Below are 57,671 nucleotides of genomic sequence, written 5' to 3' on the forward strand. Positions count from 1 at the left end.
CCACGGGGGTCCCCCCGGCCGAAGGCCGGGGGAGGGCCCGCCGAGGAAGGCCTGGTGCTCCAGGTCGAGGACCTCACCGTCGAACTCCCCACCCCGGGCGGGCTGATCCGGCCGGTGCGCGACGTGAGCCTCGCCCTGCGCCCCGGCGAGATCGTCGGGCTCGTCGGCGAGTCCGGCTCCGGCAAGTCGCTCACCGCGCTCGCCATCGCCGACCTGCTCCCCGAACGGGCCCGCGTCACCCGGCGGACCCTCCGGCTGCTCGGCGCCGACCTCGCCACCCTGACGCCGAAGCAGCGCGACCGCCACCTCGCGACCGGCCTGGCGACGGTCTTCCAGAACCCGGCCTCCGCGCTCAACCCGTCCCTGCGGATCTCCACCCAGCTCACCGAGGCCGTCCGGGCGCACCGCGGCGCGAGCCGCGCCCAGGCGCTGTCGGAGGCCGCCGACGCGCTGCGCAAGGTCGGCCTTCCCCCCGAACTGCTGCGCTCGCGCCCCCACCAGCTCTCCGGCGGCCAGCGCCAGCGGGTGATGATCGCCGCCGGACTGATGCTGCGGCCGGGCCTGATCATCGCCGACGAACCGACCACCGCCCTGGACGTCACCGTGCAGCGGCAGATCACCCGGCTGCTGTCCGACATCCGGCGGGAGACCTCCGCCGCCGTCCTGTTCATCAGCCACGACGTCGCACTGGTCGGCGAGTTCTGCGACCGCGTCCTGGTGATGTACGCGGGAGCCGTCGTCGAGTCGCTGCCCGCCGACCGGCTCGCCGGCGGCGCCCGGCACCCCTACACCCGAGCCCTGGTCGCGTCGGTACCGGACCTCGCGGCGGACCGCGACCGGCCGTTGCCCACGGTGCGGGGCACACCGCCCGACCCGCTGAAACCGGCCCCCGGCTGCCCGTTCGAGCCCCGCTGCCCGCGCCGCCGGGACCACTGCGCCGAACAGGCCCCGCCGCTGGAAGACCTCGACGCGGACCACCGGGTCGCGTGCTGGAACCCGGTGCCGGTGGAGGTCCTCGCCTCATGACCACCCTTCAGGTCCTCGACCTCACCGTCCGCCACCACGGCCCGTACGGCCCCGTCGCCGCCGTCGACGGGGTCTCGCTGGAGATCCCGGCCGGCACGACGCTCGGGCTCGTGGGCGAGTCCGGCTCCGGGAAGTCCAGCCTGGCCCGCGCGATCGTCGGCCTCACACCCGTACACGGCGGCCGGGTCCTGCTCGACGGCCGGGAGGTCCGGGCCCGGACGATCGGCGACCGGCGCCGGCTCGGCCGACTGGTCCAGATCGTCCTCCAGGACCCGGACACCGCGCTGGACCCCAGGATGACCGTCCGCCGGACGCTCCTCGAAGCGGCCACCGCGTTCCACCGGCTCGACCGGCCGGCCCGGGCCGAGCGCGTCCCCGCCCTGCTCGAACTCGTCGGCCTGAGCGCCGAGTTCGCGGACCGCCTGCCGCACCAGCTGTCCGGCGGCCAGCGCCAGCGGGTCGCCGTCGCCCGCGCCCTGGCCGTCGAGCCCGCCCTGCTGATCGCCGACGAGATCACCTCGGCCCTGGACGTGTCGGTGCAGGCCGCCGTCCTCAACACCATCCGCGACCTCCAGCGGCGGCTCGGCCTGTCCATGCTCTTCATCGGCCACAACCTGCCCGCGGTCTGCCACGTCTCCGACGTGCTGGCGGTCATGCGGGACGGCCGGATCGTCGAAACCGCCCCCACCGAAACCCTGTTGCGCACGCCGCGGCACCCCTACACTCGGGCGCTGCTCGACGCCGTCCCCCGCCTCCCCTCCTCCGGAAGGTCCTGATGCCCAGTCGCCCACCGGACGCCCTGGTGGTCGGAGCCGGAGTGATCGGCGCCGCCATCGCCCTCGAACTCGCCCGCACCGGACGGCAGGTGACCGTCGTCGACAAGGCGGGCGCGGCCGGCCACGGCTCCACCAGCGCCTCCAGCGCGATCATCCGGTTCAACTACTCCACCTTCGACGGGGTCGCCACCGCCTGGGAGGCCCAGCACCTCTGGACGTCCTGGCCCGAGCACCTGCGGCTCACCGGCCGCCGCCCGCTCGTCGCCTTCCACCGCGCCGGCGTCGTCCTGCTCGACTCCCCCGCCGCCGACCCGTCCGCCGTCACCGCCCTGTTCGACCGCGCCGGCGTCCCGTACGAACGGTGGGACGCCGACGCGCTGCGCCGCCGGCTGCCCGGGATCGACGCCGGCCGGTACTGGCCGCCGAAGCCGGTGGACGACGACGCCTTCTTCGACGCGCCTTCCGGCGAACTCGGCGCACTCTTCACCCCGGACGCCGGGTTCGTCGACGATCCGCAGCTCGCCGCCCAGAACCTCGCGGACGCGGCGGGCGAGCTGGGCGCGCGCTTCCTGTTCCACCACACCGTGGTGGCCGTCGACCGGTCCGCGGACCGGGTGGCGGGCATCCGGCTGGCCGACGGCACCCGGATCGCCGCACCGGTCGTGGTCAACGCCGCCGGCCCGTGGTCGGGCGGCCTCAACCGGCTGGCCGGCGTCGGCGACGACTTCACCGTCGGCGTACGGCCGCTGCGCGAGGAGGTCCACCAGGTCGCCGCGCCCGGCTTCGGCCCGGTGGTCGCCGCACCCGGCTTCGCCCCGGTGGTCGCCGCGTCCGGCTTCGGCCCCGTGGTCGCCGACCTCGACCTCGGCACCTACCTGCGGGCGGCCCCCGGCGGCCGGCTCCTGGTCGGCGGCACCGAGCCGGCCTGCGACCCGCCGCAGTGGATCGACGACCCCGACGAAGCCGACCCCCGCCCGACCGCCCGCCGCTTCCGGACCCAGGTCACCCGGGCGGCCCGCCGCTTCCCGGAGATCGGCGTCCCCAACCGGCCCCTCGGGATCGCGGGCGTGTACGACGTCGCCGACGACTGGGCCCCGGTCTACGACCGCACCGCGCTGGCCGGTTACTACGTCGCCATGGGCACCAGCGGCAACCAGTTCAAGAACGCCCCGCTGGTGGGCCGCTACCTGACCGCCCTGATCGACGCGGTCGAGTCCGGCCACGACCACGACCGCGACCCGGTCCGCCACCGCTGCGACCACACCGGCAACGTCGTCGACCTGGGCACCTTCTCCCGCCTGCGCCCGGTCCGGCCCGACTCCGCCCGGACGGTCATGGGCTGACCGGGCCCAGCTCCCGCACCAGGTCCTCGACCACGCCGACCACGAACTCGGGCGCCTCGTGCGGGAAGTCGTGGCCCGTCCCCTCCGGCGTGTACACCAGCCGGGACGACGTCGACGCCGCCAGGTACCGCGTCCTGCTCCGGAGGTAGAAGCGGCTGATCCGCTCGGCCTCGGCCGCGTCCCGGGCGCCGGCCAGCACCGCCTCACCCCCGATGAGGTCCCGCGGTATCACCAGCACCAGCGGAAGATCGCCGAGGTCACCGTCGTACACCACGGTCTCCCAGCCCACCTTCGCCAGCCCGGACGGCGTCAGCTCGGCGAAGACCGACGCGGCGGCGCAGCCCGGCCCGGTCCGGCACCCGGGGCCTCGGCGGCCGCCGAACAGCTGCCGCACCGCCGTCAGCAGGAGGCCCCGGCGCATCGCCGCGAGCCGTCGGTTGGGCGGCGCGAACGCGATGACCTCCAGGGGCGTCGGATCCAGCAGGACGAGGCCGGCCACCAGGTCCGGCCGGCGCCTGGCCACGTTCGCGACCAGCAGCCCGCCAAAGGAATGGCCGACGAACACGAAGGGAGCCCGCTCCCCCGCCTCCTCCAGCGCCGCCGGAAGCTCCTGCGCCTCGACCGCCGTCGTCCGCGGGAAGGGCCCGACATCGCTCCGGCCCGTCCCGAGGCGGTCCACCAGCACCGACCGGGCCCTCGCCGACAGCATCGTGTGCAGCTCCCCGAGCTCCTCACCGGGGGTGTGTCCGCCGGGCACCCAGACCACCGTCGGCCCGCCCCCGGCCTCCCCCTCGGCGAGGAGGTGCATCCGGTGCCCGCCCACGTCCACAAGCCGCCCCGGCGGCGGATGCCCCCGCGCCTCGCGGGCCACCAGCACCAGGTGCCGCGCGGCTCCCGCCGCCAGCAGCACACCGACGGCCATCACCGGGCCACCGAGCGCCACCGCCCAGGCCGTCCCCGTCCCGACCAGTCCGCCGCCGGCCGCCACCACCAGCACCGCGACCGGCACTCCCAGCCAGTCCCGGCTCAGCAGCGCGAGCAGGGAGTCCGCGACCCGTCCGTCCTGGCGCATCGGTCCTCCGCGAGGGCAGTCGAAAACCGATCCTTGCGACTATCCTTCCCCGGGCCGTTCGCCCCGATGCCCGCCGTCCGCCATGGCGGGGCCGGCGATCACCCCACGTCGACTCCGGGTGAGGACCCGAGGGCCGGATCGGTGGCAGCGGGTTCCGATGGCTTCACCGTTCGGTGACGGCGGCCTCCAGCAGCTTCACCATGTAGACCGCCTCGGCGCCGTAGCTCGCGGGCAGCCCGATCTCCGGCCGGGCGCGGTACCCCAGCGGAGCCCACAACGCCTGCGAGCCGTGCACGGCGACCAGCGAGAGGGTCCGGCAGTGGGCCGCCCGCCCGATCTCCTCCAGGTGCCGCAGCAGCCGGGGGGCCAGTCCCCGGCCGCGCGCCCGCTCGGAGATCACCAGGTCGTGGGCGTGCATGTTGGTCGGCCGGTCGCCCTCCCGGACCGCGCCTTCCTCGGGCAGGCTCAGGTCCGGGCAGCGGAACCGCGGGTACGGCAGGGCCAGCAGGTAGCCGCCGAAGCCGCCCTCGTGCTCCAGTACGAAGCAGGTGTCCGGCGAGGCGCGCTGCCGGGAACGCAGCGCCTCCCGCCCCTCGGACAGGCCGCTGGCGGCGTAGGCGCGCTCCTCCAGCGCGACCACCTCGTCCCAGTCCTCCTCCGCGAGCAGCCGGATCCGGGTGTCGGTCATGCGTCCTCTCCGTCCAGAGCCGGACCGCCGACGCAGGTGTACGGCAGCGGCACGAAGCCGTTGAACCCCTGGGTGGCGTACGCGGCGGCGTACGCGCCGCAGGAGTGCACCCACACCGGGTCGCCGGAGGCGGCTGCCCGCGGGACGCGTACCAGGCCGTCCTCCCGGGCGTACGCGTCGTCGCTGTCGCAGGTCGGGCCGGCGACGACGGCGTCGACGAACTGGCCGCCGGGGTGGGTGGGGAACTCCAGCCGGTACTGGAGCTGGTCCATCTCGTACAGGCCGTTGAACTTGCCGCAGCTCAGGTACAGCCAGTCCTCCCGGGTGCCGTCGAGGCGGCGGCGGGAGGTGAGCCGCGCCACCTGGGCGCGGATCGCACCGTGATCGGCGACCAGGTGGCGCCCGGGCTCCAGGACGAACTCCAGCGGCTCGCCGTTGACGGCGCGCAGCCGTTCCATGCCCTCGCGGATCACCGTGAACATCTTGTCCAGTGGCGAGTCCAGCGGGTGCCCGCTGCGGTCCAGGACGCCGAGGGCCGGCAGACCGCCGCCGAGGTTGATCCGGGTGGGGGTGATGCCGCGCCGGTTGAGCGCCTCCAGCACGGCGGCCAGCGAGTCGATCGCCGCACCCCAGGCCTCGGTCGTCATCTGCTGGGAGCCGACGTGCACCGACAGGCCGGACGGCACCAGCCCGGCGGTACGGGCTTCGTCGAGCACCAGCGGCGCGTCCTCCGGCGAGCAGCCGAACTTGTGGCTCAGGCCCCACAGCGCACCCTCGCCGCTGGTCGCGATCCGGCAGAACACCCGTGCGCCGGGGGCGTGTTCGGCGATCGCCGCGACGTCCTCCAGGCTGTCGGTGGCGAAGTCCCGCACGCCCAGCCGGTGGGCCTCGGCGATGTTGCGGTCCGACTTGACGGTGTTGCCGTAGTGGATCAGCCCGGGCGGCACTCCGGTGCGCAGCGCCTGGGCGATCTCCTGCGGGCTGGCCGCGTCGAAGCCGGAGCCGAGCCCGGCGAGGTGCCCGAGCACCTCGTCCACCGGGCAGGCCTTCATCGCGAACCGGACGGCCACGCCCGGCAGTTCGGCGCACAACGCGGCGTACTGACGGCCGATGCCGTCGAGGTCGTAGATGAGACGTCCTCGGTGGCGGCGGCCAACGCGGCACGCAGCGCGGAGCGGTCGTACCGATCACCGGAGAGGGGGGCGGTGACCGCGTGCCCGGCGGCCGGCGAGGTCGGGGCGCGGTGACCGGATCTTTCCTGACCGGCTGTCCTGCGTGGTTCGGCGATCCGGCGCACGTCGATGCTATGAGGCCTCACGGGTGAACTCCCGGTCCGACTGGATGATTGACGTCAAGGGCTTGCTGGCACCCATGAGATGAGACGAGGGAGTCCAAAGGTCGGCTGTGAAGCCCGACTTGAACTCCCGTCCCGCGCACTCTACGGATTTCCGGGGCCTGCGCCCGCACCTGCCACGCACCGGCTCCCGCCCGCTGCCGTCGGGCGGTTGCAGCGTCGTTGAGCCCCCGCCCGAGCACTCGAAATCACCCGGACGGCGTCACCGTGATCCCTCACGACATTGACAGCCGGGCCCCGCCGGACGCCGCCGAAGAACGTCCGCCTCCCCACTCCTGTGTCACCCCACAACCCCGGCCTTTCACGAACGGGTGAATTCCAGGCCGACCGCTCACCCACCCGCCGCCACGAACGCCAGCATGAACCGCATGACCACCACGCACCCCCGAGCCGATCGGGCGGCCCGGGCCCGGGCCGCCCGAACCCAGCTCGCCGCCGACGGAATCGACGGGGTGGTGTTCGGCTGGGTCGACAACGCCGGGATCACCCGGGTGAAGTCCGTCCCGCTCACCCAGCTCGAACACGCCGCCGAGCACGGTGTCGGCGCCGTACCCTGCTTCGACGTCTCCCTGGTGGACGACTCCTTCACCACCACGCCGTCGAGCACCGGCCCGGTGGGCGACCTACGGCTCGTCCCCGACCTCGACCGGCTCACCCCGCTCGCCGCCCAGCCCGGCTGGGCCTGGGCCCCGGCCGACCGCTACACCCAGGACGGCACCCCGCACCCCGGCTGCCAGCGCGGCTTCGCCCGCCGGGTCACCGAGGCCGTCGAGCGGCGCGGGTTCTCGGTGCGGGCCGGAATCGAGGTCGAGTGGGTGGTGGCCGACGCCGCCGGAGCCCCCGCGACGACCGCGCCGGGGTACGGGATGACCCGCTTCATCGAACACTCCGACTACCTGCGGGAGGTGCTGCGCGCCCTCACCGACCAGGGGCTGGCCGTCGCCCAGCTCCACCCCGAGTACGCCGCCGGGCAGTTCGAGGTCTCGGTCGCCGCCGAAGGCCCCGTCGAGGCGGCCGACACCGCCATGATGGTGCGCCACACCATCCGGGCCGTCTCCGCCCGGCGCGGCCTGCGGGTCTCGTACGCGCCCCTGTTCACCGAAGGCTCGATCGGCAACGGCGGCCACCTGCACCTCAGCCTCTGGCGACAGGGCCGGAACCTCGGGCACGGCGGCCCCGGCCGCCACGGGCTGCACCCCGAGGCCGAGCAGTTCCTCGCGGGCGTCCTGGCCGAACTGCCCGCCCTGCTCGCCCTCGGCGCCCCCAGCCCCGCCTCCTACCTGCGGCTGGTCCCCTCCCACTTCGCCGGGGCCCACCGCTGCTGGGGCCTGGAGAACCGCGAGGCGGCGCTGCGCCTGATCACCGGCTCCGCCGCCGGGCAGGCCAACGCCGAACTCAAGTGCTTCGACGCCGCCGCCAACCCGTACCTGGCGATCGACGGCGCGCTGGCCGCCGGACTCGCCGGCCTCGACACCGGCCTCCCCCTCCCACCCGAGACCCCGACCGACCCCGCCGCCCTCGACGACGCCGAACGCCTCCCGGCGACCCTGCCCGAGGCGATCGACGCCTACGAGAAGTCCGCCGTCCTGCGCCAGGCACTCGGCCCCGAACTCTTCGACACCGTCCTGGCCGTCCGACGCGCGGAGGCCGATCTCTTCGCGATGCACACGGACGCCGAACTCATCGCCGCCACCCGCTGGCGCTACTGACGACTACGAGGAACGAGCCGGTCGCCCACCGACGTAGGGGTGGCGTAGGGTCACGGCCGTGACCTGTCCGCTTCCCTCCCCGGCGCTCAAGGAGTTCCTGGCGACACTCCGTCGTGGCGTAGAACGCTCGGGGGTGGTTACCTCGATCGAGACCTTCGGCGTGCTCGTCGACATTGACGGAGCCCCCGAACCCTCGGTGGGCTTCATTCCACCACCGGAGGTCTCGTGGAAGTGGATCTCCTCCTGCGGCGAGGTCGTGACGATCGGCCAGCGGGTGACCGCGGCGGTCCTCGGAGTCGACGCCGAGACGCGCGGGCAGGCTGTCCTGTCCCTGATCGCCCTGCAGCCCAACCCGTGGCTGGCATGGGTCGACAAGGTCGGCAGCGTTCTGCAAGGCCGCGTCACGAAGCTGGTCCCATTCGGCGTGTTCGTGAGCGTTGACAACGGAATGGACGGCCTACTCCACAACTCCGAACTGTCTCAGCTCGGCGGCGACCGCGACATCCGGGTCGGCGACGAACTGACGACGCGGATCGCCGAAGTGGACCCGGCACGGCGCCGCATCCGCCTCGCGCTCCCGGCCGAGCCCACGGCACCGGACTGACACCGGCGGCCCGGCGCCCGCGCGCCCGCGAAGCGGCGCCGTCAACCTCGCCCGCCGGAATCGGCGGCGAGGCGGCCGAGCATCGCCATCACGATGATCCGCAGCTTCTTGTCGTTCGTCACCGTGCAGTGGGCATCGACGCCCCGCTCGTCCGGTGCCGCATCCGGCTCGACCAGGCCCAACCGGACCAGGTCGACGGCATACTCGTGGCACCGGGAGTAGTCCGTTGCGGCGCTCACCGCCTCGACGTGGTCGATGCGGCCAGGATCCTCGGCACGGAACAGGGCCGGGGTGGGCCGAGGGCCCAGCGTCTCCTCGATCCACGCCGACACGGCCTCCCGGGAGCAGCCCTGCTCCAGCTTCGAAGCGCTCGCGGCGGTGAGTGCCAGATGGACGAGGAGCATCCCGAACCACGTGGCGACCTCGCCCGGAGGAGTGTCCCCACCCCTCGGCGGCATCACGGCCTGGTACAGGGCAGCCACATCATCGTCGCGCGCGGCAGCGACGACGGCCTTCACGGCGCTGCCGAGGGCAGCCTGGTCAACGGTCACGTCGGTCGTTCTCCTCATGGGTCGGCAGCGTCAACTTACCGCTCCCTAGGGGGGATCGGTGCGGCATGCGCACGGTTCGACCCCGACCCGAAGGCACTCGTGGGCGAGCGCAACGGCCGCGGTGGGGTTGATCTCGCGCGGGCGTCGGCGGGTGAGGGCGGCGGCGACCAGGGCGGTGACCGCCATCGCGGCGATGCCGAACAGCGCTGCGGTGGTGTAGGCGTGGTCGTTCGGGAAGAGACGACCGGTGTCGGTGCCGGCGGCCAGGACCAGGCCGCCTGTCGCGCTGCCCAGGGAGTACCCGACGCTGCGGACGACGTAGTTGAAGCTCATCGCGCTCGACGTCTCGCTCTTGGGCGTGACGGCCAGGATGACGCCGGGCATGGCGGCCGAGAAGCTGCCGACGCCGAAGCCCAGCACACCCATCGCGACGAGCAGTTCGGCCAGGTTCGACCGGGCCGCGGCGAAGAGGACGAACCCGCCGCCGACGATGGCGGCACTGCCGGCCAGGAGCACGGGTGCGTCGATCAGCGTCCGAACCCGGGGCGTGAGTCTGCCGGCGACGAACCCCAGCACCGAGAACGGGACGAGGACCAGCCCGGCGACGAAGGTGGTCAGCCCGAAGCCGTAGCCGGCGCTGTGCGGCGTCTGCGCGTACCGCGTGATGAGCGTGAGCAGGAGGTACATGCCGCTGCCACCGACGAACATGGCGATGTTCGCTCCGGCGACCGCCGGGTGCCGTACCGCCCGGACATCGACCAGGGGCGCCTTGCTGCGCAGCTCGGAGGCGGTCCAGACGCACAGCAGGAGCACGGCGACGACGGCGAGGATCACCGCCACGGCGAGGTGACGGCTCCACAGGCTCCGCTGGCCGGCCAGGAACAGGACGAGGAACAGTCCACCCGCGAGGACGAGCGCGCCCGCCACGGTCACGTGCGCGGAGCGGCCTTCGGGAGCCGCGGGTATGGAACGCCACGCGGTCAGGAAGGCGACGGCGGTGACGAACAGACCGAAGCCGTAGGCGGCCCGTACGCCGCCGATCTCGGCGAGCAGTGCGGTGAGCGGGTAGCCGACGCCGGCACCGATGATCGAGACCACCGAGATCAGGGCGATCGTCGCCGTGCCGCGCTCCTCGGGAAGATGGTCCCGGGCCACGCCCATCATCAGCGCCGTCAGACCGAGCCCGACGCCTTGGGCCGCCCTGCCGACGAGCAGCCCCGCGAACGGCAGCGGCAGCACGGTCAGCGCGCTGCCGACGACGACGATCGCCAGCGTGGCGAGGATCGTGGCCCGTCGGTGCGGGCCGGCTCCGAGCCGGCCGAGGACGGGCGTGGCGACGGCGCCGCTCAGCAGTGCGACGGTCAGCGCCCACTGCGCGCTGTCGAGCGAAACGTGGAACGTGGTCGCCACACTGGTGATCAGCGGCGTCCCGAGGCTGGCGACCGCCGCCACGACCAGGGCGATGAACAGCAGGGCGGGGACCAGCAGCCGCGGCTCGGAGCGCTCCGGGGTGCGCTCCGGGGTGCGCTCCGGGGTGCGCTCCGTCACCGCTTCGGCCCTTCGCGGTCCTGGCTTTCGAGCTCTGCCAGGTGCGCCAGTGCCGGAAGCGCCGCCACCAGGGCCTCGACCTCGTCGTCGGCGAGTTCGTCGATCAGCCGCGCGAACGCATCAGCGCCCGCCTGGCGCCGGGCCTGAACGTACGACGCGCCGGCCTCGGTCAGACACACCAGCGTGACCCGCTTGTCGGACGCGTGGCCCCTTCGCTCGACCAGTCCGGACTCCTCCATCACCCGGACCAGCACGGTCATCGCGGGCTGGGTGACCCCCTCGATCGCGGCCAGCTCGGTGATGCGTCGCGGGCCGGTCCTGTGCAGGGTGGCCAGGGTGGCGGCGGACGTGATGCTCATATCGCGCGGAAGGCGTCGCACAGCCCTGGTGGCCAGCCCGTAGAGGACCGACCCGATCGCAGTGGAAGCGCCATGAGTGGCGTCTTGACGGCTCATGCGTGAAGCATAGAATATTTATATGAATTCTTTATGCATCTCTCACCCAACGCCACGCCCCAGCCCCGCATCCGGCGCCCCGGACGGCGGTCGCCGTCGGCGCCCGGGGCGTTGAGGAAGAACCTCGCCCGGACGCGAACCGGCAGTCGCGGGCAGCAGAGCCGAACCGGGCCGGATCAGCACGTCATCACGAATGCCCGGTGCTCCGCCGCCGGGATCGAGCGATCCGAGCGTCAATTCCAAGTCGGACATGTCCGGCCGAACACAGGAGGTTTCCATGCCCAAGGGCTACTGGGTCAGTGTCTACCGCGCCATTTCCGACCCCGAGAGGCTGAGTGCCTACGACAAGCTGGCCGGTCCGGCCGTCCGAGCCGGGGGCGGGCGGGTCCTGTCCCGTGGTGGCCGAGTCGTCGCCCACGAAGCCGGAAACACGCAACGCGTCCTTCTGATCGAGTTCGACAGCTTCGAACAGGCCGTCGCGGCATACGAGAGCGAGGCATACCAGAAGGCACTGGCGATCCTCTCCGACTGCGTCGAGCGCGACTTCCGCATCATCGAGGGCGTCGACTGACCGACGGGCCCAGCCATCGCCGAGCATCCGTCACCTGATGCGCACACGGCGCCGAACGACGACTCACCGGTCGGAGCTGGACTGTCCTGGAACGACCTGTTCACCGGTGCCGGCTACGTCCCGCACCGCGTGCCGTAGCCGGGGAGAAGCACGGACGAGCCACCCGCCGCACAGAATCCGTGCCCCGGGCAGGTGAGACACGGTGAAGGGCCCGGCCTCCCGACCGATGGGAGGCCGGGCCTTCGGCTTCAGGTGTGGGGTTGCGGCGTCAGTTCCGGACGGCGGGCCGCAGGGTGGTGGTGGCACCGTAGTGGCCATCCGAGGCGCCGCCGACCTCGATCCCGACCGGCGCGGCGGGGGCTCGCTTGAGGCCGACCCGGAAGGTGTACGCGACCGGGTTGCCCTTCGTCACGCCCTCCAGCTGGGCCGGGGCCACGCCGAGTCGTCCGTTGCAGTCCTCGGTCACCTCGAAGGTCTTCCACTCGTTGCCGACCTTGGCCTCGATCGTGACGTCCTCGCCGGTGAGGCCCTCGCTGGCGGGCAGGGACAGGTACACGGTCGGGCGCAGGCGCCCCGGGCCGTCGGGCGAGGTGACCTTGAAGGTGAACTCGGTGGGGGTCTTGTCGATGACGAGCGGGGAGGGCTTGGAGGAGAAGGCCACGGCCGGGCGGTGGCTGTCGACGACCGAGGTGGTCACGACGCCCTTGGTGAGCACCTGGTAGGTGGACGGTGTCACGGCGTCGGCTTCGACGAGCAGGCGGCCCGGCTGGTTGCCGCGGTCGAGGACCATCCGGTACTCGACGGTGCGGCTCTCGCCCGCGGCCAGGGTGAAGGCCGCGTCGTTGCCGGTGCCCGCGTAGTCCATGCCGCCGCCCTGGCTCAGCGCGGGCATGGCCTTCCAGCCGGAGGCGTCCTTGCGCTCCAGGGTGCCCTGCGCCATGGCGAGCATCCGCCGGCACTGCGCGCCCTCGTACTGCTGGGTCGCGACCACCGGGGCCACGCTGCGGGTGCCCGAGGCGTCGTTGTTCTTCCAGGTCACCGAGAACGAGACCTGGTCGCCGACCTGGATCTTCTGGCCCTGGTGGAGGCCGTTGAAGGTGATCCCGATGCCGCCGGTGGGCTTGGCCGGGGCCTTCGTGGCCGGCTTCACGGCCGACTTGGTGTCGGCCTTGACGTCGGTCTCGGCGACGGCGGGACCCTGCCCGACCGGGGCCTCGACGGTGGGCGCGGCGGCCGGCGTCTCGGTGGTGGGCGCGGCCGGGGCGGGGGTGGTCGGGACGGCGCCCGCGCCGGGGGTGGCCGAGGAGGTGGCCGAGGGGGTGGGGGCGGAGGCGGCGACGGACGACCCGCCGTTGGTCGGGCCGCAGGCGGCGACCCCGACGGCGGCGACGACGGCCAGCGGGATGATCTTCGCAATACGGGTGATAACGGACGCGTTCATGTGACAGTCCCCCCAAAGGACACGGTGCTGGTGGTTTTGATCGGATGAGCGGGCGCCTACTGTCGCGCCCCGAGGAGCCGGCCCGAGCCCCCCGGCTCCGCCGGCTCGCTCTCCCCGCCTCTCACCCTGATAGACGTCCATCCCGCCGGGGGGTTGCAGCCGGATTCGAAGAAATTTCCCGCGACCCGCCCCGGGACGCCGAAAGGCGCCGTGACCAGGGAAGAACCCCGGCCACGGCGCCCGCACTATCAGCACCCCGGCCCGCGACGACGTCGAGCCCTTCTTCGACGGCCTGGACGCGGCCGAGACCCGCGCGGCATCGAACAACTGCTCACCCAAGCGCTGTCCACCTTGGCGTGATCACGGCTGCGGCCACAGTCTGGCGGCTTGTCGAGCCGGGCCTGTCCCCGCCCGGTACGACAAGCCGTTCGAGCCCCCATGGTGCGGTCAGCGCGCCACGACCCTCCCCGGCGACCGGCCGGCCGACCGCACTCGGCCGGCCGGTCGCGAAACGCGCGGCCACCCCACCGGACCAGCGCCGCTCAGACCACCGCCCCGTTGTGCTCGCGCGCCGGCGCCGCGCCCGCCGCGTGCGGCGCCCGTGCCTCCCCGGCCTCACCGGCCCCCCGTGGCCGATCCGGGAACCGCCCCTGGAGCAGCACGACCACCGGCATCGCGGTGAACACCGTCGACGCCGTGCCCAGCAGGACCCCGGCCAGCAGCGCCACCGAGAAGTCGGCGAGCGAGTCGCCGCCGAGGATCGCCAGGGCCACCAGGACGAACAGCGCCCCCATACCGGTGTTCACCGTCCTGGGGAGGGTCTGTGCCACGGCGCGGTCCGCGAGGTCCGCCCAGCTCGCCTTCGTCCCGGTCCGGCGCAGCTCGCGCAGCCGGTCCAGGACCACCACCGTGTCGTTGACCGAGTACCCGACGATGGTGAGCAGCGCGGCGAGGAAGACGCTGTCCACCGGCTTGCCCAGCCAGGCGAAGAGGCCGAGGACGAGCAGCAGGTCCTGCGCCATCGCGATCACCGCGGCGGCCGCGAAGGTCCACCGGAAGCGGATCGTGAGGTAGAGCAGCTGGGCGGCGACCGCGAGCCCGAGCGCGGCCAGCGCGTAGTCGCGCAGCTCGCTGCCGAGGCTCGGCCCGATCAGCTCGTCGCGCTCCACGGACAGCTCGCCGGTGACGCCGGTGAGCGCCTCCCGGATGCGCTGCTGCTGGTCGTCGCCGGACTCCTTGGTGCGGACGGACACGCCGGTGTCGCCGGTGGTCTGCACCACGGCCTGCGGGAACCCGGCGTCGACCACCGCCGCGCGGGCGGCGTCCGCGTCGACCCGCTGCGCGGCGGTGTACTGCGCCACCCGGCCGCCGGTGAACTCGACGCCGAGGTCCAGGCCGCGCCCGCCGATCCCGGCCAGAGCGAGCAGCAGCAGGCCGGCGCAGGCGCCCAGCCAGCGCCGCCGGTGGCGCATCAGCCGGGGCGGCCGCCGGGTCAGCCGGGTCCGGAGCCGGCCGACGGTGGCCATGCCGGTCAGGGTGGGCCGCCGGGCGACGGCGGGCCGGCGCACCGCCCACTCGGCGAGCAGCCGGGTGATCAGCATGGCCGAGAACATCGAGGCCAGCACGCCGATCGAGAGCGTCACCCCGAAGCCCTTGACCGGGCCGGTGGCGAACACGAAGAGCAGCCCGGCGGCGAGCAGCGTCGTCACGTTGGAGTCGGCCACCGCGCTCCATGCCTTCGCGAACCCGACGCGGAGCGGGCGCCGCAGGTCGCGCTCCTTGCCGGGGCCGGCCGCCCTGGGAGCGGTGTACTCCTCCCTGGCCCGTTCGAAGACCAGCACGTTGGCGTCCACCGCCATGCCGATGGCGAGCACGAAGCCGGCCAGCCCGGGCAGGGTGAGCGTCGCGCCGAGCGCGACCACGGCGGCGTACGAGATCAGGCCGTAGAGGGCGAGCGCGACGGTGGCCAGCACGCCGAGCAGGCGGTACACCGCGATGACGAAGGCCCCGGTGCACAGCAGGCCGATGACCGCGGCCAGGGCGCCGGCCCGGATCGCCTCGGCGCCGAGGGTGGGGCCGACGGTGCTCTGCTCGATCACCGTCACCGGGACGGGCAGGGCGCCGCCCTTGACCAGGGCGGCGAGGTCGCGGGCCTCGTCGGCCGAGAAGCCGCCGGTGATCTGCGTCGAACCGCCGGTGATCCCCTGCCCGCAGGGCACGCTGTCCTGGACGCCGGGGGCGGACAGGACGCGGTCGTCGAGCACGATGGCGACCCGGCGGGCGGGGTCGGCCGGCGCGGCGCACGCGGCCTCCCCGGTGAGCCGGGCCCAGGCGTCGCCGGCCGAGCCGCGGAAGGAGAGGTCGATGCTCCAGCCGAGGCCCGTCCGGGTGTCGAGGATGGCCGAGGCGTCCTTGACGCCGTCGCCGGTCAGCACCGGCGGGCCCAGCCGCAGGTGGCCGCCGGGGACGCCGGGGTCGGCGAGGACCCGGGAGCCGTCCGCCGCAGGGGGTCCGGCCGGGCCGTCGGCTGCCCTGGTGACGGGGTGGAAGGTGAGCTGGGCGGTGCGGCCGATGACCCCGGCGGCCTCGCGGGGGTCCTGGACGCCGGGGAGTTCGACGACGATGCGCCGCTCCCCGGCACGGGCGAGCGAGGGTTCGGCGACGCCGAGCCCGTCGACCCGGCGGCGCATCACCTCCAGCGCCCGGTCGGTGGCGTCCGCGTCGGCGCGGACGGTGGGCGAGTCCTGGGTCTCCAGGACGATCCGGGTGCCGCCGCGCAGGTCGAGGCCGAGGCGGGGCGGGGTGGTCAGGGCGATGTACAGCGAGACACCGACGACGGCGAGCGCGACGAGCGCGCGCCAGAACGCGGCACGGCGAGTAGGCATGGGTACTCCACGGGCGGTCCGCGGGAGCCGGGCGTCCGCAGGGGACGCCGCACCCGGGACGGGCGGACGCGAGGGAACGCGCGCCGCCGGGAACGCTCCGGGCACGGTGGCCGGAGTCCTCCCGTCCGGGCCGCGGGCAGGCCGCGACACCCGAGTCGGCGGGCGCGGTGGGACGTCAGCTGGACCGGGTGGAGGGCGGACCGCGGGTGTGGCGGGGGTCGTAGTGGTCGGACGGCGGCGCCCGCTCCTGACGCGGCCCCGGGGCGTACACCCCGAGCCGGGGCCGGGGGGCGTCCGTCCGGGCGGCCGGGAGCGCGGCCGGCGGGAGCGCGGGCAGCCGGACGCCGGGCTCGGCAGCAGCCGTCTGCCGCTGGGCGACGTCGGCGCCGGGGCGGTCCGAGGTGCGCCGGACCTCCGCGCCCGCCGGGCCGAGCCGTACGGCGGCCGGGGTGGCGACGGCGGGCGGCGCGCCGGGGGCCGGCTGCGCCGCACCCGTCACCGTGCCAGTCGCCGTGCCGAGGAGGACCTGGCAGACGGCCCAGGCCGCGAGCAACGCGCAGGACAGCGCGGCCGCCGCGGTCCGACGTACGCGTCGCTCCACTCCGGCCCCCTCCCCGCTCGTGCCGTCACCCGGTCCCGTTCGCAAGAAGATCTCACTGTAGGCGACGTCGCCGCCGCGCGGGAAGGTTCGGGCGGCGGAGCGGACGGCGGATCGGACCGGCCGGGGCCGGGTTCACGGTCCGGCGGGGGTCTGCGCGGTGGTCTCCATCAGTGGTCTCCTCTGCTGTGCCGCCCGCGCGCCGACCCGGGGCAGGCGGCCACTGTCCCGAACCGGTGACGAACTGTCAGTGCCCCCGGGTCACCGCCGCGCAGGCCGGGCCCACGTCTCCGCCACGTCCGGAAAGGCCACTGCGCACGCCACTGCCCACCACCCGGGAGCGCGACGTCGCCGTCGACCACCACACCCCGGCCCAGCCCGTACCGGAACTGCCGTACCCAATCGAGGCCGCGGCGTACGGGCGGGACCCAGGGCGGCAGCGCCCGGGGCCCCGCTCCGTCCTCGCCCGCGCCCGGGCGAGCCCGCCGTCTCTCGGCGGCGGGTCAGCGCCGTTCAGACGCCCGCTTTCCGGTGGTCTTGTGGCGCGGGGACGCTCTCGGTGTTCACCGGGTCAGCTCTCGTAGGTTGCAGCGGGCGCAGGACGCTCCTGGCTCGGCACTCCCTCGGGCCGGCTCGGTGGGTCACCAGCCGCTGCCGATCTCTCGGCCTGCGGCGACCTGGCCGGTGCCACCGGTGCCGGGGTAGACGTACAGGTTGCCGTTGCCGTTGTTACGCGTGACGACATCAGGCTTGCCGTCACCGGTGTAATCCGCGACACCCGCGAACGTGAAGTCCTGCCAGCCGCCACCGATCTCCGCAGCAGCGGCGACCTGGCCCGTACCGCCAGTGCCGGGATAGACGTACAGGTTGCCGTTGCCGTTGTTACGCGTGACGACATCAGGCTTGCCGTCGCCCGTGTAATCCGCGACACCGGCGAACGTGAAGTCCTGCCAGCCGAAACCGATTTCGACGCCTGCCGCCAGGCGGCCCGTCCCACCGGTACCGGGGTGGACGTAGAGGTTGCCGTTGCCGTTGTTGCGGGAGATGACATCGGGCTTGCCGTCGCCGGTGTAGTCCGCGACACCGGCGAACGTGGTGTTGTTCCAGCCGGTGCCGATCTCGACGCGTGCCCGGCTGCTGTATCCGTCTCCGGCCCCGGGGAAGAGGTACAGGCTGCCGCTTGCATCGTCCCGGGCGATGGTGTCGGAGTATCCGTCGCCGTCGTAGTCGGCGATTCCCGCGAAGGTCCATCCGGTGCCGGGAACATAGGCAGCTGCCGTGGTGAGAACGTTGCCGCGGACGTAGGCGCCCAGGGAGTTGCCTGCCGCCACCCCGGCGTCGGCGTCCCAGCGGTAGTGAACGCCGAGGTAGATACGGCTCAGGGCGTCCTCTCGGGCCGCGTCGGTGAAGGTGGTGAAGGTGCGGGTGGCACCGACCGCTTGAGGGTCGTCGGTGGTGGCGGTGAAGGTGACCTGGTCACCGAAGATGCCGCGCATCACCCCGGCCCAGGCCGCGCCGAAGGTGGCGTGTCCGGAGATGTAGGCGGGGAAGGGCGGGCTGAAGTGCTGGCCCGCCGGGTTGACGGACAGGGGCTGCCAGGCCGGGTCCGGGGTGATGGCCGGGCTGGTGCTCGGGTCCGCGAGCCGGATCGCGCTCTGCGGGCGCCACAAGTCGATGTTGCTCGCGTACTTGGCGTCCCAGGCGACGATCGAGGCATCGGCCAGGGCCACCGCGACCAGGGCGAACAGCCTGGCGTTCTCCGTCTGGGTCAGCCCCTTCTGCCGGGCGACCGTCTGGGTGATGTCGAACAGTTGGCCGGGCGGCTTGTAGGTGCCGTCGGCGTCGTTGGCCCAGAAGAACGCCTGCTTCGTCTGATCGGCGGTGCGGGTGGTGGACGTGGCCGAGCCCAGCGACTTGACCTCGTTGACCTGCGTGGCGTACGCCGGGTCGGCCAGCAGTGCCGCGTAGGAGGCGGCCTGCGCGGGAGGCTGGGGACGGAACTGTGCGCCGGAGGTCATGGCGAATGGAGCGAGCCGGCCCCAGTTGGGGTTGACGGGCGCCGACTGCCCCGGGTCCGTGGGCCGCCAGGCGCCGGGCACGTTGTCGAGGGTGTAGGACGGGTCCCAGGCGGGTGTGGTGCCGGGCCGGCTCTCGATCGCGACCCGGGCCACCTCGCTGCCGACCGCGGCTCCCTGGTTGCGGGCCGTCTGGGTGACGGAGGCCGGGATGGTGGCCCGTGCCGTGGCGAGGGCCTGGTTGAAGTCGGCGGCGAAGTCGTGGCCGGGGTTGAAGCCGGGGAAGAGCCCGGCCAGGGTGTCGTGCGCGGCCTGGTCGATCGCCGCCTCGACCGAGGCGGTGCCGGGAGCCGGCACCACGGTCAGATACGGACGGAACCGGCGATCGGCGGCGGGCGTGACGGAGTCCATCGCGTCCCAGATCGCCGTGTGCATCACGGCTCCCGCGTGGGCCAAAGGCCCGGGACCGGTATTGCGAGCCTGCCGGTACGCGTCGAGCAGGACCTTGTTCCAGAAGATGACATGATCGGTGGGCCCGGACGCGGCCACCGCCTCTCCCGGCGGCACCAATACGGCGGACCCCGCGACAGTCAGCACCGCGACCGCCGACATACCGATCCGGTGGCGTATTCGAACAGGTCTCATTTTCCCCCCTGGCATGGAGATGTCGGTCGCGCCGGAGCATGCATCGGGGTCCGGCCAGGAGTGCTCGCCGACCGGACCCGACTTCTGCGATGCCCGCCTGATGGGGCGAAACCAGATGTCAGACGCATGGTTCGAACGCGTGCATGACAGGCAGACTAGCGGGCCGACGGGCCGGACGAGGCGTTTTGATCGACTTCCCGAGAGGACGCCCTCTCGATTCCGTTGACGCCGGAGGGGCATCGCGGGCGAGCCACCGCAGGCGCAGCGGGCGTGTGTTGCTGTCCCAGGAGCCGGACAAGACCGGCGATGGCGGCGTCCTGGTCCCGGCGGACGCCCGCGACCAGAGGGTGGAGTGCGGGTGAGTCGGTCGGCTACCGGCGTGGACCGTACTCCCAGTGGTGGTCCGGGTAGTCCCCGCACGGGTACTGCATCAGGGGCGCCTGCGGGGCGTTGCTGCCGTGGGAGACGGCGAGGCACTGGCGGCTGTTGCCGTTGACGAAGCGGATGCCGTGCGGCCACTTCTCGATCTTCCAGGCCTGTCCGGGGCTGTCCTTGCATGCCGACTGGACGACCTGGGCTGCGGCTTCCGTACTGGAGTCCCGGACGGAGAGGCACAGGGAGCTGTTGTAGCTGACGAGCCGGTAGTAGGTGTCGCCTTCGGTGTCGGTGTAGGCCTTCTTGGCCTCCCAGAAGTGGTCGGGGTAGTCCCCGCAGGGGTATTGCTGTAGCTGCTGGCCCTCCTCCCGGCCTCCGCCGGACGTGGCCACGCACTGCAGGCTGTTGCCGTTCTTGATCGCCACCGGTCCCGTCGGCGGAAGCATCGCGGTTCCGCCGAGACGACTGGGTACCGGACGATCCGCCGTCGGCGTCGGCGTCGACACGGGGGCGGTGGGTACCGGTGGTGGTGCGAGCGTGCCGTTCCGGTCCGACGGTGAGGGAGCTGCGGGTTCCTGCGGGGCGTCGGCTCCTGTGGTCCGGGCCGCCGACGGGGGCTCCGCCCCCACTGCCCGGGCAGGCGCGCTGTCCGGCGATCGAGAGGCCGACGTGGTACCGGGAGCCGAAGGCGAAGGAGTGTCCCCCGCCGGAGAGGGAGAGCCGCCGATCGTGCTCGTCTCCACCCCGGCCTGGGGGACGGCCGCCCGGGGGACCGTGTCGACGGGACCGGGCTTCGGCCTCAGGTGCGTGCCGAGCAGCACACCGGCCAGTACCAGTACTCCGGCCAGCAATGCCGCGGCCCCTATCGCCGACGCCGTCCGGGCTTGCTCCCGCCGCGCACCGGCGAACGCCCTACGGGGCGGGCCGCCGAACGCCGTGCCGGGCAGCGACGGGCCGGTCGGGAGAATGTCCGAGACCCTGACCAGCTCGCCACGGACGATCCCGGAACCGGTCGTGGCGGGAAGCATCCGGCTCACTTCCCGGCGTCGGCCTGCCAGTACCTCCCGCACCGTCACGAGTTCGGCCTCCAGACGCCGCAGCACCGGCAGGTGCGCCCGCACCCCGTCGGCCACCACCGGCCCGACTCCCGGCTCCAGGCCGTCGTCCACCCGGGCGGGCATGCGCTCCTGGCCCACCAGGAGCCCGACGGCGTCCTGCTCCAGCTGTGCTGCCCGTTGCACCTCGTGCGCGCTCTGCCTGATGCGTTGCACCTCAGCCAGGCAATGCGTCGCCTCCCTCAGCCGGGACCGTCGCAGCTCCGCGGTGCCCCCGTCCGTCGGCTGCCATGCGGCAGGGCCCGTTTCGTCGGCGGAACCGGTGCCCAGTTCACCTCGCAGCTCACCCACGATCGCCACGAGCACGCGGATCAGTTCCTCCGCCTCCGCCACGCCCTCCTCGGCCAGCAGCTGTGCCTGCCGGGCCCGGTCCAGCGCCTGGTGCGCGGCAGACCTCTGTGCGGCAGACCGTGCTGCGGCCGAGGGCCCGCAGCCTTCGGCCGCGCGAACGGCCTGCTCGTGCAGATGGCCGGCCCGCGCCAGCAGCGCCGCCCGGGCGCGCGGGTCCGCCGCGTGGTCGTGGACCAGCCGCTGGAGCAGGTGCCACGGGATGTCCTTCTCCGCGGAGCGGTACTCGCTCCAGCTGGTCTTGCTGGCGGGGTAGCGCTGAGCGAGCTTGCGGACGGTGATGCCGGAGGTCACCTCCCGCACGAAGCCGGCCAGGGCGTTCGCCTGCTCGGTCTCTCCCTTGAGGCGCCCCTGCGGGCGTCCAGCACCAGCCACCCAGTGCCCCCTTGCCCTGTTGTCCCGTTGCCTTGTTGTCCCGTTGCCTTGTTGTCCTGTCGCCGGTCCGCGGCCGAACCGGGTGGTCCGCCGCTCAACCGACCGCCGGACATTACTTGTAGATGAACAGTCAAACAGGCCGCGCTCTGGAGTCGCCACCGGTTCTTCGGACAACCTGGAAGCTCCCGTGACGGCGCTTCCACCACGGCGTACGCCCCCTTCGGCGGCACCGGGAGGCGCTTCAGCAGCTCCGCCCCCCCCAGGCGACCAGGTGGGTGACTGCTGGGTGGCCGGCTCCGGGCCGCTGAGGAGGGCGTCCTGCATGGTTGCCGCCGGTGCGCATGACGGCGCGCGGGGGCTCCGCAGCAGGCGGCGATCAGGTGGTGCTACGACGGCATCGCAGGCCTCGACACGTACAGGCCCTGCGACACCGGACCGGCCCCGGGCGGCTGCCTGCGGCTGCCCGGGGCCGGTCCGGTGGACTGCGGCCCGCCCTGGGTGCCCTGAGGGGCCACCGACCCGGACGAGTCACCTCACAGAAGGGATCCGGCTTTTCCTGTCAGCACCGCTCGGGGGTCAGGACGGCCATCCCGCCGTTGTAGTTGACCTTCCCCCAAGCCGCAGTGCAGTCCGCGGCGGTCAGGGTGCCGTCCGACCAGACTTCCTGATCGGTCGTATACCCCTCCCCGTAGGTGTCCCAGGCCTGGGTACCGGGGTGCCTCACCGCCACTGCGGCCCCGATCCACAGACCCGGGTGTGCCTTGCGGAAGGACGTCCACTCGTACGTGTAGGCGAAGTTCGCCTTGCAGCTGGGCGAGTAGTACTGCTTGACCGAGGCGGCCGTTTCGGAGCCGAACTTGATGTAGGCGGTGGCGCCGATCTGGTGCGCGTCCGGGCAGTCCGAGATGCCGATGGCCTGGACTGCCTTGGTCGTGCCGGTTTCTTGGGTGCCGGCCACGGCGTTGGCCGTCACCGCAGTGGTTGCGCTCGCCGTGGCAGCGGCGGGCATCGCCAGGCCCGCCACCATGGCGGCCGGGGCGAGGGTGGTCGCCAGGATTCGTCGCTTCATGATGCCCTTCTCGGTTCGGCGGACAGATGCCGGCAGAAGAGCCGGCCCGGTTCCACACTGCGAGCGGTGGTGATTGTCCATCAACGAGAAGACCCGGAACACCCAGGCTGGCGCCGGACAATCCCCGTTGTCCGCGGACGGGAAACCGGTGATCCGGCGAGGGCGCCCTCAGGATTCGCTGCTGCACCTGATCAAGACCGCACCGAGCCCGTTTGAACACCGCGCTGTGCCCCTGAACCACACCTCCCTGTAGCCACCGGACAGCTGACGGAGCATCGCGTCCCCCGTCTTCGAGATTTTCCGGACCGGGAGTTCACGCCGAGGGGGTTCATCGCCACCTACCTGTGAAGGGCCCGCATCGGGCCGGCGACATGAGGGGAGGGATGGCATGGATCCGCTCGCTGCTTCGGCGGTGGTGACCGTATCGGGCCTGGGGGTTCGCGTAGTCGCTGCGGTGTGTCAGTACATGAGGCTACGTTGGCGGGTACATCAGGAACACGCACACCGGCAGACCCTGGTGGCGCTCGCCCGGTCTCTGCCCGGGGGAAGCCGCCTCCGTGAGGTCCGCAGCGACGGCAGCAGCCTGAGTCTGACGATCCCACAGCAGTCGGCGCGGCCGGGAGGACGGAACAGGTGAACGACAGGGAGCCTTCGGAGGGCGGCATCGCCCCGGGGTTATCGGCTCTGCCCGGTCCCGGAGGCCCACAGGCGGCGACCGGCACCGAACTGCCGGTGCAGGAGCAGTTCGCCGCCTTCTACCGCGGCTTCACACCCAGGCTGGTGGAACCGCACAGTTCCAGCAGCCAGTCGGTCTCATCGGAGGGTGCAAGCGGCCACAGGCCTGACAACGGGTTGGATTCCTCGGGCATGTGTCCATGATCCCCTGCCGCCGCGCCAAGGGCTCAGGCGGTTTCCACGCCGCCGAGCGAGCATGTTGCCGCGTACTCGGCTGAGCACTGCACGGTGTGCCCCGACAGGTGGGCCGCCGGTCGTGATCGTGGTGGTGAACCGGCGATTCAGGTGCGCGACGGTCGAGTGCCCAGCGGTGGCTATGTTCACGAGAATGCGCAGCACTGTCTGGGCCCGGCCTCAAGCTCAAGTTGTCGGACGCCTGTGCCAGCATGCTCCTGTGACGACCACGCCTGATCTCCGTCCTGGTGAGCTCACGCTCGACTTCCTGCGTTCAGCGTTCGCACCTGAGTGGCGCGAGCCGGCCTTGGGCCACGATGAGGTCGAGGCCTGGGAAGCCGAGAATCGGGTGACGCTCCCGGAGCCCTACCGGACCTTCATCGCGGAGATCAGCAACGGCAGCAGCCTCGGCCCCGCGGAGGACGGCGGCCTCCAGCCGCTGGGATGGCTGCCTGCAAGCTGGCCGGACACGGGCCCGCGGCACCCGGGACTGCCGTTCCCTCTGGATGAGGCATGGGGGTGGGAGGACGACGAGACGGACGATGCCAACGACCCACGCATCGATGCTGTCCTCACCCACGGGTCGGTCGTACTCGGAGCCGAGGACGGGCCGTCGTTCTGGCTGCTGGTGACGGCGGGCCCCCGCCGCGGTGAGGTCTGGATGGTGTCTGACGTCGGAGCCTTCCCGGCGCCGATTACCGAGACCAGAAGCTTCGACGGGTGGGTGCGGCACTGGCACACGGGTAACAACTGGCTTGCCTGAGCACGGCTTGGAGGACCGCTGTATTCGCGTAGTTCGTTCCGGGAACGCGCTCGGCCTGGCGCCAGAACACCTGATCGGTTTGTCGGAGGGAGCGCCTAGCCTGTCGCGAACGCGGCACCAACGGTGTCGGGCCGGCAGCATCGGAGGCGGGTGTCGAGATGAGCGTGGACTTCTTCTGGCGGCGTGTGAACGGCGGGTCGTTGGACGAGCTGTCGCCGAAGGAGCTGGGCGCGCTGGTGCCGTACTGGTCCGACGCGGAGTTCGAGCCTCTCTGTGAGGCCGGCATGGTCATGGGCGTCGCACGCAACGGCTACCTGATGCACTTCGCGTTGACCTCGGGCGAGGCGGCCTCGGGTGGCGTGGCTCGACTGCCGGTGTTCGGGGGCGAGCAGCGGGTGGGGGCGCGGAGGACCCCGAGTGCGGGTGGGTCGGGACACAGCTGTGTGTGCTGCGACCCGACGACGTGCGGGCGGCCTCGGCGTTCCTGGACCGCGTCGTGGTCGACGAGCTGATCAAGCGTTCGGACGCCGCGCTGGCGCGAGAGGTCGTGTCCCTCGGCTTCTCATCTCCGTGGGGCCCGGCGTGGGCTGGGGAGTTGACGGCGGACCTGAGCGAGCTGAGGGACTTCTTCGCCGCTGCCGCGGCTGCGGGCGACGCGATGGTCAAGTTCGAGTCGGCATGACCGCAAGGGATCCCGTGGGGCCGGGATCCGCGAACTCCGGGCCCTCCCGTCCCCCTGGACGCCTGATCCGCAGTGGACGTCTGATCCGCGATGGACGCCCGCTCAGGAGATTCGCCCGACCACACACGGTTCCCGCCGACCCGGTCAGGACCAGGCTCCTCGCCGGGGGCCCTCGACGGACGGTGATGGGTCACCACGCGCGTGCGCCGCAGCCGGAGCCCCCATGCCTCGGTGGCGATCCCGGCCACCGAGGACCACACCCAGCGCAACGCCGTCACGGCAGACCGGTCCGGCGGCAACTGCCCGCCCGCGGCGGCCGGCGGCGAGTGCACCGCGACCGTCACGGTTCACACCTCGGCCCCGGCCCCGACCGCCTCGCCCACGCAAAGCCCCGGCGCGAGCACCGGCGGCCCGAGCACCGGCCCGAGCGGTGACAACAGCCCGGCGCCCACCGGCCGCCCGGCCAGACGTCATCGGGCGGCGGCATCCTGGCCGGCACGGGCAGCCGGATCGCCCTCACCACCGGCGTTGCCGCGCTCGTCATCGGCGGCGGCCTGGTCCTGCTGGCGGCTTCCCGCCGCAAGCGCCACCGTCACTGAGCCGGACACCGAGCGGCGGCAGGGCGGTCACCACCGGGGTGGTGACCGCCCTGCCGCCGTTGTGCCGTCGGGGGTCGGCCGGGGCGCGGTCGTCCCCGGCCGGTTCCTGCACCGCACCGTCGTCGCGGGCGGCCTGACGTTCCTTCCCCGCCGCCCTTGTGGGCATCCCGGGCGTATCCGCTGGTACACGAACACTGCCCCTGTCGACATGGTGCGTTCACGCTCGGTCTGTTGTGCTGTCCGGGTAGTGACATCGGATACCGGAGTGTGCCCATGCCCGTACACGACCAGGGCCGTGAGACCGGCCGGCGCAAAGCCGCCCCGCGGCCTGCCTCGCGCTCCGCCTCGACGCCCGCCCCGGGGCTGACCCCTGATCAGGGACTGCTCGGCCTGCAGGCTTCGGCCGGCAACGCCGCCGTCGTTCAGATGATGCGCCGGGCCGGTCTCCTCGACGGCGAGCGGCGGCCCGGGCACAGTGGCGGCCTCGAAGACCGGCAAGCCGCGCACTCCGCGCCCACGGTGCAGCGCTCCTCCGTCCATGCCGTCCTGCGGACCGCCGGACGGCCCCTCGACGAGGCCACCCGCACCGACATGGAGAGCCGCTTCGGCGCCGACTTCACCGATGTCCGCGTCCATGACGACGGTGCCGCCAGGGCCTCCGCCGCCGAGATCGGCGCCCACGCCTACACCAGCGGGAGTCACATCGTCCTCGGCGACGGCGGCGGCGACCAGCACACTCTCGCCCACGAACTCACCCACGTCATCCAACAGCGCCAGGGCTCCGTCGCCGGCACCGACAACGGAGCGGGCCTGCGGGTCTCCGACCCCTCCGACCGCTTCGAACGCGAAGCGGAGGCCAACGCGACCCGGGTCATGCGCGCGAAGGCCGGGGTCATGCGCGCGCCCGCCGGGGAGACCGCTGTCCAGCGGGCACCACGCGCGGTGCCGCGCACGGGAACGGGACCGGGAACGGGACCGGGAAGGGGAACGGCACCGGTCCAGCGGATGGGCAAGAACAGCGGTCAAGGATCCTCGAAAGGCGATGCCGCAAAAGGCAAGGCCGTGGACGGCCCCAAGCAGGGCGACCACCTGTTCAACGCTCTGGGGGACGCGATGCTCAGCATCATCCCGAAGCTCAGGGAACAGAACGAGAGCCTGCTGTACGAGAGTCCGGACGCGCAGCAGGCGGTCACCGGCCTGATCGACGAGCTGAAGACGCTCGCGGACCAGGCGAAGACCCTGCGTGCGAACGAGGAGTACGAATCGGCGCAGGCCGTGGTGGGGGGTGGTGCCGGCCGAGCCGGAGACACGAACTCCCAGGTCTACGGAAAGTTCGTCGAGGACATGCGGCACGCGGCCGCCACCCTGCACTACGGCGTCGCCTGGGAGGAAGATCCGGTGGTGACGTCCGTGACCGCCGTGACGACCGCCGGTGACCTCGAGGCGAAGATCTTCGACCTGGACGCCTACCGGAGGAAGACGCAGGAGAACGGGATGAGGGGGAAGAAGAAGCAGGACGCGCTCAACGCCTGGGTCGCAACGACGAAGACTCACATGTTGAACCTCTTCCAGAAATACCTGCAGGTCATGAACAGGATCCACGAGGAATCCAGCTAGCCGCTGATCGTCGGATGGCTCCCCGACGGGTGGTCGGTGCTCAGGGGCGGGCGGTCAGTGCTCGGGGCGGGCGGCAGGTGGAAGCCGACCTCGGCGCCCCCGCCGGGGGCGGCGGTGGCGAAGACGGTGCCGTGGTCGGCGGCGACGAGGTCGTGGACGATGGCCAGCCCCAGCCCCGAGCCCGGGGTGGCCTGGGTGCCGGCGGCGCGGAAGAAGCGCTCGAAGACGGCCTGCCGGTCGCCGGGGGCGATGCCGGGCCCGTGGTCGCGCACGGACAGCCGGGTGCCGGTGACCCGGATCTCCACCGGGGTGCCGTCCGGACTGAACTTGACGGCGTTGCCCACCAGGTTGTCCACGCAGCGTTGCAGTGCGCGTGGGCGGGCCAGCACCGGTACCGGGCCCTCGACGGTGACGGCGATCTCGCGGCCGGTACGGCGGTGGAATCGCCGGGCGCTGTCCTCGGCGGCGGCCGGCAGGTCGAGCGGCTCCGGGTCCTCCGCGGTCTGCCGGTCGGTGGCCAACTCGACGAGCTCGCGCACGATTTCGTCGAGCGCGACGGTCTCGTTGACCAGGGTGGCGAGGATCTGCTCCTCGTCCTCGGGGGCGAGCCGGCCGCGGGCGCGCTGGAGGAGCTCGGCGCAGCCGCGCACCGAGGTCAGCGGGGTGCGCAGTTCGTGGCTGGCGTCCTGGACCAGGCGCTGCTGCTGCTCGCGGGAGCGGCGCAGCGCGCCGACCATCGACTCGAAGGCCCGGGTGAGGCCGCCGATCTCGTCGCGCCCGGCGGCGGGCAGCGGGGTGGCCAGGTCGCGGGTGGTGGTGATGTGTTCGGCGGCGGCGGCCAGGCGCCGCACCGGGCGCAGGATCCGGCCGAGGACGAGCCAGCTGAGCAGGGCGCAGGAGGCCGCGGCCGCCGCACTGGTGACGGTGATCCGCTGCAGGAACGCCTCGTCGACCTCGGTGACCCCGGCGTAGGTCTGGCCGACCATCACCGCGCCCTGCCCGTCCGGGCGGGCCTGGGTGAGGACGCCGTAGGGGGTGCCGTCGACGGTGGCGTCCTCCTGGTGGGAGCCCTGCCCGGTGCGGGCCACCTCCAGGGCGCGGGCCGAGACCGGCAGTGCGGGACTGCCCGGGGTCAGCGGGCGCGCGGCGCCGTCGGCGGGCAGCAGCTGTTCGACGGTGTCGGGCCTGGCGGGCGGCAGGCGGCCGAGGTCCAGGGCGGCGAGCACGGTGTGGGCCCGGTCCTGGAGGCTCCGGTCGAGCTGCTCGGAGACCAGGGTGCTGACGCCGCGGTAGGCGGCGGTGACGGGCACGGCGATCGCCAGCAGGACGGAGGCGAGGACCACGAGGCCGATCCTGGTGCGCAGCATCAGGCGGTCCTGACCGTGTAGCCGACGTTGCGCACGGTGTGGATCAGCCGGGGCTCGCCGTCCTCCTCGGTCTTGCGCCGCAGGTAGCCGACGTAGACGTCGAGCGAGCGCGAGTCGGTGTCGAAGTCGTAGCCCCAGATGCGCTGGTAGATCTGGTGGCGGCTCAGGACGGTTCCCTGGTTGCGCAGGAGCAGGTCCAGCAGGTCGAACTCGGTCTTGGTCAGGTCGAGTCGGCGTGTGCCGCGGTGGGCCAGGCGGGCGGCGGGGTCCAGGGTGAGGTCGGCGAGGGCGAGGTGGGCGCTGTCGGTGCCGTCGCCGTCCTCGGTGCGTGGCGGCTCGGTGCGGCGCAACAGGGCGCGTATCCGGGCCAGCAGTTCCTCGGTGGCGAAGGGTTTGGCGAGGTAGTCGTCGGCGCCCGCGTCCAGCCCGGCGACCCGGTCGCCGAGCTGGTGGCGGGCGGTGAGGACCAGGATGGGCAGGCGGTCGCCGCGCCGGCGCAGCATCCGGCAGAGCGCGAGGCCGTCGAGGCGGGGCATGACCACGTCCACCACGGCGAGGTCGGGGCGCCGGTGCTCCAGGAGCTCCAGGGCCTCCTGCCCGTCGGCGGTGGTGAGCACCCGGTAGCCCTCGAAGCGCAGCAGGTGGTCGAGGGTGCTGCGGACGCCGGGGTCGTCCTCGACGACCAGGATGGTGCGTCGGGCGACGGCGGTGGAATCTGTCATGGCGTCATTTTCGCTGGTGGCGGGCGTGGTCATACCGGTCGGGGGTGGCCGGTCAGCGGATCAGCGCGGGACGGGGACGACGGTGACGGGCGGGATCCGGGAGAGGCAGGAGGTGTCGCCGACCTCCCCGGTGCGGATGAAGCGGCTGGAGATCTCCAGGGCGCAGCCGGTGGACTCCATCTCCGGGAGGTGACCGCTGTTGGGTACCGAGACGAACGCGCTGTGGCGGAACTGGGCCGCCGACAGGCGGGAGCTGGCCTCGGGGGTGTTGGTGTCGAGGTCTCCGGAGAGCACCAGGACGGGCACGTCGGGCAGGTTCTTCAGGTCGGTCGGCTGCGGGCGGGCGGTGCCCCGGCTCGGCCAGTTCAGGCAGTTGTCCCCGCCGTCGGTCTGGCCCGCCGCCCAGCCCTTGGGGCTGAAGGCCCCGAAGTCGGCCGGGTCGGCGGCGGCCAGGGCGGCGTTGTACTGGCGGCGGCGCTCCGACACCGGGGCGTTCGGATCCCAGGTGCGGACGTAGTCGTTGCAGGTGACGGCCAGGAACGAGGCCTGGTCCTCGGTGCCGGTGCCCTCCACCTCGCCGCGCACCAGGGCGGCCAGCGGCCCGTCGTCGCCCGCGGCGAAGGCGTGCAGGGCGGCGGGCAGGGCGCCCAGCAGTCCGGGCTCTCCGGGGTGCAGGCCGATGCCGCGGGTGGCCGGCTCGTACATCAGGTTGGCGAGCTTGTCCTCGGTGAACAGGACTGTGCGCCGCTCACCGTCGAGCTTGGCGGTCACCTTCAGCGGGCGGTTGCGCAGCCGCTCGGTGACGGCGGCGAGATCGTGCACCGCGGTGTCCGGGTCGCAGGCGCCGCTGCGCTCGCAGATCCGGCGCAGCGTCAGGGAGACCTGCTGGGCGCCCGACTGGGCCAGGGAGTCGAAGGCGATCGGGTAGGCGCCGGACAGCACCATCTTCTCGACCCGCTCGGGGTGGCGGTCGGCGAAGACCGGCATCAGGTAGGTGCCGTACGACATGCCGTACAGCACCAGCTTGGGGGCGCCCAGGCGCTCGCGGGCGGCGTCGATGTCGTCGGCGGTGGCGGCGCTGGTGTAGCCGCGGGCACGCGGGCCGAGCTCCTCGGCGCACTCGGCGACGACCTCGCGCTGGCCGGCCCGCGGGGCCCAGCGGTACTCGGCCTCGGTGACGTCGCAGGGCAGCCGGCCGGAGCGGCCGGTGCCGCGCGGGTCCAGCAGCAGCAGGTCGTAGTCGTCCAGCACCCCCTGCAACGCGCCGGCCACCTGCTCGGCGCGGTCGATCAGGGTCTCGCCGGGGCCGCCGGGGTTGAACGCGACGGTGCCCAGCGCCGGGCCGGGGCGGCTGTGGCGGACCACCGCGTAGCTCACGTCGATGCCGCCCAGGCGCGGCTCGTCCGCGACCAGCGGGCGGCGCATGGTCGTGCAGTCGACCCGGTGCCCGGGGACGGCCGGACACCAGGCGGCTCGGCCCCGGGTGTCGGCCGGGGAGGCCTGCGCGGCCGGGGCGGCGGTGAGCGGCAGTGCGGCCGCCAGTACGGCCAGGGCCGCGGCCGCCAGGGTGCCGCGCCTCGCCGAGCCGTTCGTGTTCGTGCCCGCGTTCGTGCCCGTGCCCGCGTTCGTGCCCGTGCTCGTGTTCGTGACCGTGCTCGTCGTCATCGCCGTGCCCTCCATACGTCCTGCGGTCGGTGTGAGCACGACTCTGCCGGGCCCCCGTCAGCCGCCCGGCAGAGCGACGGCAAAGGCGTGTAAGAACCCGCAGGAGACGTACGCCGCCGAGTAGCCGCGATCAACGCCGGCCGGCCAACGCGCCGACCGTACGGTTCCGCCGTTTGCCCACGAAGAGCATCACAATGGGTCGCGACTCGACTACGGGAGGCAACCCATGACCATGACGCTCATCAAGGGCCGCTACCAGATCAAGGGCTTCGAACCGGACGGTGACACCGTCCACTTCCTCCCCGACGACATCACCATCTGGTCCCAACTCCCCGGCGACCACAAGGTCAAGACGGACGACCACGGTGGCGCCAGCCTTCGGCTGGACGGGATCGACGCGTTGGAGACCCATTTCCTGGGCGTCGGCCCCGACTTCGTGCACCAGCCGCTCGACCTGGGCGCGCACGCCGCCCGGGACGCCCTGCTGACCTGGCTGGGCTTCACCGACGTCGCGCAGGGGGCGGACGAGAAGGTCACCTCCGCCACCCCGGAGACCGTCGCCGGGTTCATCCTCACCGGTGGCGCCGACACCTACGGGCGCTGCGTCGCCATGGTCGGCAAGGGTGCGCCGATCCCGGACGCCGAGAGCGGGGCCGTCCTCAGGGTCGACGTGCCGCTGCTGCACCAGACCGCCAACCACGAACTGCTCTCCCGTGGCCTGGTCTACCCGACGTTCTACAAGAACCTGCCGAGGGAACTTCGCCTCGACATGGCCGCCACCAGCCAGAAGGCGCGGGCCGAGAAGGCGCCCGACAGCGTCTGGGCCAACGACGTCACCCACAGCGGCGCCACGATCGAGGACCTGAGCTCCCTCACCGACCGCCTGGTCGTCATGCCGAAGCTGTTCCGGCGCCTGGCCGACTACCTGCGGCTCTTCGGGCCGTCCCTCGACCACCTCCCCGCCTTCCTCGCCGGCGGGGACGACGAGTACTTCCTCTCCGACCAGAGGGACTCGACCAAGGGCCTGCACCGCGTCATCGACGTCGTCGGCGACACGATCAAGCTGCGCCCCCGGATCGAGGACATCGTCTTCGTCGAGAAGTGAGAGGGGATCCCGCGCGGTGTGAGAGGGGATCCCGCGCGGTGCACGCGAGTTGAGGATGACGACGTGCGGGGCATCGGGCAGACCGTCCGGCCGGCCAGGGGGCACCGTCCGGTGGAAGGCCCACCCGCTCGTTCCCGATCCCCCGCACGCCCCGCACCCGACGGGGCGGCGTATCCCCCCGCGGGTCGGGATATCCGGTGACGCCGCGGGTAGTCCTGAAGGCTGGTGCCGGTCGTCGGGCGGAGGGTCTTCGGTGGCGCGTCGCGTGGTGGACGTGATCGTGGTGGGCGCGGGTGTGGTGGGCCGTTCGGTGGCCTTCGCGCTGGCCTCCGGTCGGCCGGGGCTCCGGGTCGTGCTGTCCGGCCGCCGGGGCCCCGGGGCCTCGGAAGCGGCCGGCGCCATGCTCGGGGCGCTGGGCGAGGTGACCGAGGCCTCGCTGAGCCGCCGGCACGGGCGTCTGCGGGTCGAGCTGGCCCTGGAGGCCGCCAGGCGGTGGCCGCGGTGGCGCAGCACCGTGCGGAAGGCCGGTGCCGCCGGGGCCCGACCGGACGATGACGGTTACGCGGCCGGCACGTTCGTCCTGTTGAACGCGGTCAGTTCACCGTTGGACGAACGGTCGTTCGCGGCGATCGTCCGCGCCGGTCGCGAGTACGGCGTCGCGGTCAAGGAGATCGAGCCCGCCGACGTGCCGGCCGTGCGGCCGCTGGACAACGAGCGGCCGCTGCGCGCCCTCCACCTGCCCGAGGAGGCGTTCCTGGACGCCCGCCGCTGGCTCGCATCCCTGGACGGCGCGCTCGGCTCGCTGCCGAACGTGACGCGGACTGCCGCCGCCCCGCTGCGGTCGGACGGATCCGGCTACGTCCTGTCGACCCGCGACGGGAGCATCACCGCACCCGCCGTGGTGGTGGCCGCCGGGGCGTGGACGAGCCCGCTGGTCGAGGCGCTGGATCCCGAGCTGACGCTTCTGCCGGTGGCCGCGGCGGAGGGCACCGCCGTGAGCGTGTCCGCCCCGGCTCCGCTGCCCGCCGTGCTCCGCACCCCGAACCGGGCGTACGCGTGCGGGCTGCACGCCGTGCCCCAGGCCGACGGCAGCTGGTACCTCGGGGCCAGCGCCGCCCCCGCGCTCGCCCCCGGCGACAGCCCACAGCTGGGCGCCGTACGGTTCCTCCTCGAAGCCGCCCTCGGCCAGCTCCACCACGGCCTCGCCACCGCCCGACTGCGCCACCTGCACTTCGGCAACCGGCCGATCGGCCTGGACGGCCACCCGCTGATCGGGGCCACCGGCCGACCCGGGCTCTGGGTGGCGACCGGCACCCACCGGGACGGCCTGCACGCCTCGCCCCTGATCGCCCAGGAACTCGCCCGGGAGATCGTCGACGGCACACCGAGCCCCTGGCTCGCGCCGTGGCGACCCGACCGGGCGCCGATCAGCGACTGGACCGCCCAGGAGGCGATCGCCGAGGCCGCCGCCCACCACCAGGCCCTCGCCGCCGAGGCCCGGATGCGCCCACCCCTGACCGGAGCCTGGCCACAGTCCCTCGCCGCCGCCTACCACCGGCAGCTCACCGACGCCTACGAGCTGCTCCCCGACGGCTTCGTCCTCCCGCCCGAACTCGCGCCGCTCGCCTACGAGCAGGCACCCGCCCTGGCCGGGACGATCCACACCTACCTCCAACGGCGGAGGTAGCCGGAGCGACCACCTGGCACATCGTCAGCGCTCGACGCACTTCTTCGGACGCGAGCCCGGACGGCACCGTCCGGCGGTCTCGGGGGATCGGAATGAACCCGCACCGCCCGGCCGCGACACTCATGGCGGCCACTGCCTCCTGCTCTGCGGCCCCGCCCACGCCTCGGCGGTGGACGGGAAGACGCAACGGGAGTAGATCGTCACCTGCGTCGACACGGAGATGGAGAAGGGGGCCCATTGCGAAGCCCAGAAGTGTCGTTGGCGGCTTCGCGCCCAGTGTGAAGGCGCCCGAGCGCCGTGCGCGGGAACGGGCTCCACCGGGCAGTGCGCACCCGCACCCCGCCCGGTGGAGCCCGGCCGCTACCGCGTCAGCAGCTCCTCCAGGACGTCCGCCCCCTTGGACGCGCCGCCCGCCCCGCGCACGACCGGGCTCAGGGCCGCCGCCCGGGGGCGGCAGGACCGGACGTCCTGGAGGGCGTCGCGCAGGCCCTGTACGGTCGGCTCGGCGAGCGTCCGGCCGACCCCCAGCTCCTCCGCCCGCCGGGCGACCGCCCGCTGTTCCGGAATCTGCGGCACCGCCACGAAGGGCACCCCGTGGTAGAGGGACTCCATCGCCGAGTTCATCCCGGCGTGGCTCAGGAACACCTCGGTGTGTCGCAGCACCGCCGCCTGCGGCACGTGCGCGTGCACTTCGACGTTCGCCGGGATCGGGCCCAGCGACTCCTGGTCCAGCCCGCCCACCGCCATGACGACCTGCCAGTCACTGTCCCCGAACGCCTCGATGCAGGCCCGGTAGAAATCGGGCCGGTCGTTGAAGACGGTTCCCAGCGATATCAGCAGCACCGGGGCCTGCGACCGGGGGCTCCACTGCTCAGCGGTCTGCCGGCTGCTCAGCGAAGGCCCGACGAAGTGGAAGCGCTCGTCGAAGGTGTCCCCCGACATCTGGAACTCGCGGGGGATGAACACCAGGCTCGTCGGGGCCACGTGGCCGAACATCAGGTTCGGGTCCTCGAGGAAGGTGTGGCCCTGCGCGAACTTCCCCGTGTCCTGGATCGCGGCCACCAGTCGGGGGTTGGTGTGGTCGAAGTCGGCCGGTAGGTACACCTGCGCCGCCGAGAAGGACTCGTTCTCCGCGAAGGTCGGCACCAGGGAGATCTCCCGCACGCCGAGCAGGTTCGCCAGCATCCTCCCGGTGAAGGTCACCGAGTCGTAGCACACCGCGTCCGGCGGGTCGGCCGAGAAGTGCTCGGCCAGGACGGGGAAGGAGGCGCGCGCGTCGTCGAGGTAGTGCTCCATCGTCACGGCGAGCTGTTCCGCCGTGAACTCGCTCCGCGCCGCCATGTCGGGCGGCAGCTGCGAGGGCAGGGTCACCGGCGACGCCCCGGCGGCGGAGGCGGCGTCCATGGTGGCCGGTCCCGTGGCGTAGCTGACCCGGTGACCGCGCCGGACCAGCTCTTCGACCAGCGGCAGGGTCGGGTTCACGTGCCCGGACGCGGGCGCGCTCACGAAGGCGAAATGGGCCATCAGCCCTCCTCCAGGATGACCGGAAGAGTCTTGTGCCCGTTGGTGAAGAAGGAACCCAGCGGCTCGAGTTCGGACGACGGGACGGCCAGCCGCAGCCGGGGGAACCGGGAGAACAGCGCGGACAGCGCCGTCGTCGCCTCCAGCTTCGCCAGCGGGCTGCCGAGGCAGAAGTGCACGCCGTGCCCGAAGGTGAGGTGGTCGGCCCGCGACGGCCGGGTGACGGAGAACTCCTCCGCGTCGGCCCCGTGCTGCGCCGGGTCGCGGCCGGCCGCGCCGTAGGACAGCAGGATCGCCTCCCCCTTGCGGATCTGCACGCCGTCCGCGGAGATGTCCTCCACGGCGTACCGCAGCGGCAGGTTCGGCACCGGCGCCTGCCAGCGCAGGGTCTCGTCCACCACGTCCTCCCAGGTGCTGGTCCCGGACCGGACCAGGGCGAGCTGGGACGGGTGGGTGGCCAGCGCGTGGATGGCGTGGTCGAGCAGGTTGACCGTCGTCTCGAAGCCGGCGGAGATGCTCAGCAGCAGGGTGTCCAGCAGTTCCCGCTCGGACAGTCGCGTGCCGTCCGCCTCCCGCGCGGCGATCAGGTCGCTGGTCATGTCGTCGCCGGGGTCGCGCCGCTTGGCGGCCACGAGTTCCTTGAGCAGCATGTACAGCTCGCCGGAGGCGGCCTGCACGCCCGCCGGGTCCGCGTCGAGGCTGAACACCGCGTCCACCAGCCGCCGCAGCTCCGCGCCCGTCTGCGCGGTCACCCCGAACAGTCCGGTGATGACCTGGATCGGCAGCGGGAACGCGAACCGTGCGCGCAGGTCGACCGTCTGCCCCGGCGGGACCGCGGCCAGGTCGGCGATCAGGCCGGCCGTGATCTCCTCGACGCGCGGCCGCATCGCTTCGATGCGGCGCGGGGTGAACGCCTTGGCCACCAGGCTGCGCAGCCTGGTGTGGTCGGACCCGTAGGCGGTGAACATGTTCTGCATCGCGACCCACATGATCAGCGGCCAGTCCGGCGGGATGTCGCCGTCGCGCCACATGGGCCAGTGCTTGTTGGCGTCCTTGGAGACCTTCGGGTCGAGCAGCAGCTTCTTCGTCAGGTCGTGCCCGGTGACGGCCCAGGCCGACACGCCACCGGGCAGTTCGACGGGCGTGGCCGGGCCGCGCTCGCGCAGGGCGGCGGCCTCGCCGAAGATGTCGTCGCCGGAGGGGTCGATGACGTACGCGTCGGCGGGCCGGGCCTGCGCGCGCAGCGGCTCGGTGAAGATGGTGGCCGTACGGGGCTTGGGCGGCTCGGTGACCTCCAGCAGGGACGCGGTGAACCGCGAGCCCATGCCGAGGCCGATCGACATGATGGTGTCGCCGGGCTTGAGGGTCTCGTCGTGCAACAGGTGGTCCATGCCGAGCAGTTGGTCGCACGGCCCGACGTGGCCGAGCTCGCGCAGCATCGGCCAGGTGGTGCGGCCCAGGTCGATGCCGAGCGGCTCCAGCACGACGACCTCCAGCTGGGCCAGGCCCAGACCGGTGACGACGAACCTGGTGATGTCGGAGATGCTGACGCCGCCCTCCTTGGCGGCCTGCTCGACCGCGGTGACCAGGGCCCCGCTCATCAGCGTCAGGTACGGGGCCAGGCCGGTGACCTCGATCGGCGTACGGTTTCGGTGGCCCTTGGGGTCCGGGATCGTCGGGGTGGCGAGGACCTCCATCTGGGTCGCGGAGCTGTTGGCCGTCGCGACCAGCCGCGCCCGGCCGCCCTCGCGGTTGAGCACGGCCGCGACCGCGCCGTCGGCCAGGAAGATCCCGACGGTGGGCTGCCAGCGTTCCCACCGCGGCGGCAGGAAGCGGGCGGTGGCCGTGACCAGGGTCGCCCTCGCGGCCGGGTCGGCCACCAGGTGCGCGGCGGCGGACTGCAGCGCGGCCGAGCCGCCGTTGCTGGTCGCCTCGACCTCGTAGACGAGGGCGTGGCCGAGGCCGAGGACGCGCTGCAGGTGGCAGGAGGACGCCATGTGGTCCTGGTGGTCCATCTGGGCGTAGGCGGCCATGGAGATGTCGGCGCCGCTGAGGCCGGACTCGCGCAGGGCTCCGATCGCCGCGTGCACGGCCATCGCGTGCTCGGTGACGTCCTCGGAGCTGGTGAACGACACGAAGTCCGACAGCGCGAGCAGCCGCCGCATGGTCTCGGTGTCGGGCACGGCCTGCGTCGCGGGCGTGCGGGGCGGCAGGTACCGCCCCGTTCCACCGATGTAGACGTTGTCCCAGATCATGAATGGTCCTTTCCCCTGAGTGCGGACAGCCCGGCCCCGTATCCGCTGAAGTCGAGGAGCCAGGTACTGATGGCCAGCGCCGTGGCCGCGGAGTGCTCCTCCAGCACGGTGAAGTGGTCGCCCGAGACGGTGAGCTCCTCCTGGGCGGTGGTGGACAGCCGGGGCCACGAGCGCTTCCCGGTGCCCACCAGCAGTACCGGCGCGGTGACGGGCTCCGGGGCGCCGGCCAGGTCGAGGTAGCGGCCCATGGCCACCAGCCGGTCCTCGTCGACCGGCTGGACCTGGTGGCCGGCGTCGAGCATGCCGGTGAGCACACCCGGCAGGTCGTCGGGGTAGCCGTCGATGAGCACCACGGCGCTGGGCCGGGCCCCCCGCCGTTCCAGTTCCCTGGCGGTCGCCAGCGCCAGCCACGCGCCCACCGAACGGCCGACCAGCACCGGCGCGTCGGCGGCCGACGCGGCCTCGGCGAGTGCCTGGACCAGGACGTCGGCGTCCGCGGGCAGCGGGTCGCCGGCGAAGCCCGGCAGGGTGACCGCCGTGACGTCGCGGGCGGCCTCCAGCGCCGCGGCGAACCGCCCGTACTCCTCGATGCCGCCGGACGCCAGCGCGGACGGCAGGCAGACCAGCGACGGCTGGAGGAAGCCGGTCGCGAGGGCGACCACCTCGGCCTTGGGAGCGTCGGTGGCCGGGCTCAGCCGGGACGCCGTGGCCAGCAGGTCGAGGCCGTCCTGCGCGCGGCCGACGTCGACGGCCTTGCGCAGCAGCTGTTCCATCGGCCCGGCGACCCGGTTCTCCGGCGAGCACAGCTGCCCGTAGAGGTGGTTGACGAGCTGTTCGGGCGTCGGGAAGTCGAACACGAGGGTCGCCGGGAGCTGGAGCCCGGTGGCCGCGTTGAGCCGGTTGCGCAGCTCGATGGCGGTCAGCGAGTCGACGCCGTGGTCGCGGAACAGCTGCCGCGGGTCGTCGATCCCGCCGGGGGCCATCCCGAGGATGCTCGCGCTGTGCGCGACGACCAGGTCGAGCAGCAGGGCGCGCTGCTCCGGCTCGGGCAGGGCTTCGAGCCTGGCCCGCAGGTCGCCGGGGCCGGCCGCCGGGGCCGGCGCGCGACGCGGCCGAGCGAGTCCGCGCAGCAGCGCGGGCGGGGTGTCGATCGCCGCGAGGTCGAGGCGGACCGGCACCAGCGCCGGGCGGTCGCCGGCCAGGGCGGTGTCGAACAGGCCGAGGGCCTGCTCGGTGGCCAGCGGCAGCATCCCGGTCCTCGCCAGCCGGCGGTGGTCGGCCTCGGTCAGGTTCCCGGTGATGCCGCTGGACTCGGCCCACTGGCCCCAGGCCAGGGAGGTGGCGGGCAGACCGCGCGTGTGCCGGTGCTCGGCGAGCGCGTCGAGGAACGCGTTCGCGGCGGCGTAGTTGGCCTGCCCGGGGGCGCCGAACACCCCGGACGCCGAGGAGAACAGCACGAACGCCCGCAGGTCCAGGTGTTCGGTGGCCTCGTGCAGGTGCCACGCGGCATCGGCCTTCGAGCGCAGCACCGTGTCGATCTGCTCCGGTGTCATCGATCCCACCACGGCGTCGTCGGTGACCCCGGCGGCGTGCACGACGACCCGCAGGTCGGGGATCGAGGCGACGAGATCCCTCAGCGCCCCGCGGTCACCGGCGTCGCAGGCGACCACGGTGAGGGCGGCGCCCAGCTCCTGCCGGAGCCCGGGCGGCTCGACGCCGCGGCGGCCGGCGAGCACCACGTGCCGGGCACCGTGCCGCTCGACCAGGTGCCGGGCGACCAGAACGCCGAGGGTGCCGGTGCCGCCGGTGATCAGCACGGTGCCGTCCAGGGGCGCGCCGTCCAGGGGCGCGCCGTCCAGAGGCGCGCCGTCCAGGGGCCCGGCCGGGGCGGTCGGGGCGGCCCTCACCAGCCTCGGCACGAGGGCGGTTCCGTCCCGCAACTGGATCTCGGGCTCGCCGTCGCTCACGGCGGCGCGCACCGCGGCGGGGATCGCCCGTCGTGAGGCGGCCGTGCCGTCGTGCCGGACGGTCAGGATCCGCCCGGGGTTCTCGCTGTGCGCGCTGCGCAGGAAGCCGCGGGCGGCGGCCGAGGCCAGGTCGTCGCCGGTGAGGACCACGAGCCGGGCCGGCGTGTCGGCGGCCAGGAACTCCCGGACCCTGCCGAGCAGTTCCCGGGTCACCGCGTGGGCGGCCGCGACCGGTTCGCCCTCGCCGACGACCTCGTGGAGGACCGTCTCGGTGTCCGGGCCGTCCGGTGCCGCCATCGGGGTCCAGTCGACGGCGAACAGCGTGTTCGGCCGGCGCCCGGCGCCTTGACCCACCGCCTCGACGGGCCGCAGGACGATCTCCTCGATGCTCACGACCGGTATCCCGGCGGTGTCGGTGATCCGCACCGCGTAGGTGTCCGGCCCGGTCGGGTGCAACACCACGTGGGCCGTCGCGGCCGACCCGGTGACCGACACACCGGAGAACGAGAAGGGCATCCGCGCCTGGCTGCCGCCGGCGCCGCCGTCCTCGGCCGCGAGGCCGGCGAGCAGGGTCAGCGGCTGGATGGCGGCGTCGAGGAGCGCGGGGTGGACGCGGTAACCGGTGAGCTGCGCGGGGTCCGCCGGGAAGCTCACCTCGGCGTGCAGGTCCTCGCCGTGCCGCCGGATGCCGGTGAGCCCCTGGAAGGCCGGCCCGTAGTCGTAGCCGGCTTCGGCGAGCCGGTCGTAGAGCGAGCCGATGTCGATCGGCGCGGCCTCGCCGTCGTCCGCCCCGGGCACGGCCGTCCGGTCGGCCCCTGTCGCCCGGTCCGCCGGCGGACTGAGCACGCCGGTCGCGTGGCGGGTCCACTCGTCGGGCTCGGCGGAGGTGCGGGAGTGGACGGTGACGGGCCGGCGTCCGGTGTCGTCGGGTGCGCCGACGGTGACCTGCACGTGCACACCGTCGCGCTCGGACAGCACGAGCGGCGCCTCCAGGACCAGCTCGGACAGGACGGGGCTGGCCGTGTGCTCGCCGGCGTGGACGGCCATGTCCACGAACGCCATCGCGGGCAGCAGCGTCGAACCGAGCACGGTGTGCTCGGCCAGCCACGGGTGGACGGACGCGGAGAGTTTCCCGGTCAGCACCACGCCCTGCCCGTCGGGGAGCTTGACCAGGGACCGCAGCAGCGGGTGGTCGGGCGTGTCGAGGCCCTCCGACGGGGTGGTGGGCTGGAGCCAGTAGTGCTGGTGCTGGAAGGCGTACGAAGGCACCCGCACGCCCGACGTTCCCGCCGCCGTGGTCGTGGGCGGCGTCCAGCGCACCGCGCCGTCCGCCCACAACCGCCCCAGCCCCGCGAACAACCGCTCCGGGGAGTCACCACCACGGCGCATCAACCCGTTGCCCACCAGCACCGGATGCGGACCCACCTCCACGAATCCCGTCGCGCCCTGGCCCGCCAGCCACTCCATGGCATCGGCGAACCGGACCGGCTCCCGCACCTGCCGCACCCAGTACCCCGGCTCCCCCATGTCCACCGGACGCCCGGCCACCGTGGAGACCACCGGGATCACCGGCTCACCGAACGACAGGCCCTCAGCCACCTTGCCGAGTTCCTCCAGCACCGGATCCATCCGCGCCGAATGGAACGCGTGACTGACCTCCAGCCGCTTCACCCGGCGCCCACGGCCCCGCCACACCTCAGCGACCGCCTCCACCGCGGCCTCGTCCCCCGACACCACCACCGCATCCGACCCGTTGACCGCCGCCACCTCGGCACCCGGCACCAGCGAGCCCGACACTTCCTCCACCGACGCCTGGAGCGACACCATCGCCCCACCACCGGGCAACTCCTGCATCAACCGACCCCGCACGCTCACCAGCGCACACGCGTCCTCCAGGCTCAGAACGCCCGCCACATGGGCCGCCGCCACCTCACCCACCGAGTGCCCGACCACGAAGTCCGGCCGAACCCCCAGCCACTCCACCAGCCGGAACAGCGCCACCTCCAACGCGAACACACCGCCCTGGGTGAACAGCGTCTGCCCCAACACCCCCTCCCCGTCCTCGAACAACACCTCCACCGGCAACCCCAGCAACCCGCAGACCTCGTCCAACACCCGCGCGAACACCGGGAACTCCCGGTACAGACCCCGTCCCATCCCCGCCCACTGACCACCCTGCCCGGAGAACACGAACGCCGACCTGCCGGAGTCGCGGGCTTCGCCGGTCACCAGCCCGGGATGCACCTCCCCGCGCAGCAGGGCCGTCAATGCCTCCGGTCCGGTCACCACGGCCCGGTGGGCGAACCGGGTCCGCGCGGCGAGCGCGGCGGCGATTCCGTCCGTGTCGGGGGACTCGGTGTCGGGGGACTTGGCCGCGTACGCCTGCAGCCTGCGGGCCTGGGCCCGGAGCGCCTGCTCGGACTTGGCCGACAGCAGCCACGGCAGCGGCACGACGGCTGCGGGGGCGGGCGTGGAAGCGGCAGGGGACTCGGGCGAGGTCTCCTCGGCCGGGTCCGGGGCCGGTGCCTCCAGGATCACGTGCGCGTTGGTGCCGCTGATGCCGAACGCCGACACGGCGGCACGGCGGGGACGCCCCGTCTGCGGCCACGGCCGGGCCTCGGTGAGCAGGGAGACACGGCCCGCCGACCAGTCGACGTGCGAGGTCGGCGCGTCGACATGCAGTGTCGGCGGCAGTTCACCGTGCCGCATCGCCATGACCATCTTGATCACACCGGCCACGCCGGCGGCGGCCTGGGTGTGGCCGATGTTCGACTTCACCGACCCCAGCCACAACGGCTCCGCCCGGTCCCCGCCGTACGTCGCCAGGAGTGCCTGGGCCTCGATCGGGTCACCGAGCGTGGTGCCGGTGCCGTGCGCCTCCACCGCGTCCACCTCGGACGCCGCCAACCCGGCATTGGCCAGGGCCTGACGGATCACCCGCTCCTGCGACGGACCGTTCGGCGCGGTCAACCCGTTGGACGCCCCGTCCTGGTTCACCGCCGAACCCCGCACCACCGCCAACACCCGGTGACCGTTACGGCGGGCGTCCGACAACCGCTCCAGCAGCACGACACCCGCACCCTCACCCCACGCCGTACCATCGGCGGCCTCGGCGAACGCCTTCACCCGACCGTCGGCCGCAAGCCCCCGCTGGCGGGAGAAGTCGATGAAGGCGGCGGGTGTCGCCATCACCGTCACACCGCCGGCCAGAGCCAGCGAGCACTCCCCCGAGCGCAGCGCCTGCGCCGCCAGATGGATCGCCACCAGCGACGACGAGCACGCCGTGTCCACCGACACCGCGGGACCCTCCAACCCCAGCAGGTACGACACCCGCCCTGAGGTCACACTCGTCGCCGTGCCGGTGGCCACGTAGCCGTCCGCGTCGCGTGAGATCTGGTCCACTCCGCCCGCGTAACCGGATGCCCAGATGCCGGTGAAGACGCCCGTCTGGCTGCCCCGCAACGACGTCGGATCGATCCCCGCGTCCTCGAAGGTCTCCCACACCGTCTCCAGCAGCACCCGCTGCTGCGGATCCATGGCAAGTGCCTCACGCGGCGAGATCCCGAAGAACGCGGCATCGAAGCCACCCGCGTCCGCGAGGAATCCACCCGACCGCGTGTACGACGTCCCGGGACCGCCGGCCGGATCGTAGAGACGGCCCACGTCCCAGCCACGGTCCGACGGGAACTCCCCCACCGCGTCGACCCCATCGGACACCAGATCCCACAACTCCTGGGCAGACCCCACCCCACCCGGGTACCGGGCCCCCAGCCCCACCACGACCACCGGATCGTCCGACACCGGAACACCGACCGGCACGGGCGCGACCGTCCGGCGTTCCTTGCCGAGGACCACCTCACGCAGGTATTCGGCCAGCCGGGCCGGGGTCGGGTGGTCGAAGACCATCGTCGCCGACAGTCGGGTCCCGACCGCCGTGGACAGCCGGTTGCGCAGCTCCACGCCGGTCAGCGAGTCGAAGCCCAGGTCCTTGAAGGCCAGGTCGCCACCGATCTCGTCGTTGCGGCCCAACACGGCCGAGGCGTGGGTGCTGACCAGGTCGAGCAGGATCTCGCGTTGCCGGGCCTCGGGGAGCGATCCCAGCTCGCCCGCCAGTCCGGTGGTCCGCGCCGGTTTGCGGGCTCGTGTCAGCGCGCGCAGCACCGGCCGGTCGCCCAGTGCGGACACCTTGAGTCGGGCCGCGACCACCGCCGGTTCCGCGGTGTCCAGGCCCCCGTCGAACAGCCCGAGTCCGTAGTCGGTCGCCATCGGCAGCAGCCCCGCCCGGGCGAGGCGTTCACCGTCGGCCTCGGACATCCGCCCGGTCAGCCCGCTGGTCTCGGCCCAGTAGCCCCAGGCCAGCGACACGCCCGGCAGACCCTGGGCACGCCGGTACGCGGCCAGGCCGTCGAGGTAGGCGTTCGCCGCCGCGTAGTTCGCCTGCCCTGCCGCGCCGAGCGTGCCGGCCGCCGAGGAGAAGAGGACGAACGCCGTCAGGTCCAGCCCCCGGGTGAGTTCGTGCAGGTTCCAGGCCGCCCGGGCCTTGGGCTCCCAGACCGCGGCGAGGCGTTCGGGGGTCAGGGACTCGACCACGGCGTCGTCGAGCACACCGGCCGCGTGGACGACCGCGGTCAGCGGGTGCGCCGCCGGGATCGAGTCCAGGACGGCCGCCAGCGCGTCCCGGTCGGCCACGTCACAGGCCGCAACCGTCACCTCCGCGCCCAGCCCGGCCAGTTCCTCACGCAACGCCGCCCCGCCACCACTACGGCTGACCAGCAACAGGTGCCGCACACCCCGCTCGGCCACCAGATGCCGGGCCACATGGCCCCCCAGCGTCCCCGTACCACCGGTGACCAACACCGTACCGTCGGGGTCGAGATCCGCCGGAACAGTGAGGACGATCTTCCCCACGTGAGCGGCCTGGCTCATGAACCGGAAGGCGTCCCGCGCGCGGCGGACGTCCCAGGTGGTGAGCGGTGGCAGCCGCAGCTCGCCCGCGCCGAGCAGCCGGACGGTCTCGGCCAGGATCTCCGCCAGCCGCTCCGGTCCCGCGTCGGCCAGGTCGAAGGCCAGCACGCCGGGTCGGACGTCGGCCTTGCCCATCTCCACGAACCGCCCGCCGGTCGCGAGCAGCCGCAGGGAGGCGTCCAGGAACTCGCCGGACAGCGAATTCAGGACGACGTCCATGGGCGGGAACTTCTGCTCGAACTCCAGGGTGCGCGACGAGGCGATGTGCTCCTCGTCCAGCCCCAGGGCACGCAGGATGTGCCACTTGGCCGGGCCGGCCGTGGCGAACACCTCCGCCCCGAGCCGCCGGGCCAGCTGGATCGCCGCCATGCCGACACCGCCGGTACCCGCGTGGATCAGCACCCGGTCACCGGCCTTCAGCCCGCCCAGGTCGCGCAGGCCGTACCAGGCGGTCATGAACGCGATCGGCACGGCGGCGGCCTGGGTGAACGTCCACTCGTCGGGGATGCGCACCAGCACCCTGTGGTCGGCGACGGCCACCCGGCCGAACGCGCCGGGCAGCAGCCCGGCGACCCGGTCACCCGGCCGCAGCCCGGTGACCTCGGCGCCGACCTCGGTGACGACGCCCGCGCCCTCGCTGCCGAGCAGCGCCTCGCCGGGGTAGACGCCGAGGGCGATCAGCACGTCCCGGAAGTTCAGGCCGGCCGCCCGCACGGCGACGCGCACCTCCCGGGGCCCGGGCGGGGCCTGCTCGTACGGCAGGAAGGCGAGATCGTCCAGGCTGCCCGTGCCCGCCTGCGTCAGCCGTCCGTCGAACGCCTCCTCCGGTGCGGAGCGCACGAGCCGGGGCACGTAGACGGCCCCCCGGCGCACCGCCACCTGGTCCTCGTCGCCGACCGACAGGCCGTCGGGCAGCTCGTCGGCGTCCACGAGCACGAACCGGCCGGGGTGCTCGGACTGCGCGGACCGGACCAGGCCCCATACGGCCGAGGCCTCCGGGTCGCTCACCCCGTCACCGGGAACGACGGCGACCGCGCCCCGCGTGCGCACCACGAGCCGTTCGCCGGGCCCGGCCAGGAAGTCCTGGACGGCCGTCAGCGCCTCGGCGACCGAGCCGGGCGAGACGACGGCGTCGCCGAGCGCGCCTTCGCCGGGGGTCAGCGGAATCCAGTCGAGGGCGTACAGCGGGCCGCGTTCGGCCATCGGACGGGTGGTCAGCGCCTCGACGGTCGCCACGGGCTCGCCGGACCGGTCCGCCAGGTGGACGGCGTACGTGCCGGGGCGCACCACCGTCAGCCGCACGCGCGCGGAGGTCACACCGGTGCGGTGGACCGCGATCCCGCTCAGCGAGAACGGCAGCCGCACGTCACCTTCCGTGCCGGCCAGCAGCGCCAGTGGTTGCAGGGCGGCGTCCAGCAGGGCCGGATGGACGGAGAACCGGGCCGCGTCCGGCACGGTGACCTCGGCGAACACCTCGCTGCCGCGGCGCCACACCGCCTGCACGGCCTGGAAGGCCGGCCCGTACTCGTAGCCCGCCGCGGCGAGCGTGTCGTAGAGCCCGGTGACCGGTTCCGCGCCGGCCGGCGGCCATTGCGTCAACTCCCGTCCGACCACGGCCCGCCCGACCACAGGCTGCCCGCTCACCGTGCCGGTGGCGTGCCGCACCCAACCGTCCGTACGGGACCGGACGTCGACCGTGCGGCGGCCGGTCTCGTCCGGCTCGCCCACGACGACCTGCACGTCCACCGCGCCGTCCGCGGGCAACACCAGCGGCGCCTCCAGGACCAGTTCCTCCACTGCCGCCCCGGCCGCGTGCACCACCAGTTCCACGAACGCCGTCGCGGGCAGCAGCACCGTCCCGAGGACGGAGTGGTCCGCGAGCCAGGGGTGGGTGGCCAGGGAGAGCCGACCCGTCAGGACCCGCTGCTCGCCCACCTCGACAGCGGCGCCGAGCAGCGGGTGGTCCACCGAGTCGAGCCCGGCCGCGGACACGTCGCCCGCGCCTCCGGCGAGCCAGAACCGCGTCCGCTGGAAGGGGTAGGTGGGCAGCGCCACCGGCTCCCCTTCAGGGAACGGCCACCGCACCGGCACACCCGCGACGAACAGCCGCGCCGCGGCGGCCAGGAACTCGGCCGGGGTGCCGTGGTCGCGACGCAGTGTCCCGGTCACCACACCCGCCTCGTGCTCCTCCAGCGCGGGCGTGAGCACCGGGTGCGGGCTGACCTCGACGAAGACGGGGTCGCCACCCGAGGCGAGCAGCAGCCGGGTGGTCCGGTCGAACAGCACGGGTTCGCGGAGGTTGCGGTACCAGTAGTCGGCGTCGAGGACGGAGGTGTCGATCTCCTCGCCGGTCACCGTCGAGTAGAACGGGATCACCGCAGGGCGCGGCGTGATCCCGGCGAGCTCGGTGAGCAGTTGCTCGCGGATCGCCTCGACCTGCACGGAATGGGCGGCGTAGTTCACCGGCAGCCGACGGGCCCGGACACCGTCGACCTCACAGGCCGCCAGCAGTTCGTCCAGCGCGTCCAGATCACCCGACACGACGACCGAACCGGGGGCATTGACCACCGCCACCGTCAGCCGCCCGTCCCAACGGGCCACGAACTCGGCCGCCGCCTCATGCCCGAGCCCGACCGACACCATCCCCCCCTGATCGGCCAGAGCGACCAGAGCCCCGCTGCGCAGAGCGACCGCCTTCGCGGCGTCCTCCAACGACAACGCCCCCGCCACGTACGCCGCGGCGATCTCGCCCTGCGAATGCCCGACGACCGCGTCAGGCTCCACACCATGGGCCCGCCACAGTTCGGCCAGCGCGACCATCACCGCGAACAGCGCCGGCTGCACCACGTCCACCCGCTCCAGCGAACCACCGCCGGTCAGCACCTCCACCAACGACCAGTCCGTGTAGGGCGCCAACGCCGCAGCACACGCGTCGATCGCCTCCCGGAACACCGGCTCCGAGGCGTACAACTCCCCACCCATGCCCACCCACTGCGCACCCTGCCCCGGGAACACGAACACCGAACGACCCAACGGACGAGCGGTCCCGGTGACCAGACCCGGCACCGACCGGCCCTCTGCCAGCGCCTCCAGGGCCTCCACACCGTTCAGCACCGCACGGTGCTCGAACACGGTGCGGGCGGCCAGAGCGCCCCCGACCGCCGCCGGGCTCACCTCGGGACGGACGGCGGTGAAGGCACCCAGCCGGCGCGCCTGCTCCCGCAACGCCACATCCGACTTCGCCGACAACACCCACGGCACCACCCCGCCCGCGGACCCGGCCGAAACCCGGACCGGCTCCTCGGCAGCAGCCTCGATCACCACATGCGCGTTGGTGCCGCTGATGCCGAACGCCGAGATGCCCGCGCGACGCAGGTGGCCGTTGTCGGGCCACGGCCGGGCCTCGGTCAGCAGCCGGATGTTTCCGGACTCCCAGTCGACGTGCGAGGTCGGCGCGTCGACGTGCAGCGTCGGCGGCAACTGCCCGTGCCGCATCGCCATCACCATCTTGATCACACCGGCCACGCCGGCGGCGGCCTGGGTGTGGCCGATGTTGGACTTCACCGACCCCAGCCACAACGGCTCCACCCGGTCCCGGCCGTAGGTCGCCAGCAGGGCCTGCGCCTCGATGGGGTCACCGAGGGTCGTCCCCGTGCCATGCGCCTCCACCGCGTCCACCTCGGACGCCGCCAGCCCGGCGTTGGCGAGGGCCTGACGGATCACCCGCTCCTGCGACGGACCGTTCGGCGCCCCGAGGCCGTTGGAGGTGCCGTCCTGGTTCACCGCCGAGCCCCGCACCACCGCCAGCACCCGGTGGCCGTTGCGACGGGCGTCCGACAACCGCTCCAGCAGCAGCAAGCCGGCACCCTCGGCCCACGCCGTACCGTCGGCCGCCTCGGCGAACGCCTTCACCCTGCCGTCGGGAGCCAGGCCGCGCTGGCGTGAGAACTCCGTGAACCCCAGCGGGGTCGCCATCACGGTCACCCCGCCGGCCAGGGCCAGCGAGCACTCCCCCGAGCGGAGCGCCTGCGCCGCCAGGTGGATCGCCACCAGCGAGGACGAGCAGGCGGTGTCCAGCGAGACCGCCGCGCCCTCCAGCCCCAGCAGGTAGGCGATCCGGCCGGAGGTCACGCTGGTCGCGGCGCCCGTACCGAGGTAGCCCTCGGCGTCGGCGGGTGCCTGGTCTCCGTAGCCGGATGCCCAGATGCCGGTGAAGACGCCCGTCTGGCTGCCCCGCAACGACGTCGGATCGATCCCCGCGTCCTCGAACGTCTCCCACGCGGTCTCCAGCAGCACCCGCTGCTGCGGGTCCATGGCGAGTGCCTCACGCGGCGAGATCCCGAAGAAATCCGCGTCGAACCCCACCGCGTCCGCGAGGAATCCACCCGACCGCGTGTACGACGTCCCGGGATGGTCCGCGTCCGGATGGAACAACCCCTCGACGTCCCACCCGCGATCCGACGGGAACCCCCCGATCGCGTCCACCCCACCCGACACCAGGCCCCACAGGTCCTCCGGAGACCCCACCCCACCCGGATACCGGGCCCCCATGCCCACGATCACCACCGGATCGGCCCCGACACCCACCCCACCCACCGGCACCACCGGCACCACACCCCCACCGAGGATCTCGCTCAGCAGGTGCTCGGCGAGTTGCCGCGGGGTGGGGTGGTCGAAGGTGACGGTGGCGGGCAGGCGCAGGCCGGTGGCGGTGTTGAGCCGGTTGCGCAGTTCGACGGAGGTCAGGGAATCGAAGCCGAGGTCCTTGAACGGCTGCCGCTCCCATCCGGCCCCCGGTTCGCGGTGACCGAGCACGGCGGCGGTGTCGGTGGTGACCAGGTCGAGTGCGGCGCGCAGCCGTTCGGCCTCCGGCAGTGACCGCAGGCGGTCGGCGATCGCGCCGTGCCGTGCCGGGCGCCGGGCCGCCTTGCGGGAGACGAGGCCCTTGAGGGCCGCCGGGGCCGCCGGGGCGCCCGCCATCACGGACAGGTCGAGGCGTACCGGCACCAGCGCGGCCCGGTCCGTGGCCAGGGCCGCGTCGAACAGCGACAGGGCGTGGTCGGTGGCCAGCGGCACGACCCCGGCTCGCGTGAGCCGGTCCTGGTCGACACCGGTCAGGTGCCCGGTCATGCCGCTCAGCTCGGCCCAGTAGCCCCAGGCCAGCGAGGTCGCCGGCAGTCCGAGGGCGCGCCGGTGCACGGCGAGGGCGTCGAGGAAGGTGTTGGCCGCGGCGTAGTTGGCCTGCCCGGGGCTGCCGAGCGTGCCGGCCGCCGAGGAGAAGAGGACGAACGCCGTCAGGTCCAGCCCCCGGGTGAGTTCGTGCAGGTTCCAGGCCGCCCGGGCCTTGGGCTCCCAGACCGCGGCGAGGCGTTCGGGGGTCAGGGACTCGACCACGGCGTCGTCGAGCACACCGGCCGCGTGGACGACCGCGGTCAGCGGGTGCGCCGCCGGGATCGAGTCCAGGACGGCCGCCAGCGCGTCCCGGTCGGCCACGTCACAGGCCACAACGGTCACCTCCGCGCCCAGCCCGGCCAGCTCCTCGCACAACGCCGCCCCGCCACCACTACGGCTGACCAGCAACAGGTGCCGCACACCCCGCTCGGCCACCAGATGCCGGGCCACATGGCCCCCCAGCGTCCCCGTACCACCGGTGATCAGCACCGTACCGTCGGGGTCGAGATCCGCCGGAACAGTGAGGACGATCTTCCCCACGTGGGCGGCCTGGCTCATGAACCGGAACACGTCGACCGCGTCCCGGACCCCGCGGACGTCCAACGGCAGCGGTGCGAACCCGCCGTCCGTGAAGGCCCGTACGACGGCGTCCAGGATCTCGCCGAGCCGCTCCGGCCCCGCGTCGGCGATGTCGAACGCCCGGTAGACGATGTCGGGATGGTCGGCCGCGTCGCGGATGTCGGTCTTGCCCATCTCCACGAACCGGCCGCCGGTCGCGAGCAGCCGCAGGGAGGCGTCGACGAACTCGCCGGACAGCGAGTCCAGGACGACGTCCATGGGCGGGAACTTCTGCTCGAACTCCAGGGTGCGCGACGAGGCGATGTGCTCCTCGTCCAGTCCCAGGGCACGCAGGACGTGCCACTTGGCCGGGCCGGCGGTGGCGAACACCTCCGCCCCGAGCCGCCGGGCCAGCTGGATCGCCGCCATGCCGACACCGCCGGTACCCGCGTGGATCAGCACCCGGTCACCGGCCTTCAGCCCGCCCAGGTCCCGCAGGCCGTACCAGGCGGTCATGAACACCACGGGCACTGCCGCGGCCCTGGCGAACGACCAGTCGTCGGGCATCCGGACCAGCAGCCGCGCGTCGGCGACGGTGACCGGGCCGAAGGCGCCGGGGAGCAGGCCCATGACGCGGTCGCCGGGCCGGAACCGGGTGTCCGGGCCGCTTTCGAGGACGACGCCCGCGCCTTCGCCGCCCATCAGGGCCTCGCCGGGGTAGACGCCGAGGGCGATCAGCACGTCCCGGAAGTTCAGGCCGGCCGCCCGCGTGGCGATCCGGACCTGCCCGGGCCCCAGCGGATCCATGAGCTCCGGGCGGGGCACCAGCGCCAGGTCGTCGATGCTGCCGGTGCCGGTGTCCTCCAGCCGCCAGGTCCCGTCCGGCGGGGTGAGGCTGGCGCCGACGCGGACCAGGCGGGGGACGCGCAGCGCCCCTTGGCGTACGGCCAGTTCCGGCTCGTCCGTGCCGGCGATCAGCGCGGGGTCCCAGGTCGGGTCGGCGTCGACCAGGACGAACCGGTCGGGGTGCTCGGCCCGCGCGCCGCGGACCAGGCCCCAGACCATCGAGTGGTGGAGGCCGACCACGTCACCGGGCGCGGCGGCGACGGCGTTGCGGGTGACGACCGCCAGCCGCGTCCGCTCGCCCGCCAAGTGGTCCCGGATCACGGCGAGTACGCGCCGGGCGCTCTCGTACGCCGCCTCGACGGTGTCCGCCTCGGGCTCCGGCCCGGGCACCTCGTAGACGACCAGGTCCGCGGGGTCGCCGCCCGTCGGTGCCGGTTCGAGGGCCAGCCGTTCGAAGGGCACCCAGTCGAGTGCGTACAGGCTGTCCGGGACGGCGGTGGCGTCCCGGACGGTCAGCGACGTGACGACCGCGACCGGGGTGCCGTCCGGATCGGCCACGGCCACGGTGTACGTGTCCGGCCCGGTGGCGGAGAGGCGTACGCGCAGCGGGCCTCGGCCGGCGGGCCGCATCGCCACTCCGGTGAACGCGAACGGCAGGCCGGTGCGGTCGGTGAGGAACGCCATGGGGTGCAGTGCGGCGTCGAGCAGCGCGGGGTGCAGGGCGAACGGTTCCTCGGCGGGAAGCTCCACCTCGGCGTAGACGGTGTCGCCGACCCGCCAGGCCGCCGTGACGCCCTGGAACGCGGGCCCGTACTCGTAGCCGAGCACGGACAGCGAGTCGTAGAGCCCGTCGACGTCGAGGGGCTCACCGGCCGGCGGCCAGTCCCAGTCGCTCAGCACCGGCTCCTCGCCCAGGGTCCCGGTGGCGTGCCGCACCCACTCGTCGCCGTCACGCGAGTACACCGTGAGCGGGTTGCGGCCGTCGTCCTCGGGGCCCACGACGACCTGGAGGTGCACCGGGGTGTCGTCGAGGACGAGCGGCGTTTCGAGCACCAGCTCCTCGACCGCGCGGCCGAGCCGGCCGGCCGCGTAGGCCGCCATCTCCGCGAACGCGGTTCCGGGCAGCAGGACGGAGCCCCGCACGGCGTGGTCGGCCAGCCACGGGTGGGTGGCGAGTGAGATCCGTCCGCTGAGCACCGCGCCGTCGGGCAGTTCCACGAACGTGCTGAGCAGGGGGTGGTCGCCCGACTCCGTCGGGACGGGCCGCAGCCAGTACGGCTGGCGCTGGAAGGCGTACGTCGGCAGGCTGACGGGCTCGGTGTCGTCCGGGAACCGCCAGTCGACCGGGACACCGTGGACGTGCAGGCGGCCGAGCGAGGTGAGGAAGTCGTCCTGGTCGCGCCGGAGCGTGCCGGTGACGAGGAGGTCGGAGCCGTGGTGGTGACCGGTCCCCTCGACGGCGGAGACCAGGACCGGGTGCGGGCTGACCTCGACGAAGACGGTGTGGCCGTGGTCGAGCAGCCCACGGGTGGTCCGGTCGAACAGCACGGGTTCGCGGAGGTTGCGGTACCAGTAGTCGGTGTCGAGGGCGGAGGTGTCGGTCTCCTCGCCGGTCACCGTGGAGTAGAACGGGATCGCCGCCGGGCGCGGCGTGATCCCGGCGAGCTCGGTGAGCAGTTGCTCGCGGATCGCCTCGACCTGGACGGAGTGGGCGGCGTAGTTCACCGGTAGCCGGCGGGCGCGGATGCCGTCGGCCTCACAGGCCGCCAGCAGTTCGTCCAGCGCGTCCAGATCACCCGATACCACCACGCTGTCCGCCGAGTTGACGACCGCCACGGTCAGCCGGCCGTCCCAGCGGGCCATGAACTCGGCGGCCCGCTCATGCCCGAGCCCGATGGAGACCATGCCGCCCTGGTCGGCCAACACCGCCAGCGCCCTGCTCCGGAGCGCCACCACCTTGGCGGCGTCCTGCAAGGACAGCGCGCCGGCCACGTACGCCGCCGCGATCTCCCCCTGTGAATGCCCGACGACGGCGTCAGGCTCCACACCATGGGCACGCCACAGTTCGGCCAGCGCCACCATCACCGCGAACAGCGCGGGCTGCACCACATCGACCCGCTCCAGCGAACCACCGCCGGTCAGCACCTCCACCAACGACCAGTCCGTGTACGGCGCCAACGCCGCGTCACACGCGTCGATCGCCTCCCGGAACACCGGCTCGGAGGCGTACAACTCCCCGCCCATGCCCACCCATTGCGCGCCCTGCCCCGGGAACACGAACACCGAACGACCCAGCGGACGAGCGGTCCCGGTGACCAGACCCGGCACCGACCGGCCCTCCGCCAGCGCCTCCAGCGCCTCCAGGGCCTCCACACCGTTCAGCACCGCACGGTGCTCGAAACGCGACCGCCCCGCCAGCGCCCGGCCCACCGCAACCGCGCCGAGCTCCGGATGCCCGGCCAGGAACGCCTTCAGCCGACGCGCCTGCTCCCGCAGCGCCGCATCCGACTTCGCCGACAGCGCCCACGGCACCGCCCCGCCCGCGGACTCCGCCGGAACCCGGACCGGCTCCTCGGCAGCCGCCTCGATCACCACGTGCGCGTTGGTGCCGCTGATGCCGAACGCCGACACGCCGGCACGGCGGGGACGCCCCGTCTCCGGCCACGGCCGGGCCTCGGTGAGCAGGGAGACACGGCCCGCCGACCAGTCGACGTGCGAGGTCGGTGCGTCCACGTGGAGGGTCCGCGGCAGTTCACCGTGCCGCATCGCCATGACCATCTTGATCACACCCGCCACGCCGGCGGCGGCCTGCGTGTGCCCGATGTTGGACTTCACCGACCCCAGCCACAACGGCTCGTCCCGCCCCTGACCGTAGGTCGCCAGGAGTGCCTGGGCCTCGATGGGGTCGCCGAGGGTGGTGCCGGTGCCGTGGGCCTCCGCCGCGTCCACGTCCGCCGTCGACAGTCCGGCGTTCGCCAGCGCCTGCCGGATGACGCGTTCCTGGGACGGGCCGTTCGGCGCGGCGAGCCCGTTCGACGCGCCGTCCTGGTTCACCGCCGAGCCCCGGACGACCGCCAGCACCCGGTGGCCGTTGCGGCGGGCGTCGGACAGGCGTTCCAGCAGCAGCAGGCCGGCGCCCTCACCCCAGCTGGTGCCGTCGGCCGCCTCGGCGAACGCCTTCACCCGGCCGTCGGCGGCGAGCCCCCGCTGCCGCGAGAACTCGACGAACCCCGCCGGCGTCGCCATCACCGTCACACCGCCGGCCAACGCCAGCGAGCACTCCCCCGCCCGCAGCGCCTGCGCCGCCAGGTGGATCGCCACCAGCGACGACGAGCACGCCGTGTCCACCGACACCGCGGGACCCTCCAACCCCAGCAGGTACGACACCCGCCCGGACGTGGCGCTGGTGGCTGTTCCGGTGGCGAGGAAGCCTTCGAGGTCCGGCGGCGGCTGGTTGCCGTAGCCGGAGGACCACAGGCCGGTGAACACGGCAGTGCGGCTGCCGCCGAGCGTGGTCGGGTCGATGCCGGCGTACTCGAAGGTCTCCCACGCGGTCTCCAGCAGCACCCGCTGCTGCGGGTCCATCGCCAGTGCCTCGCGCGGCGAGATGCCGAAGAACCCGGCGTCGAACCCGGCGCCGTCGGCGAGGAAGCCGCCCGATCGGCTGTAGGTCGTGCCCGGCCGGTCCGGGTCGGGGTCGTAGACGACGTCCCATCCACGGTCCGGCGGGAACTCGGTGATCGCGTCGGCACCGTCCGAGACGAGCCGCCACAGGTCGGCCGGGGACTCCACTCCGCCCGGATAGCGGCAGCCCATGCCGATGATCGCGATCGGCTCGCGCGCGGCCTCCTCCATGTCGGCGAGGCGCTTACTGAGCACTCCCAGGTCGGCCGTGGCGCGCTTGAGGTAAGTCCGGAGCTTCTCTTCGTCAGACATCGCTACTGCTCCTCAGCGTTTCGGGACTCGCCCGATCGGATGACCTCGGTCCTGCGGTGCGCATCGTCCAGAAGGCTGAACAGTTCGTCGTCGCTGGCCTCGTCGACACCGGCCGCGGAGCCGGTGCGTTTGGCGGTCCAGGCCGCGAGAAGTGCTTCGAGGCGGGCCGCGACGGTCTCGTAGTCGGCGTCGGCGGCTGCCGCGTCGAGGGTGGACTTGAGCTGGTCGAGTTCGGCGAGCAGGGGGTCGGGTTCGGTGCCGTGCAGCCGTGTGTGCAGGAAGGCGGCGAGGCGGGACGGTGTCGGGTGGTCGAAGACGAGCGTGGCGGGCAGGCGCAGGCCGGTGTCCGCGTCGAGCTGGTTGCGCAGTTCCACGGCGGTGAGCGAGTCGAACCCGATGTCGGTGAACGCCTGGTCGGGGTTGACCGCCTCCGGTGACGAGTGCCCCAGGACGAGGGCGACCTGGCCCACGACGAGCTGCAGCACGTCGGCCTGCGTCCACACGCGGTCGGCGGCCTGCCTGCGCCGGGGCCGTACCAGCTCCCGCAGCAGGGCGGGCGGGTCGCCGGCCCGTCGCAGCGCCGGCAGGTCGAACCTGACGGGGGCGAGGGTGGGGGTGCCCGCGGTCAGCGCGGCGTCGAACAGGGCCAGCGCGTCCGTCGTCGGCAGCGGCCGTACGCCGGCCCTGGCCAGGCGGTGCCGGTCGGTGGCGGTCAGACCTCCGGTCATGCCGCTGGCCTCCGCCCAGTAGCCCCAGGCGAGCGACACGGCCGGCTGTCCCTGGGCGTGCCGGTGTGCGGCGAGGCCGTCGAGGTAGGCGTTCGCCGCCGAGTAGTTCGCCTGGCCCGCGCCGCCCAGCACACCGGCCGCCGACGAGAACAGCACGAACGCCTCCAGGTCCGAGGTCAGTTCGTGGAGGTGCCGCGCCGCGAGGGCCTTCGGCTCCCACACGCGCGCGAACTGCTGCGGGGTGAGGGATTCCACGACGGTGTCGGCCAGCGTGCCCGCGGTGTGGATCACCGAGGTGACGGGGTGTTCGGCGAGCAGCCGCGCCACCGCCTCGCGGTCGGACACGTCGCACGCCACGATGTCGGCGGTCGCGCCCAGCGCGGCCAGGTCGGCGGTCAGCGCGGCCGCGCCGGGGGCGTCCGGGCCGCTCCGGCTGACCAGCAGCAGGTGCCGCACGCCGTGCCGCACGGCGAGGTGGCGGGCGATCGTGCCGCCCAGGGTGCCGGTGCCGCCGGTGACGAGCACCGTGCCCTCGGGGCTGAGCGGCGAGGGCAGCGGTTCGGTCCGCGCCCGTTCGAGGCGGGGGACGTGAACGGCGCCGGCGCGGATCGCGAGCTGGGGTTCGTCGCCGGCCAGCCGGACCCCGTCGCCGTCGTCACCGTCGTCACCGTCGACCAGCACGAACCGGCCGGGGTGCTCGGTGGCGGCCGACCGGACCAGGCCCCAGACGGCGGCGGCCCGCGGGTCGACGTCCTCGCCCGGACGGACCGGCACGGCGTTGCGCGTGGCGACCACCATGCGCGGGGTGTCCGTGGTGAGGAAGTCCTGGATCACCCGCAGGGTCTCGACGGGCGAGGTGGCGTGGTGGACCGGGATGTCCGGTTCGGTGGTCGCCGCTTCCAGGACCGGCCACACCACCTGGTACGGCACGTCCTGGGTGGTGGTCCCGGCCGGCCGGCGCAGGGTCAACGAGGCGATCTCGGCGATCGGCGCGCCCGTCTGGTCGGCGAGGCCGATCGCGCAGGTGTCCTGGCCGGTCATGGTCAGCCGGACCCTGGCGTGCTCGGCGCCGCGCCACCAGGAGATCCCGGCGAAGGAGAACGGCATCTTCGCCCGGTCGTCGGCGACGGTCACGGTCTGGATCGCGGCGTCGAGCAGGGCGGGGTGCAGGGCGAACCGGGTGTCACCGGGGGGTACGGCCACCTCCGCGTAGAGGGTGTCGCCGTCGCGCCAGGCCGCTCGCAGGCCTTGGAAGGCCGTGCCGTAGGCGAACCCGGCGTCGGCCAGGTTGTCGTAGAAGGCGTCGAGGTCGACGGCTTCGGCGTGCGGTGGCCACTGCCGTGCCCAGGGATCCCGTGGTGCGACGGGTACGGCGCCCAGGGTCCCGGTGGCGTGCCGTACCCACTCGCCGTCCGCGCGCGAGTGGATCGAGACGCTGCGCCGGCCAGCCCGGTCGGGGCCGACGGTCACGGACACCTGTACGCCGTCCGCGACCACCAGCGGTGTCTCCAGCGTCAGGTCCTCGACCGCCGGGCAGCCGACGTGTTCGCCGGCCCGGAGCGCCAGGTCCACGAACGCCGCGCCGGGCAGCAGGGGCGAGCCCGAGATGACGTGTTCGGTGAGCCACGGCTGCGCGGCGGTGGCGAGTTGTCCCGTCAGCACCACGCCGTTGTCGTCGGGGAGTTCCATGGCGTCCCGCAGCAGCGGGTGGTCGATCCGGCCGTCACCGGTCGGTGCCGGGGTGGTGGGCTGGAGCCAGTAGTGCTGGTGCTGGAAGGCGTACGAAGGCACCCGCACGCCCGACGTTCCCGCCGCCGTGGTCGTGGGCGGCGTCCAGCGCGCGGCGCCGTCCGCCCACAACCGCCCCAGCCCCGCGAACAACCGCTCCGGGGAGTCACCACCACGGCGCATCAACCCGTTGCCCACCAGCACCGGATGCGGACCCACCTCCACGAATCCCGTCGCGCCCTGGCCCGCCAGCCACTCCATGGCGTCCGCGAACCGGACCGGCTCCCGCACCTGCCGCACCCAGTACCCCGGCTCC

29 protein-coding genes and 1 pseudogene (2 of these 30 cut by a window edge) are annotated in these 57,671 nt (G+C 73.4%); 11 read left to right on the plus strand and 19 right to left on the minus strand.

Annotated elements, in window-relative coordinates; genetic code table 11:
* The 3 genes in view from ACIQ87_RS24465 to ACIQ87_RS24475 are tightly spaced (each overlapping or abutting the next) and all read left to right on the plus strand, a layout consistent with a single transcriptional unit that may run on beyond the window.
* Nucleotides 1-1,026, plus strand: partial view of a dipeptide/oligopeptide/nickel ABC transporter permease/ATP-binding protein gene (locus ACIQ87_RS24465; protein WP_402410082.1) — the 3' portion only. The gene continues 852 nt to the left of window position 1, outside the view; 1,026 of the gene's 1,878 nt are visible here — the last part of the coding sequence; its start codon lies beyond the left edge, outside the window; its stop codon occupies nucleotides 1,024-1,026.
* Nucleotides 1,023-1,802, plus strand: coding sequence for an ABC transporter ATP-binding protein (locus ACIQ87_RS24470; RefSeq protein ID WP_402410084.1), 780 nt, complete (start codon nucleotides 1,023-1,025; stop codon nucleotides 1,800-1,802). The genes ACIQ87_RS24465 and ACIQ87_RS24470 overlap by 4 nt, the downstream gene beginning before the upstream one ends.
* Nucleotides 1,802-3,145 carry an NAD(P)/FAD-dependent oxidoreductase gene (locus ACIQ87_RS24475; RefSeq protein WP_402410085.1) on the plus strand — a complete coding sequence of 448 codons (1,344 nt, stop codon included), beginning with the start codon at nucleotides 1,802-1,804 and terminating at the stop codon, nucleotides 3,143-3,145. The genes ACIQ87_RS24470 and ACIQ87_RS24475 overlap by 1 nt, the downstream gene beginning before the upstream one ends.
* Here the strand turns inward: ACIQ87_RS24475 and ACIQ87_RS24480 are convergent.
* The 3 genes and pseudogenes from ACIQ87_RS24480 to ACIQ87_RS24490 form a co-directional block, all read right to left on the minus strand.
* Nucleotides 3,135-4,217 (minus strand): alpha/beta fold hydrolase, encoded by a 1,083-nt coding sequence (locus ACIQ87_RS24480; protein WP_402410087.1) that lies wholly within the window; start codon nucleotides 4,215-4,217, stop codon nucleotides 3,135-3,137. The genes ACIQ87_RS24475 and ACIQ87_RS24480 overlap by 11 nt on opposite strands.
* A 163-nt stretch (nucleotides 4,218-4,380) precedes the next feature.
* Nucleotides 4,381-4,905 carry a GNAT family N-acetyltransferase gene (locus ACIQ87_RS24485; protein ID WP_402410089.1) on the minus strand — a complete coding sequence of 175 codons (525 nt, stop codon included), beginning with the start codon at nucleotides 4,903-4,905 and terminating at the stop codon, nucleotides 4,381-4,383.
* Nucleotides 4,902-6,073: pseudogene (locus ACIQ87_RS24490) on the minus strand (type III PLP-dependent enzyme). The gene ACIQ87_RS24485 and the pseudogene ACIQ87_RS24490 overlap by 4 nt, the downstream one beginning before the upstream one ends.
* 554 nt (nucleotides 6,074-6,627) lie before the next feature.
* Between ACIQ87_RS24490 and ACIQ87_RS24495 the strand changes: the two are divergent.
* Entirely contained in the window at nucleotides 6,628-7,968 is a 1,341-nt protein-coding gene (locus ACIQ87_RS24495; protein ID WP_402410091.1) for a glutamine synthetase, read from the plus strand.
* A gap of 58 nt (nucleotides 7,969-8,026) precedes the next feature.
* Entirely contained in the window at nucleotides 8,027-8,572 is a 546-nt protein-coding gene (locus tag ACIQ87_RS24500) for a S1 RNA-binding domain-containing protein (protein WP_402410092.1), read from the plus strand.
* Between the two features lie 41 nt (nucleotides 8,573-8,613).
* Here ACIQ87_RS24500 and ACIQ87_RS24505 read toward each other — a convergent pair whose 3' ends face one another.
* The 3 genes from ACIQ87_RS24505 to ACIQ87_RS24515 are packed head-to-tail and all read right to left on the minus strand — an operon-like array spanning nucleotide 8,614 to nucleotide 11,126.
* Nucleotides 8,614-9,123 (minus strand): hypothetical protein, encoded by a 510-nt coding sequence (locus ACIQ87_RS24505; protein ID WP_402410094.1) that lies wholly within the window; start codon nucleotides 9,121-9,123, stop codon nucleotides 8,614-8,616.
* 45 nt (nucleotides 9,124-9,168) lie between these two features.
* A complete protein-coding gene (locus tag ACIQ87_RS24510; RefSeq protein ID WP_402410096.1) occupies nucleotides 9,169-10,671 on the minus strand; it encodes an MFS transporter in 1,503 nt (500 codons plus the stop codon).
* Complete coding sequence (locus tag ACIQ87_RS24515; RefSeq protein ID WP_402410098.1) at nucleotides 10,668-11,126, minus strand: MarR family winged helix-turn-helix transcriptional regulator; 459 nt, start codon at nucleotides 11,124-11,126, stop codon at nucleotides 10,668-10,670. The genes ACIQ87_RS24510 and ACIQ87_RS24515 overlap by 4 nt, the downstream gene beginning before the upstream one ends.
* A gap of 277 nt (nucleotides 11,127-11,403) precedes the next feature.
* Between ACIQ87_RS24515 and ACIQ87_RS24520 the strand changes: the two genes are divergently transcribed.
* Complete coding sequence (locus ACIQ87_RS24520; RefSeq protein WP_402410100.1) at nucleotides 11,404-11,697, plus strand: DUF1330 domain-containing protein; 294 nt, start codon at nucleotides 11,404-11,406, stop codon at nucleotides 11,695-11,697.
* 268 nt (nucleotides 11,698-11,965) lie between these two features.
* Here ACIQ87_RS24520 and ACIQ87_RS24525 read toward each other — a convergent pair whose 3' ends face one another.
* From ACIQ87_RS24525 to ACIQ87_RS24550, 6 genes are all read right to left on the minus strand, one after another.
* On the minus strand, nucleotides 11,966-13,138 hold the full coding sequence (locus ACIQ87_RS24525) for a hypothetical protein (RefSeq protein WP_402410101.1): 1,173 nt from the start codon (nucleotides 13,136-13,138) through the stop codon (nucleotides 11,966-11,968).
* 542 nt (nucleotides 13,139-13,680) lie between these two features.
* A complete protein-coding gene (gene secD / locus ACIQ87_RS24530; RefSeq protein ID WP_402410103.1) occupies nucleotides 13,681-16,023 on the minus strand; it encodes a protein translocase subunit SecD in 2,343 nt (780 codons plus the stop codon).
* Between the two features lie 175 nt (nucleotides 16,024-16,198).
* Nucleotides 16,199-16,624: a hypothetical protein gene (locus ACIQ87_RS24535; RefSeq protein WP_402410104.1), complete on the minus strand. Its 426-nt coding sequence runs from the start codon at nucleotides 16,622-16,624 to the stop codon at nucleotides 16,199-16,201.
* 638 nt (nucleotides 16,625-17,262) lie between these two features.
* Complete coding sequence (locus ACIQ87_RS24540) at nucleotides 17,263-19,071, minus strand: FG-GAP-like repeat-containing protein (protein WP_402410106.1); 1,809 nt, start codon at nucleotides 19,069-19,071, stop codon at nucleotides 17,263-17,265.
* 581 nt (nucleotides 19,072-19,652) lie between these two features.
* Nucleotides 19,653-21,494, minus strand: coding sequence for an RICIN domain-containing protein (locus ACIQ87_RS24545; protein WP_402410107.1), 1,842 nt, complete (start codon nucleotides 21,492-21,494; stop codon nucleotides 19,653-19,655).
* A gap of 559 nt (nucleotides 21,495-22,053) precedes the next feature.
* Entirely contained in the window at nucleotides 22,054-22,563 is a 510-nt protein-coding gene (locus ACIQ87_RS24550) for a hypothetical protein (RefSeq protein WP_402410108.1), read from the minus strand.
* Nucleotides 22,564-23,692: 1,129 nt separating this feature from the next.
* Here ACIQ87_RS24550 and ACIQ87_RS24555 point away from each other — a divergent pair.
* The 3 genes from ACIQ87_RS24555 to ACIQ87_RS24565 all read left to right on the plus strand — a co-directional run bounded on the left by ACIQ87_RS24555 (nucleotide 23,693) and on the right by ACIQ87_RS24565 (nucleotide 27,133).
* Nucleotides 23,693-24,235, plus strand: a complete 543-nt coding sequence (locus ACIQ87_RS24555; protein WP_402410110.1) for an SMI1/KNR4 family protein — start codon at nucleotides 23,693-23,695, stop codon at nucleotides 24,233-24,235.
* A gap of 445 nt (nucleotides 24,236-24,680) precedes the next feature.
* Nucleotides 24,681-24,917: a DUF1877 family protein gene (locus tag ACIQ87_RS24560; protein ID WP_402410112.1), complete on the plus strand. Its 237-nt coding sequence runs from the start codon at nucleotides 24,681-24,683 to the stop codon at nucleotides 24,915-24,917.
* 872 nt (nucleotides 24,918-25,789) lie between these two features.
* Entirely contained in the window at nucleotides 25,790-27,133 is a 1,344-nt protein-coding gene (locus ACIQ87_RS24565) for a DUF4157 domain-containing protein (RefSeq protein ID WP_402410114.1), read from the plus strand.
* Here the strand turns inward: ACIQ87_RS24565 and ACIQ87_RS24570 are convergent.
* From ACIQ87_RS24570 to ACIQ87_RS24580, 3 genes are read right to left on the minus strand one after another with little or no spacing between them, the layout of a single operon-like run.
* Nucleotides 27,130-28,500 (minus strand): ATP-binding protein, encoded by a 1,371-nt coding sequence (locus ACIQ87_RS24570; protein ID WP_402410116.1) that lies wholly within the window; start codon nucleotides 28,498-28,500, stop codon nucleotides 27,130-27,132. The genes ACIQ87_RS24565 and ACIQ87_RS24570 overlap by 4 nt on opposite strands.
* Complete coding sequence (locus tag ACIQ87_RS24575) at nucleotides 28,500-29,222, minus strand: response regulator transcription factor (RefSeq protein ID WP_402410118.1); 723 nt, start codon at nucleotides 29,220-29,222, stop codon at nucleotides 28,500-28,502. Before ACIQ87_RS24575 ends, ACIQ87_RS24570 begins: the two co-directional genes overlap by 1 nt.
* A gap of 60 nt (nucleotides 29,223-29,282) precedes the next feature.
* Nucleotides 29,283-30,887 carry an alpha/beta fold hydrolase gene (locus ACIQ87_RS24580; RefSeq protein WP_402410120.1) on the minus strand — a complete coding sequence of 535 codons (1,605 nt, stop codon included), beginning with the start codon at nucleotides 30,885-30,887 and terminating at the stop codon, nucleotides 29,283-29,285.
* A 226-nt stretch (nucleotides 30,888-31,113) separates the two neighbouring features.
* On the opposite strand from ACIQ87_RS24580, the gene ACIQ87_RS24585 reads away from it, so the two are divergent.
* Both ACIQ87_RS24585 and ACIQ87_RS24590 read left to right on the plus strand, forming a co-directional pair.
* A complete protein-coding gene (locus ACIQ87_RS24585) occupies nucleotides 31,114-31,992 on the plus strand; it encodes a nuclease (RefSeq protein ID WP_402410122.1) in 879 nt (292 codons plus the stop codon).
* A 253-nt stretch (nucleotides 31,993-32,245) separates the two neighbouring features.
* Nucleotides 32,246-33,679 carry an NAD(P)/FAD-dependent oxidoreductase gene (locus tag ACIQ87_RS24590; RefSeq protein ID WP_402410124.1) on the plus strand — a complete coding sequence of 478 codons (1,434 nt, stop codon included), beginning with the start codon at nucleotides 32,246-32,248 and terminating at the stop codon, nucleotides 33,677-33,679.
* Between the two features lie 360 nt (nucleotides 33,680-34,039).
* Here the strand turns inward: ACIQ87_RS24590 and ACIQ87_RS24595 are convergent, their stop codons facing one another.
* The 4 genes in view from ACIQ87_RS24595 to ACIQ87_RS24610 are tightly spaced (at most 2 nt apart) and all read right to left on the minus strand, a layout consistent with a single transcriptional unit that may run on beyond the window.
* Nucleotides 34,040-35,203 carry a macrolide family glycosyltransferase gene (locus ACIQ87_RS24595; protein ID WP_402410126.1) on the minus strand — a complete coding sequence of 388 codons (1,164 nt, stop codon included), beginning with the start codon at nucleotides 35,201-35,203 and terminating at the stop codon, nucleotides 34,040-34,042.
* The gene (locus tag ACIQ87_RS24600; protein WP_402410127.1) at nucleotides 35,203-37,455 is read right to left on the minus strand and encodes a cytochrome P450; all 2,253 of its coding nucleotides are present in this window, start codon (nucleotides 37,453-37,455) and stop codon (nucleotides 35,203-35,205) included. The genes ACIQ87_RS24595 and ACIQ87_RS24600 overlap by 1 nt, the downstream gene beginning before the upstream one ends.
* Nucleotides 37,452-54,899 (minus strand): SDR family NAD(P)-dependent oxidoreductase, encoded by a 17,448-nt coding sequence (locus ACIQ87_RS24605; RefSeq protein ID WP_402410129.1) that lies wholly within the window; start codon nucleotides 54,897-54,899, stop codon nucleotides 37,452-37,454. The genes ACIQ87_RS24600 and ACIQ87_RS24605 overlap by 4 nt, the downstream gene beginning before the upstream one ends.
* A 2-nt stretch (nucleotides 54,900-54,901) precedes the next feature.
* Nucleotides 54,902-57,671, minus strand: the 3' portion of a protein-coding gene (locus ACIQ87_RS24610) for an SDR family NAD(P)-dependent oxidoreductase (RefSeq protein WP_402410131.1). It continues 20,102 nt past the right edge of the window; only the last 2,770 of its 22,872 coding nucleotides appear in the window; its start codon lies off the right edge, out of view; its stop codon occupies nucleotides 54,902-54,904.

Source organism: Kitasatospora sp. NPDC096204 (assembly GCF_044763205.1).
Lineage (GTDB): Bacteria > Actinomycetota > Actinomycetes > Streptomycetales > Streptomycetaceae > Kitasatospora.

Excerpts from the sequence above, each read along its gene's own strand:
- ACIQ87_RS24540 (WP_402410106.1), bottom strand. The coding sequence starts at position 19,071 with ATGCACACGGCGATCTGGGACGCGATGGACTCCGTCACGCCCGCCGCC.
- ACIQ87_RS24565 (WP_402410114.1), top strand. The coding sequence starts at position 25,790 with ATGCCCGTACACGACCAGGGCCGTGAGACCGGCCGGCGCAAAGCCGCC.
- ACIQ87_RS24580 (WP_402410120.1), bottom strand. The coding sequence starts at position 30,887 with ATGACGACGAGCACGGTCACGAACACGAGCACGGGCACGAACGCGGGC.
- ACIQ87_RS24550 (WP_402410108.1), bottom strand. The coding sequence starts at position 22,563 with ATGAAGCGACGAATCCTGGCGACCACCCTCGCCCCGGCCGCCATGGTG.
- ACIQ87_RS24520 (WP_402410100.1), top strand. The coding sequence starts at position 11,404 with ATGCCCAAGGGCTACTGGGTCAGTGTCTACCGCGCCATTTCCGACCCC.
- ACIQ87_RS24495 (WP_402410091.1), top strand. The coding sequence starts at position 6,628 with ATGACCACCACGCACCCCCGAGCCGATCGGGCGGCCCGGGCCCGGGCC.
- secD (WP_402410103.1), bottom strand. The coding sequence starts at position 16,023 with ATGCCTACTCGCCGTGCCGCGTTCTGGCGCGCGCTCGTCGCGCTCGCC.
- ACIQ87_RS24570 (WP_402410116.1), bottom strand. The coding sequence starts at position 28,500 with ATGCTGCGCACCAGGATCGGCCTCGTGGTCCTCGCCTCCGTCCTGCTG.
- ACIQ87_RS24480 (WP_402410087.1), bottom strand. The coding sequence starts at position 4,217 with ATGCGCCAGGACGGACGGGTCGCGGACTCCCTGCTCGCGCTGCTGAGC.
- ACIQ87_RS24600 (WP_402410127.1), bottom strand. The coding sequence starts at position 37,455 with ATGATCTGGGACAACGTCTACATCGGTGGAACGGGGCGGTACCTGCCG.
- ACIQ87_RS24605 (WP_402410129.1), bottom strand. The coding sequence starts at position 54,899 with ATGTCTGACGAAGAGAAGCTCCGGACTTACCTCAAGCGCGCCACGGCC.
- ACIQ87_RS24470 (WP_402410084.1), top strand. The coding sequence starts at position 1,023 with ATGACCACCCTTCAGGTCCTCGACCTCACCGTCCGCCACCACGGCCCG.
- ACIQ87_RS24595 (WP_402410126.1), bottom strand. The coding sequence starts at position 35,203 with ATGGCCCATTTCGCCTTCGTGAGCGCGCCCGCGTCCGGGCACGTGAAC.
- ACIQ87_RS24475 (WP_402410085.1), top strand. The coding sequence starts at position 1,802 with ATGCCCAGTCGCCCACCGGACGCCCTGGTGGTCGGAGCCGGAGTGATC.
- ACIQ87_RS24575 (WP_402410118.1), bottom strand. The coding sequence starts at position 29,222 with ATGACAGATTCCACCGCCGTCGCCCGACGCACCATCCTGGTCGTCGAG.
- ACIQ87_RS24585 (WP_402410122.1), top strand. The coding sequence starts at position 31,114 with ATGACCATGACGCTCATCAAGGGCCGCTACCAGATCAAGGGCTTCGAA.
- ACIQ87_RS24525 (WP_402410101.1), bottom strand. The coding sequence starts at position 13,138 with ATGAACGCGTCCGTTATCACCCGTATTGCGAAGATCATCCCGCTGGCC.
- ACIQ87_RS24515 (WP_402410098.1), bottom strand. The coding sequence starts at position 11,126 with ATGAGCCGTCAAGACGCCACTCATGGCGCTTCCACTGCGATCGGGTCG.
- ACIQ87_RS24485 (WP_402410089.1), bottom strand. The coding sequence starts at position 4,905 with ATGACCGACACCCGGATCCGGCTGCTCGCGGAGGAGGACTGGGACGAG.